General features: G+C 74.3%; 44 protein-coding genes, 1 tRNA gene and 1 pseudogene (1 of these 46 running past the window's edge). 26 read left to right on the top strand and 20 right to left on the bottom strand.

Features of this window, described 5'->3' with window-relative positions:
- Positions 1-881, bottom strand: partial view of an NsdA family TPR-like regulatory protein gene (locus tag C1A33_RS01065; RefSeq protein WP_133150532.1) — the 5' end (the start) only. It extends 1,174 nt beyond the left edge of the window; 881 of the gene's 2,055 nt are visible here — the first part of the coding sequence; its start codon is at positions 879-881; its stop codon lies beyond the left edge, outside the window.
- A gap of 1,503 nt (positions 882-2,384) precedes the next feature.
- Between C1A33_RS01065 and C1A33_RS01055 the strand changes: the two genes are divergently transcribed.
- Positions 2,385-4,799, top strand: a complete 2,415-nt coding sequence (locus C1A33_RS01055; protein ID WP_243407050.1) for a putative bifunctional diguanylate cyclase/phosphodiesterase — start codon at positions 2,385-2,387, stop codon at positions 4,797-4,799.
- Between the two features lie 43 nt (positions 4,800-4,842).
- Positions 4,843-5,715, top strand: coding sequence for a leucyl/phenylalanyl-tRNA--protein transferase (aat, locus tag C1A33_RS01050; protein ID WP_101829663.1), 873 nt, complete (start codon positions 4,843-4,845; stop codon positions 5,713-5,715).
- A 151-nt stretch (positions 5,716-5,866) separates the two neighbouring features.
- Here aat and C1A33_RS01045 read toward each other — a convergent pair whose 3' ends face one another.
- Positions 5,867-7,177, bottom strand: a complete 1,311-nt coding sequence (locus tag C1A33_RS01045) for an aminotransferase class I/II-fold pyridoxal phosphate-dependent enzyme (RefSeq protein WP_101829640.1) — start codon at positions 7,175-7,177, stop codon at positions 5,867-5,869.
- Positions 7,178-7,773: 596 nt separating this feature from the next.
- Between C1A33_RS01045 and C1A33_RS01040 the strand changes: the two genes are divergently transcribed.
- A complete protein-coding gene (locus C1A33_RS01040) occupies positions 7,774-8,514 on the top strand; it encodes a class I SAM-dependent methyltransferase (RefSeq protein ID WP_101829662.1) in 741 nt (246 codons plus the stop codon).
- Positions 8,515-8,558: 44 nt separating this feature from the next.
- Here C1A33_RS01040 and C1A33_RS01035 read toward each other — a convergent pair whose 3' ends face one another.
- Positions 8,559-12,125, bottom strand: a complete 3,567-nt coding sequence (locus tag C1A33_RS01035) for a UvrD-helicase domain-containing protein (RefSeq protein WP_101829639.1) — start codon at positions 12,123-12,125, stop codon at positions 8,559-8,561.
- 545 nt (positions 12,126-12,670) lie between these two features.
- Here C1A33_RS01035 and C1A33_RS01030 point away from each other — a divergent pair.
- Positions 12,671-17,716: an AAA domain-containing protein gene (locus C1A33_RS01030; RefSeq protein ID WP_243407049.1), complete on the top strand. Its 5,046-nt coding sequence runs from the start codon at positions 12,671-12,673 to the stop codon at positions 17,714-17,716.
- 140 nt (positions 17,717-17,856) lie between these two features.
- Here the strand turns inward: C1A33_RS01030 and C1A33_RS01025 are convergent, their stop codons facing one another.
- Positions 17,857-19,206 (bottom strand): acetamidase/formamidase family protein, encoded by a 1,350-nt coding sequence (locus C1A33_RS01025; protein WP_101829638.1) that lies wholly within the window; start codon positions 19,204-19,206, stop codon positions 17,857-17,859.
- Between the two features lie 293 nt (positions 19,207-19,499).
- Here C1A33_RS01025 and C1A33_RS01020 point away from each other — a divergent pair, with 293 nt between their 5' ends.
- From C1A33_RS01020 to C1A33_RS01010, 3 genes are all read left to right on the top strand, one after another.
- Positions 19,500-20,459 carry a thiamine-monophosphate kinase gene (locus tag C1A33_RS01020; RefSeq protein ID WP_480014301.1) on the top strand — a complete coding sequence of 320 codons (960 nt, stop codon included), beginning with the start codon at positions 19,500-19,502 and terminating at the stop codon, positions 20,457-20,459.
- A gap of 433 nt (positions 20,460-20,892) precedes the next feature.
- Positions 20,893-24,711, top strand: coding sequence for a multifunctional oxoglutarate decarboxylase/oxoglutarate dehydrogenase thiamine pyrophosphate-binding subunit/dihydrolipoyllysine-residue succinyltransferase subunit (locus C1A33_RS01015; protein WP_101829637.1), 3,819 nt, complete (start codon positions 20,893-20,895; stop codon positions 24,709-24,711).
- A gap of 165 nt (positions 24,712-24,876) precedes the next feature.
- The gene (locus tag C1A33_RS01010; protein WP_101829636.1) at positions 24,877-25,056 is read left to right on the top strand and encodes a DUF6104 family protein; all 180 of its coding nucleotides are present in this window, start codon (positions 24,877-24,879) and stop codon (positions 25,054-25,056) included.
- A gap of 25 nt (positions 25,057-25,081) precedes the next feature.
- Here the strand turns inward: C1A33_RS01010 and C1A33_RS01005 are convergent, their stop codons facing one another.
- Entirely contained in the window at positions 25,082-26,059 is a 978-nt protein-coding gene (locus C1A33_RS01005) for a zinc-binding dehydrogenase (RefSeq protein WP_101829635.1), read from the bottom strand.
- A 146-nt stretch (positions 26,060-26,205) separates the two neighbouring features.
- Here C1A33_RS01005 and C1A33_RS34495 point away from each other — a divergent pair, with 146 nt between their 5' ends.
- Positions 26,206-26,475, top strand: a complete 270-nt coding sequence (locus C1A33_RS34495; RefSeq protein ID WP_243407048.1) for a hypothetical protein — start codon at positions 26,206-26,208, stop codon at positions 26,473-26,475.
- A 254-nt stretch (positions 26,476-26,729) separates the two neighbouring features.
- Here C1A33_RS34495 and C1A33_RS00995 read toward each other — a convergent pair whose 3' ends face one another.
- Positions 26,730-27,959 carry an NAD(P)-dependent malic enzyme gene (locus tag C1A33_RS00995; RefSeq protein ID WP_101829633.1) on the bottom strand — a complete coding sequence of 410 codons (1,230 nt, stop codon included), beginning with the start codon at positions 27,957-27,959 and terminating at the stop codon, positions 26,730-26,732.
- A gap of 992 nt (positions 27,960-28,951) precedes the next feature.
- On the opposite strand from C1A33_RS00995, the gene rfbC reads away from it, so the two are divergent.
- From rfbC to C1A33_RS00975, 4 genes are all read left to right on the top strand, one after another.
- Positions 28,952-29,590 (top strand): dTDP-4-dehydrorhamnose 3,5-epimerase, encoded by a 639-nt coding sequence (gene rfbC / locus C1A33_RS00990; RefSeq protein ID WP_101829632.1) that lies wholly within the window; start codon positions 28,952-28,954, stop codon positions 29,588-29,590.
- The gene (locus tag C1A33_RS00985; protein ID WP_101829631.1) at positions 29,587-30,189 is read left to right on the top strand and encodes a GNAT family N-acetyltransferase; all 603 of its coding nucleotides are present in this window, start codon (positions 29,587-29,589) and stop codon (positions 30,187-30,189) included. The genes rfbC and C1A33_RS00985 overlap by 4 nt, the downstream gene beginning before the upstream one ends.
- Before the next feature lie 416 nt (positions 30,190-30,605).
- Positions 30,606-31,142, top strand: coding sequence for an anti-sigma factor (locus C1A33_RS00980; protein WP_101829630.1), 537 nt, complete (start codon positions 30,606-30,608; stop codon positions 31,140-31,142).
- The gene (locus tag C1A33_RS00975; protein WP_101829629.1) at positions 31,139-32,185 is read left to right on the top strand and encodes an RNA polymerase sigma factor SigF; all 1,047 of its coding nucleotides are present in this window, start codon (positions 31,139-31,141) and stop codon (positions 32,183-32,185) included. The genes C1A33_RS00980 and C1A33_RS00975 overlap by 4 nt, the downstream gene beginning before the upstream one ends.
- A 4-nt stretch (positions 32,186-32,189) precedes the next feature.
- Here C1A33_RS00975 and C1A33_RS36095 read toward each other — a convergent pair whose 3' ends face one another.
- Positions 32,190-32,792 (bottom strand): hypothetical protein, encoded by a 603-nt coding sequence (locus C1A33_RS36095; protein ID WP_243407047.1) that lies wholly within the window; start codon positions 32,790-32,792, stop codon positions 32,190-32,192.
- Positions 32,793-32,954: 162 nt separating this feature from the next.
- On the opposite strand from C1A33_RS36095, the gene C1A33_RS00960 reads away from it, so the two are divergent.
- Positions 32,955-34,004: a diacylglycerol/lipid kinase family protein gene (locus C1A33_RS00960; RefSeq protein WP_101829628.1), complete on the top strand. Its 1,050-nt coding sequence runs from the start codon at positions 32,955-32,957 to the stop codon at positions 34,002-34,004.
- 54 nt (positions 34,005-34,058) lie between these two features.
- Here C1A33_RS00960 and C1A33_RS00955 read toward each other — a convergent pair whose 3' ends face one another.
- The gene (locus tag C1A33_RS00955) at positions 34,059-34,835 is read right to left on the bottom strand and encodes a glycerophosphodiester phosphodiesterase (protein WP_101829627.1); all 777 of its coding nucleotides are present in this window, start codon (positions 34,833-34,835) and stop codon (positions 34,059-34,061) included.
- A 537-nt stretch (positions 34,836-35,372) separates the two neighbouring features.
- Between C1A33_RS00955 and C1A33_RS00950 the strand changes: the two genes are divergently transcribed.
- A complete protein-coding gene (locus C1A33_RS00950) occupies positions 35,373-35,621 on the top strand; it encodes a WhiB family transcriptional regulator (RefSeq protein WP_011438134.1) in 249 nt (82 codons plus the stop codon).
- A gap of 501 nt (positions 35,622-36,122) precedes the next feature.
- Here the strand turns inward: C1A33_RS00950 and C1A33_RS00945 are convergent.
- A complete protein-coding gene (locus tag C1A33_RS00945) occupies positions 36,123-37,586 on the bottom strand; it encodes a histidine kinase N-terminal domain-containing protein (protein ID WP_207770097.1) in 1,464 nt (487 codons plus the stop codon).
- Positions 37,587-37,687: 101 nt separating this feature from the next.
- Between C1A33_RS00945 and C1A33_RS00940 the strand changes: the two genes are divergently transcribed.
- The 3 genes from C1A33_RS00940 (at position 37,688) to bioB (ending at position 40,983) form a co-directional block, all read left to right on the top strand.
- Positions 37,688-38,938, top strand: a complete 1,251-nt coding sequence (locus C1A33_RS00940) for an 8-amino-7-oxononanoate synthase (RefSeq protein WP_101829660.1) — start codon at positions 37,688-37,690, stop codon at positions 38,936-38,938.
- Positions 38,935-39,651, top strand: a complete 717-nt coding sequence (bioD, locus tag C1A33_RS00935) for a dethiobiotin synthase (RefSeq protein WP_101829625.1) — start codon at positions 38,935-38,937, stop codon at positions 39,649-39,651. Before C1A33_RS00940 ends, bioD begins: the two co-directional genes overlap by 4 nt.
- A 264-nt stretch (positions 39,652-39,915) precedes the next feature.
- The gene (bioB, locus tag C1A33_RS00930; RefSeq protein WP_423748015.1) at positions 39,916-40,983 is read left to right on the top strand and encodes a biotin synthase BioB; all 1,068 of its coding nucleotides are present in this window, start codon (positions 39,916-39,918) and stop codon (positions 40,981-40,983) included.
- Positions 40,984-41,054: 71 nt separating this feature from the next.
- On the opposite strand, the gene bsaP is transcribed toward bioB, so the two are convergent.
- Both bsaP and C1A33_RS00920 read right to left on the bottom strand, forming a co-directional pair.
- Positions 41,055-41,249: a biotin synthase auxiliary protein BsaP gene (gene bsaP, locus C1A33_RS00925; RefSeq protein ID WP_101829658.1), complete on the bottom strand. Its 195-nt coding sequence runs from the start codon at positions 41,247-41,249 to the stop codon at positions 41,055-41,057.
- A gap of 81 nt (positions 41,250-41,330) precedes the next feature.
- Positions 41,331-41,561, bottom strand: a complete 231-nt coding sequence (locus tag C1A33_RS00920) for a biotin/lipoyl-binding carrier protein (RefSeq protein ID WP_101829657.1) — start codon at positions 41,559-41,561, stop codon at positions 41,331-41,333.
- 161 nt (positions 41,562-41,722) lie between these two features.
- Here C1A33_RS00920 and C1A33_RS36090 point away from each other — a divergent pair, with 161 nt between their 5' ends.
- Both C1A33_RS36090 and C1A33_RS37795 read left to right on the top strand, forming a co-directional pair.
- The gene (locus tag C1A33_RS36090) at positions 41,723-42,685 is read left to right on the top strand and encodes a DUF5317 domain-containing protein (protein ID WP_243407046.1); all 963 of its coding nucleotides are present in this window, start codon (positions 41,723-41,725) and stop codon (positions 42,683-42,685) included.
- Between the two features lie 13 nt (positions 42,686-42,698).
- Complete coding sequence (locus C1A33_RS37795) at positions 42,699-42,773, top strand: 50S ribosomal protein bL37 (RefSeq protein ID WP_369299096.1); 75 nt, start codon at positions 42,699-42,701, stop codon at positions 42,771-42,773.
- Positions 42,774-42,824: 51 nt separating this feature from the next.
- Here C1A33_RS37795 and rsrA read toward each other — a convergent pair whose 3' ends face one another.
- From rsrA to C1A33_RS00900, 3 genes are all read right to left on the bottom strand, one after another.
- Entirely contained in the window at positions 42,825-43,109 is a 285-nt protein-coding gene (gene rsrA / locus C1A33_RS00910) for a mycothiol system anti-sigma-R factor (protein WP_101829624.1), read from the bottom strand.
- Entirely contained in the window at positions 43,106-43,717 is a 612-nt protein-coding gene (locus tag C1A33_RS00905) for a sigma-70 family RNA polymerase sigma factor (protein ID WP_101829656.1), read from the bottom strand. Before C1A33_RS00905 ends, rsrA begins: the two co-directional genes overlap by 4 nt.
- Before the next feature lie 254 nt (positions 43,718-43,971).
- A complete protein-coding gene (locus tag C1A33_RS00900; protein ID WP_243407045.1) occupies positions 43,972-44,697 on the bottom strand; it encodes an alpha/beta hydrolase family protein in 726 nt (241 codons plus the stop codon).
- A gap of 164 nt (positions 44,698-44,861) precedes the next feature.
- Between C1A33_RS00900 and C1A33_RS00895 the strand changes: the two genes are divergently transcribed.
- On the top strand, positions 44,862-45,653 hold the full coding sequence (locus tag C1A33_RS00895) for a methyltransferase domain-containing protein (protein WP_101829622.1): 792 nt from the start codon (positions 44,862-44,864) through the stop codon (positions 45,651-45,653).
- Between the two features lie 128 nt (positions 45,654-45,781).
- Here C1A33_RS00895 and C1A33_RS00890 read toward each other — a convergent pair whose 3' ends face one another.
- On the bottom strand, positions 45,782-47,158 hold the full coding sequence (locus tag C1A33_RS00890; protein ID WP_279354578.1) for an amidase: 1,377 nt from the start codon (positions 47,156-47,158) through the stop codon (positions 45,782-45,784).
- On the opposite strand from C1A33_RS00890, the gene aroA reads away from it, so the two are divergent.
- The 4 genes from aroA to C1A33_RS00870 all read left to right on the top strand — a co-directional run bounded on the left by aroA (position 47,157) and on the right by C1A33_RS00870 (position 51,285).
- The gene (gene aroA, locus C1A33_RS00885) at positions 47,157-48,491 is read left to right on the top strand and encodes a 3-phosphoshikimate 1-carboxyvinyltransferase (protein WP_101829620.1); all 1,335 of its coding nucleotides are present in this window, start codon (positions 47,157-47,159) and stop codon (positions 48,489-48,491) included. The two genes, C1A33_RS00890 and aroA, sit on opposite strands and share 2 nt — an antisense overlap.
- Positions 48,492-48,516: 25 nt before the next feature.
- A complete protein-coding gene (gene rsgA / locus C1A33_RS00880; RefSeq protein WP_101829619.1) occupies positions 48,517-49,503 on the top strand; it encodes a ribosome small subunit-dependent GTPase A in 987 nt (328 codons plus the stop codon).
- A 140-nt stretch (positions 49,504-49,643) separates the two neighbouring features.
- Positions 49,644-50,483, top strand: coding sequence for a histidinol-phosphatase (hisN, locus tag C1A33_RS00875; protein WP_101829618.1), 840 nt, complete (start codon positions 49,644-49,646; stop codon positions 50,481-50,483).
- Between the two features lie 61 nt (positions 50,484-50,544).
- Positions 50,545-51,285, top strand: coding sequence for a glycerophosphodiester phosphodiesterase (locus C1A33_RS00870; RefSeq protein ID WP_101829617.1), 741 nt, complete (start codon positions 50,545-50,547; stop codon positions 51,283-51,285).
- Between the two features lie 750 nt (positions 51,286-52,035).
- Here C1A33_RS00870 and C1A33_RS00860 read toward each other — a convergent pair.
- Genes C1A33_RS00860 through C1A33_RS00850 form a run of 3 tightly spaced genes read right to left on the bottom strand, consistent with a single transcriptional unit; the run spans position 52,036 to position 55,900 of the window.
- Positions 52,036-53,043, bottom strand: a complete 1,008-nt coding sequence (locus C1A33_RS00860; protein WP_101829616.1) for an alpha/beta fold hydrolase — start codon at positions 53,041-53,043, stop codon at positions 52,036-52,038.
- A 12-nt stretch (positions 53,044-53,055) separates the two neighbouring features.
- The gene (locus C1A33_RS00855) at positions 53,056-54,486 is read right to left on the bottom strand and encodes a gamma-aminobutyraldehyde dehydrogenase (protein WP_101829615.1); all 1,431 of its coding nucleotides are present in this window, start codon (positions 54,484-54,486) and stop codon (positions 53,056-53,058) included.
- 13 nt (positions 54,487-54,499) lie between these two features.
- Positions 54,500-55,900, bottom strand: coding sequence for an aspartate aminotransferase family protein (locus tag C1A33_RS00850; RefSeq protein WP_207770096.1), 1,401 nt, complete (start codon positions 55,898-55,900; stop codon positions 54,500-54,502).
- 234 nt (positions 55,901-56,134) lie between these two features.
- On the opposite strand from C1A33_RS00850, the gene C1A33_RS00845 reads away from it, so the two are divergent.
- Positions 56,135-56,623: an Lrp/AsnC family transcriptional regulator gene (locus tag C1A33_RS00845; RefSeq protein WP_101829613.1), complete on the top strand. Its 489-nt coding sequence runs from the start codon at positions 56,135-56,137 to the stop codon at positions 56,621-56,623.
- Positions 56,624-56,807: 184 nt separating this feature from the next.
- A complete protein-coding gene (locus C1A33_RS00840) occupies positions 56,808-57,074 on the top strand; it encodes a DUF6907 domain-containing protein (RefSeq protein WP_101829655.1) in 267 nt (88 codons plus the stop codon).
- Positions 57,075-57,223: 149 nt separating this feature from the next.
- On the opposite strand, the gene C1A33_RS00835 is transcribed toward C1A33_RS00840, so the two are convergent.
- Together C1A33_RS00835 and C1A33_RS35510 are read right to left on the bottom strand one after the other, a co-directional pair.
- Positions 57,224-57,297, bottom strand: a tRNA-Met gene (locus C1A33_RS00835).
- A gap of 133 nt (positions 57,298-57,430) precedes the next feature.
- Positions 57,431-57,671 (bottom strand): annotated as a pseudogene (locus tag C1A33_RS35510) (hypothetical protein); the annotation flags it as partial.

Raw genomic sequence — 57,671 nt, 5'->3', positions numbered from 1 at the left:
ACCCGCGGGCGCGTGGTCGCCACCGCCCCGGCCGACGGCGCCGCGGGGAGCGAGCCGCGGGCGTGCGCCGCCGCGGCCGGGGAGGCGCCGACGCGCGCCGGCGCGGAGTTCAGGGCGATCCCGGCGGCCGCGGCGGAGCTCGGGGAGGCGGCGGCGCCGGCGGACCCGCGGGCGCCCGCGGACACGGCGGGTGACGGGCCGGCGGGTGACGGGCCGGCGGGCGACGGCCTGACGCCGGTGACCGTGGCCGACAGGTAGGCCGCGAGCAGATCGTTGCTGTGCCGCGTCCACGCCGGCGCGCCCGGGCTGATCCCCGCCGCGCCGCCGGCCACCAGCTCACCCGCACCCCCTGGCGCTCCCTCCAGCCGGACCGCCGGACCATCCAGCAGCGCCGGGCGCCGGCTCCCGGGGGCCGGCACACCCGCGGGCAGCCCTGCCGTCTCCGTCGCCGGGCGGGCCAGGCCCGCCGGTGGACGGCTCACCTCCGGCGGCCCGTCGGCCCGCCCCGGCGGGGTCGCCGGCCAGCCGGGGTCGGGCCGCGTGCCCGCCGTCCCGCCTGGTGGCGGCTGTGGGCCAGGCCAGGTCGGCGTCCCCGCCGGCTGCCCGCCGACGGCCTCGCCGGGCAGCGGAGGCCGGAAGCCCAGCTCCGGCTCGGTCACGCCGAACAGCCGACAGTACGAACGGCGGTAGGCAACGCCCGGAAAGACCTTTCCGAGCTCATGGCGGCGGACCATTTCGGCGGTGGCGGCCGGCGGGGCAAAACCGTCCTTCGCGGGCAGTCCGCGCAGTCGTTCGGCGAGTCCGTCCTGAGTCAGGCCATGCGCCTCGCGAAAACGCCGAAGTATGTTCGGCGTCCATCCCGGATGCTTATCGACAGACACGTCGACCCCGTTCCCTCGACACCGTCCGTGCGGCCTAGATCAGGATAGTCAGCGGGGTCAGGTGAACGGGCCGAACCAGCGGAACAGGGACCTCCGCCACCTCCGTGTCCGTTTCCTGTCCGGTGCACCGCCGGCCCGGAGAATCACCTGTCGGCTGCCCTGGTCCGTTTGCGGTGGATGCGGTCGACTGGGACTCCAACGCGGTTTCCGACCGGGTCGACGGGAGGTCCCCGGACGCGGGACCGCGCCCCGGGCGCCGGTCGGCAACGAGTTGCCCCCTCGATGGCCGACGCCCAAGCCGGTCCCGGGCGGGACCCGTGGGCCACACCTGCCCGCCCGGGACCGGCGCCCCCCTGCTCCGCCGCAACGCGCAGCGCGAGGGGCGGCCGGCGGGAGCCACGCCGCGAACCAGGCCGAGCGTGGGCCGAGCAAGCGTGGGCCGAGCAAGCGTGGGCCGAGCAAGCGTGGGCCGAGCGCCGGCGGACGCTGACGCCGGCCGAACCGGCCGCCTCGGTGCGGGCGGTATCAACCGGGGCAGCCGGCCGGCCGGGCGAAGGGGCCGGTGCGGCCGTCGCCCACAGTCACCTCAGCATGCGGCACGCCCGGCCGGGCGTCTACCTCCAGGAATTCGGCCAATTCCACACCAGCGGGAATCCGGGACGCGGCGGAACTCCACTCCGGGAACATTCTTTCGGAACGCCTGACAAAGACTCGGCCGGTCCGGAACAACTCTCGGCAGCCCGGCGACGGCAATATATTCTCAATGCCCGACGTCCGCCACGGAAGACACGGGAGCCGCCCGTCGCGTCGTTCGACGAACTCGATTCGACAATGCCCGTCGGCGTGTTCGCCGGATTCGATTCCCGGGACCGCGCCGGCCGCGGACGCCCGGTCTCACCGACGCCGGCCACCTGGCGCCGACGCCGGGTGCGGCTCTGGCGCGACGCCGGTGCTGGACGCGGAGCCGCGCAGGCCGGGCCGCCGGGTCCGCCGGGCGGCACCCGGTCCAGGGTGGACGCGCATGCCTGTCGATCGTCCGAGCGGGCCGCCGGAGGCGCGTGGGCGGATCGGTCGCCCCGCCCGCCGCGGGACGCAGGCACACCTCGATCGCGACGGAGGCTCACCCACCCGGGCGACCACCTGACGCCGCCAAGCCAGTCCGCACACAGAGAGTCGCACTCGGCCTGGTCACGGGGCCGAGCACGCGCGGCAGACCCAACGTCGTAACAGACAACCAGCGACGGACTTCCACCCGTTATCCCGGGAAACCTGCATGTACGAGAATCTCGGCATGGTCCGTCCAGTAGTCAGGGCCGGGGCCGCGCGGGACGACTGGCGGACCGATGGCACTGCGGGGGGGATGACCGATTGACCACGTCGCCACCTCCCCCACGGCGATTCCGCCTGGTTCGGATCACCCAGCTACTACTCATCGTCACTGCACTTTTTCTTTCCGTCGCATCGTTCGTGGACATGCCGCGATTCGGCGCGGAGGCACGGTCGATGAGCTACGGCGTGGCGATCGGCTCGGGGCTGCTCTGCCTGAGCCGGGCCGTGCTCGTGCGCGGGGAACGCACGCCCTGGGCGCTGCTCGGCGCCGGCCTGGTCAGCTACGGCTGCGGGACGGTCTACCACAACGTGGCGGTCCACGACAGCGGCACGGCCATTCGGCCGTCGCTGGCGGATCTGGGCTGGCTGCTGTTCTACCCGGCCTGCTATCTCGCGGTGATCCTGCTGCTGCGCCGCCGTCTGGTGCGCCTGCACCGCAGCGTCTGGCTGGACGCGTTCGTCGGACTGCTCGGTGTGGCCGCGCTGACCAGCGGCATCGGCGTCGCGATGGCGCGGGCGAACCCGGAGTACAGCGCCTGGACGATGACGGTCAACGTCATCTACCCGCTCGCCGACCTGCTGCTGATCCTGCTCGTGGCGACCGTGTTCGGGGTGCTCGGCAGGCGGTCGGGGCGGGTGTGGTGGCTGCTCGGCGCCGGGCTCGCGGGTTTCGCGGCCGCCGACTCGCTGCTCCTCGTGATCGTCACGATCGGCGGGGAGCCATCGGGCGGCGTCCTGCCCAGTCTGTGGATGTTCTCGGTGCTCATGCCGGCGCTGGCCGCGTGGCTGCGTCCCCGCTGGCGGCCGCCGGCGAGCATGTCCGGCTGGGGCGTGATCGCGGTTCCCCTGGTCCTCGCCACCGTCGCGCTCGGCCTGCTGGTGCTCGGCGCCACGATCGCCCTGCCGCCGCTGACCGTGGGCCTCGCGGCCGCCACGGTGCTCGCCGCCCTCACCCGGGCCGCGTTCACCTTCATCGAGGTCCAGCAGCTGGCGGAGAGCCGGGTGCTGGCCCGCACCGACGACCTGACGGGCCTGGCGAACCGCCGTGGCTTCATCGAGCGGCTCGCCCGGGTCGAGCAGAACCTGGGCAGTCCGGGCACCTTCGCGCTGCTGCTGCTCGACCTCGACCGTTTCAAGGTCATCAACGACTCGCTCGGCCACCAGGCGGGCGACGCCCTGCTCACCCAGGTCGGTTCGCGCATCTCCGACGCCCTGCGCCCCGGCGACCTGCATGCCAGGCTCGGCGGCGACGAGTTCGCGGTGCTGCTCGAGGACGCCGACTGCGACGCGGCCCGCAGCGTCGCCGACCGGGTGCTGGCCGTGCTTGCCGACCCCTTCGACGTCGGCGGGGTGACCCTGCACGTGGGCGCGAGCATCGGCGCCGCCGTCTATCCGGAGCACGCCCAGGACGCCCAGACGCTGCTGCGCCGCGCGGACGTCGCGATGTACTCGGCGAAGACGAACCGCAGCGGCGTCGAGGCCTACCATCCGGGGGCCGACACGAACAGCCTCGCCCGCCTGGACCTGATCGAGGCGCTGCGCGCGGCCCTCGGCACCGGTCAGCTCGAGGTCCACTACCAGGTCAAGGTCGCGTTGGACTCCGGCCGGGCGGACGCCGTCGAGGCGCTCGTGCGCTGGCGGCATCCCACCCGCGGGCTGCTCGCGCCGTGCGACTTCGTCCCGTTGGCCGAGCAGGCCGGCTTCATGCGGATGCTCACCATCGAGGTGCTGCAGAGCGCGCTCGACCAGTGCCGGCGCTGGCACGCCGCCGGCCTGGACGTCGCCGTCGCGGTGAACCTCTCCGCGTCCGACCTGCTCGACCGGGGCTTCCCGGAGGAGGTCAGCCGCATGCTCACCGGCTTCGGGCTGAGCCCCGCCGCACTGGAGCTGGAGGTCACCGAGACGACGCTGATGCTGGACCGGGCCCGCTCGGCGAACGTGCTCGGGCAGTTGCGGGAACTCGGCGTCGGCATCGCCGTGGACGACTACGGGACCGGGTACTCCTCGCTCGCCCGGCTGCTCGAGCTGCCGGTGACGGTGCTGAAGCTCGACAAGTCGTTCATCCAGCGGCTGGAGCACGACAAGCGGGCGGAGGCGATCGTGCGCTCCACCGTGCAGCTCGCCCACTCGCTGGACCTGCGCATCGTCGTCGAGGGCGTGGAGACGCCGGCCGCGCTGCGGATGCTCACCGACGTCGGCTGCGACCTGGCCCAGGGCTACCTGCTCGGCGAACCCGGACCACCCGAGCAGATCACCGAACAGCTGCGGCGGCGCGCGTCACCGGATGGGACGATCGATGTCGGGTCCGTGCCCGGCTCCGGCGGCCGGACCACGATCGCCGGGCCGGCGTACCCGCCGTCCGGGGAAGGCGCCATCGGCCGCGATGCCACCGCCCGCGACGGCGGAGCGCGCGACGGGGGCACGCGGGAGAGCAGTTCTCGCGACGGCGATGCCCGCGACGGCGGCGCCCGCGACGGCGGCGCGCGGGAGGGTGGTACGAGGGAGGCCGCCGCGCTGGCGGCGCGTGCCGCGGCCCGCGGCGGCCGGCGGGCGGGCGGGCACGCCACGACGAGGGAGGTACCGTGCTGATCACATCAGTCGCGGCGCCCGCGCGCGGTCCCGCGCGGGGCTCGTGGCGCTGACCGCCCCGCCCCGCCCCCTGGGGCCCACCGTGTGGGATGGCGTCTCGCTGTGGCGCAGTCCGGGCCGGGCGCCCGTCGCGGTCGGCGGCACGCTGGACCCGCCGACTCTCATCGGCGCCTACCGCGCGGGTGCCTTCCCCTGGCCCAGCGACGACGACCAGGACGCCGACGGCAAGGACGCCGACGGCAAGAACGGGGAGGTCACGAACGGGGAGGGGTCCGGGACGGGTGTGGCGGTACGGCTGCGGGACCTGCTACGGGCGGCCGTCGCCGCGCGGCGGGTCCTGCACCTGTCGCCGGAGCGCCCCGGTGGCTACGACCTGCCCTGGTGGAGCCCGGACCCGCGGGCGGTGATCCCGGCCGGCGGGGTGCGGGTGAACCGCTCGCTGCGCAAGCGGCTGCGCAACTGCGGCTGGACCACGACCGTCGACGAGGCGTTCGTCGACGTGGTCCGCGGCTGCCAGCGCGGCGGCACGTCCGGCTGGATCACCGACGAGCTGATCGACGGCTACGCCGAGCTGCACGCGCTGGGCTGGGCGCACAGCGTGGAGGTCTGGGACGGCGACGACCTCGTCGGCGGCGTCTACGGGGTGGGGGTCGGCGGGGTGTTCGCCGGCGAGTCGATGTTCCACACCCGCACCGACGGGTCCAAGGTGGCGCTCGCCGACTTCGACGCCCGGTTCGCCGCCGCGGGCGGCGTCCTGCTCGACGTGCAGATGACCACCGACCATCTGCTGAGCCTCGGTGCCCGGGAGGTGCCCCGCCGCGACTACCTCGAGGTGCTCGAACGGGTCCGCGACGTCGACGTCCGGCTAGAGCGGGACCGTCACCCCGTCAGCCGCCTCGCCCCGCCGGACGCCTGACCCACCGGGCGCCCCGCCGCACCGGACGCCTGGCCGTCACCGGGTGCCGCAGCCGCGCCCGACGCCCTTCAGGCAGGAGGCCGCACCCGGCGGCGACCCCCGGACGGGCCCACGGCGGCGGTGGCGCCGTCCGCCGGCGTGAGGCAGACCGTCAGCCGGCCGGCGGGGCGCCCACCGGCAGCAGGGGGTAGCGTGCGGCCGCGTCACCGAGGACGGTGAGCAGGTCGTCGATCTCGGCGTCGGTGTTCGCCGCCGTGATCTGGATGCGCACGCCGACCTGGTCGCGCGGGACCACCGGGAAGGGCACCACGGAGGCGAAGACACCCCGGTCGTACAGGTAGCGGCCCAGCTCGTCGGCCCGATCCGGGTCCGTGAGCGGGATCTCGACGATCGGGAAACCGCTCGTGTTCAGGGTGCCGAGCCCGAGCCGGCGCAGCCCGTCGAGAAGGCGGGACGTCAGCCGGTGCAGCCGGGCCCGCAGCTCGTCGCCGCGCCGCTCGTTGACCTGAAGCCCCACCAGACCAGTGGCCAGGGAGGCCACCGGCGAGGGTCCGGAGAAGATGTACGGCCCGGCCGCGGACTTCAGGTACTCCTTGACCTCCGTCGGGCAGGCGACGAAGGCGAGCAGCGACGAGTACGCCTTGGAGAACCCGCCGACCAGGATCAGATGGTCGTAGGACTCGCCGAGATGGCGCACGATGCCGTTGCCCCGATCGCCGTAGGGGCTCGACTCGGCCGGGCCGCGCTCCCCGACGACGCCGAAACCGTGCGCGTCGTCGACGTAGAGCAGCGCGTCGTGCTCCCGGGCGAGCGCGAGCAGCTCGGCCAGCGGCGGCCCGTTGCCGGTCATGCTGTGCACGCCGTCGACACAGATCAGCCGGGGGAACGGTGCGGTGCGCAGCCGGCGCTCCAGCCGGTCGAGCCGGTCCTCGCGGAAGCGGCCGACGGTGCCGCCGCGGGCGGCGGTCATCGCGGCACCCTCGTGGGCGGTCTGGTGAGCGTGGACCTCGACGAACAACGAGCCGGTACCGACCAGCGCCGGCAGCACCGACAGCTGGATGTGGGTGATGGTGGGCAGCAGCAGCGCGTCCTCGGCGCCGAGCAGGCTGGCCAGGGAGCGCTCGATCTCGTCATAGGGCACCGGACTGGCGATGAGTCTGGACCAGCTCGGATGAGTGCCCCACCGGTCAAGATAGGACGGGACCGTCTCGATGATCTCGCGATCCAGATCGAGGCCGAGATAGTTGCAGGATGCGAAATCTGTGAGCCAATGGTCACCGATCCGTATCCGGCGACCGTCGATCTCGTCGACGATGGCATCGTAAAAGGGTGCGTGCCGGCGCATCCGATCAAGTTCCGACCGCAGGCCCATTGAGTGGTCGAGCACATAGCGCCAGGCAGGCGAGAATGTGTCGCGGGCCCGTGGTAGAGATCGGGCTGGCGCCTCGAAGGTGTCGGTCATCCCGGCGCCTAGCTGGCCAGTTGGCACGAGTCGAAGATCATCCGACCGGGTGGGGCGATCTCGCCTACCACAGGAGGTCGAAGAAGTCCGGCCCTTGGCAGCACTGCCGGAATGAGCCGGGCGGTCGGGCACGCCACAACCATCACCAATCCTTGGGATCGTCGAGAACATACGTCGCCGGGACAGGGAACGAGGAAGCACCAAACGGACCAAGGTAAATCTTTCGCAATGAGACGATAAGCCTTGCGTCCAGGTAATTCCAGAAATTGCCGGCGACCAGGCCGAACGACCCGAACTGGATGATCAGTACGGCCCACGGTTCGACGGGTCCGACGACTCGGCCGGCGGTTCCGACGGCGCGGCCGATCCCCGGGCCGGGTGCCCGGCCGCACGCCCGGCCCGGGGTCGGGGCGGGGCCGGGGGGTGCCCACCGTGCGGGTGTTATCGTCCCCGCCATGTCTGACACGGCGGCATCCACGGCGAAATCCGCCGAGCCCACGGGAGAAACCGAGCCCACGGGAACCGCGGCGTCCTCCGCCGTCCCGGCCTCGGCGGCCCCGGTGGCCTCGGCGGCGGCCCCGGACCAGGCGTCGCCGTTGCGCACCCTGCCCTACTCCGGCTGGGGCCTGAACCGGTCGAAGACGCTGTTCCTCGCGCACCGCAAGGAGCCTGTCGACCCGGCCGGCTTCTACTCGCTGATCGCCGCGGACTCCGTCCGCCAGCTGCTGCGCTACACCTCCCTGACCGACCAGCTGGTCCTCGACGTCGGCGGCGGCCCGGGCTATTTCCGCTCCGCGTTCCTCGACGCCGGCGCCCGCTACGTGTGGGTCGAGCCGGACGTGTCGGAGATGGAGGCGGGCGGCATCGACGACGTGCCGGGACGGGTCCGCGGCAGCGCGCTGGACCTGCCGTTCCTGTCCGGCAGCATCGACCTGTGCTACACGTCCAACGTGCTGGAGCACGTGCCGGACCCGTGGCGGATGTGCTCCGAGCTGGTCCGGGTGACCCGCCCCGGCGGGCTGATCTTCCTGAGCTACACGAACTGGCTCTCGCCCTGGGGCGGCCACGAGACGGCGCCGTGGCACTACCTCGGCGGCGACCGCGCCGCGGCCCGCTTCGAGCGGCGCCGGGGCCACGCGCCGAAGAACATCTACGGCCGGACCCTGTTCCCGGTGTCCGTCGCCGACACCCTGTCCTGGGCCCGCCGCCGCGCCGACGTCGAGATCCTCGACGCGATGCCCCGCTACCTGCCCGACTGGGCGAAGGTGATCCTCCGGGTGCCCGGCGCCCGGGAGATCGTCACCTGGAACCTCGCCATGGTGCTGCGCAAGCTCTGACGCCGATTCACCGGCCCGGACCGTGGCGCCCGGGCCGACGCGGGTCAGACGAGGCGCAGCTGCTGGCCGGCGACCGGCCGGCGGGCCGCTCGCCGGGACGAGGCGGCGGTGGCGCCGCCGGTCGTCACCAGCGACGCCCCGATGTCGGCGAGGAACGGCGACGGCCGGGTCTCCCCGTCGCCGCGCACGCCCGGCCGGCGGGCCGCCGACGACAGGATCAGCCGGTCACGGGCCCTGGTGACGCCGACGAAGAACAACCTGCGCTCCTCGGCCTCCGCCGCCGCCTCGGCCGCCGCCGCCTCGGCCGACGACCCCTGCCGACCGGCCGGTCCGAACCGCATCGGCAGCAGTCCGTCCTCACAGCCGACGAGGAACACCAGCCCGAACTCCAGGCCCTTGCTCGCGTGCAGGGTGAGCAGACTGACCCGGTCAGCCCGCGGGTCGTACCCGTCGACCTCGCTGGCCATCGTCACCGCCGTGAGGAACCCGTCCAGGTCGGTCCCGGCCGCCGCGGCCGACGGGGCGAGCAGTTCCATCGCGAGCCGCAGCTCGGCCTCGGTCGGTACCCGCCCGCCGGGGAAGCCCTCGGCGCCCGCGGGAGTCGTGGCCGCGCCGAGTTCGGTGCGCAGGGCATCCGCCAGGTCCAAGGCCCGGCTGACCGCGTCCCGCAGCAGCACGGCCACCGGCCGCCCGCCGCCGTTGCCCGGGCCCCCGGCGGTGACGGAACCGTTCATCGCGCCGGATCCGCCACCCGCGCCGTGGCCCGTGGCCGCCTGCGGTCCGGCGCTCGCGCGCAGCATGGCCAGCAGGCCGGCGACGGCGGGGGCGTCGGCCAGCGGCAGGTGCGAGCGCCGCTGGAAGGGGAAGCCGCGCTTCGCCAGCGCCTCCATGATCGGCTCGCCCTGGCGGGTCGTCCGGTACAGCACGGCGATGTCGGCGAACGACAGACCGGCGTCCACCGAGCCGTCGACGCCGGAGTCCAGGGCGTGGAACGAGGTCCCGCCGAGCGCGACGTCGATGCTGTCGACGACGGCGATCGCCTCCTCGGCCTCGCTGGTGTACCGGCGCAGCAGCACCGGGCCGTCGCCGGCGGCACCGCGCACGGCGGTCAGCGTGCGGCCGGGCACGAGGCTCGCCGGCGCGATCACGTCGAGGGCGGCCCGCACGATCGTCGGCGTCGACCGGTAGCCGCGGGTGAGCGCTACCGTGCGCGCGCCCGGATAGTCCCGCTCGAAGCGCAGGAAGAAGCCCACGTCGGCGCCGCGGAAGCTGTAGATGGCCTGGTCCGGGTCGCCGATGACGCTCAGGTTCGCCGCCGGCGGGCACAGCAGCCCCAGCAGCCGGTACTGCAGCTCGTCGGTGTCCTGGTACTCGTCGACCCAGACGTGGCGGAACCGGGCGCGGTAGTGCTCGACCAGCTCCGGGGAGTCCCGCAGCAGGGTCAGCGGCAGCGTGACCAGGTCGTCGAGGTCGACCATGTCTCGTTCACGCAGCTCCGCGTCGTAGCGGGCGAGGACGCCGACCAGGTCGTGGTCGCGGCGGGCCTCGCCGAGGGCTCGCAGCCGCTTGAGCTCGGAGATCCCCGCCGTCACCCGGCGGCGCGCCCGGGCGTCGCCCTCGCCGTGCAGCGCCGCGTCGAGCAGCTGCGCCCGCACCGCGTCGTCGGCGACCCGCACGTGCGCGCCGCGGGCGAGCCGCTCGTGCTGCTCCCGGACGATCGCCAGGCCCAGGCCGTGGAACGTCGTCGCGAGCACGCGCCGTGCCCGCTCCCCCAGCATCGCGTCGAGCCGCTCGGTCAGCTCCCCCGCGGCCCGGCGGGTGAAGGTGACGGCCAGGCACTGCTCGGCCGGCACACCGAGCTCGGCGACGCGGTGGGCGATCGCGTGCACGAGGGTGCGCGTCTTGCCGGTGCCGGGCCCGGCGAGCACGAGCAGCGGTCCGCCCGGATGCGCCGCCGCCCGCCGCTGATCCGGATCCAGCCCGTCGAGGACGGACGGCTCCCCTGACCGCAGCGGAGCGCCGTCCGGCTCCCGCGCCGGACCGTCGGCCTGGTCCGCCCCGCCGTCGGTGCGGTCCGCTCCGCCGCCGGCGCCGATCACGGCGACAGGCGCCATGGCGGGCGCGGCGGCGAGGGCCTCGTCGAGGGATGGGCCGAGCTCGGCGCCCTGTCCGCCGTCAGCCGCCGCGTCGGGCGCAAGCGCGCTGTGCCGGGACCGGCGCCCGCGCCCGGTGGTCTGGCGCGGCACCGGGCGCGCCGGCGCCGCCTCGCCCTGGCGGGGCACCGCCGCGCCGGGCGCGGCCGGGTCGTCGGCCAGGTCGTCGTCGGCCAGGTCGAACAGCGTCCCCCCGCCGCCGCCCAGCTCGTCCGGCTCGAACAGGCGAATGACGCCGTACTCGCCGTCGAAGCCGGCCTGGCGGATCACCTCGCCGCGCCGCAGTCGGGTGATCGCCTCGACCAGCTCGGCGGACCCGACGTCGGCGATGGCCGAGGTCGGGACGTCGCCGAGGATCCGGAGCTCCGGGCCGAGCCGCGACACCAGCGAACTCACCTGCGCGGCGACCGCCTTGCTCTTCGGCCCCACGCCGAGGATCTCGCCGACGACCTCCGGCAGCGGCACCAGTGAGCTGACGTCGCCGGCCGTCGCCGGCCGGGTCCCGGCGGGCCGGTCGGACAGCGCCTCGACCCGGTTGAGCACCCCGACGGTCAGCGGGCCGCCGCAGGTGGGGCAGCGTCCGCCGACCTCCCGGGTCTGCTCCGGGGTCAGCACCACGCCGCACTTGCGGTGACCGTCGAGGTGGTACTTGCCCTCCTCCGGGAAGAACTCGACGGTCCCGGCGAAGCCGTTCCCGCCGCGCAGTGCGGCCTCGATGGCGAAGTAGTCCAGCTCGCAGCCGAAGGCCGTCGCCTCCCTCCCGAGCATCGGCGGGGAGTGCGCGTCGGAGTTGCTGACCAGGCGGTACCGGTCGAGCCCGGAGATCCGCCAGAACATCTCCGGGTCCGCGGACAGGCCCGTCTCCAGGGCGAAGATCTCGTCGGCGAGGTCGGCGTAGCAGTCCTCGACCGCGTCGAAGCCGGACTTCGAGCCCAGCACGGCGAACCACGGCGTCCACACGTGCGCCGGCACCAGGTAGCAGCCGGGACCGCCGGCGAGGGTGATCTCCAGCAGGTCACGGGAGTCGAGGCCGAGGATGGGGCGCCCGTCGGCGGCGAGGTTGCCGATGCGTGCGAGCGCGGCGGTGATGCCGGCGGCGGCCTCGCGGGTCGGCGCGTAAAGCAGGTGGTGCACCTTGCGGGTGCGCTCGCCCCGCTTGTAGATGGTGGAGATCTCGCTGGAGATCATGAATCTGGTGGCCGTGCGGCACGACGCCGGCAGCGTGCGCAGCACCTCGCGCTCGAGGTCGGGCCGCAGCCGGAACAGGCCGGGCTCGGCCGGCACGAGCTTGTCCGCCAGTTCCTGCGACCACGCGGGGTGGGTGAAGTCACCGGTGCCGACGACGGCGATGCCCTTGCGCGCCGCCCACCAGGCCAGGTGCTCAAGGTCGCAGTCGCGGCTGCAGGCCCGTGAGTACCGGGAGTGGATGTGCAAATCAGCATAGAACCGTGACATCACAGATGCGTATGTTGTCGCATCCACCGCCGGCCGTTCGCGGCGGCACGCCGGGCCGGCGGCACCCCGCACCCCAGGCCAACAGCGGGCACACACGTGTCCACCGCTCGCTCATCCCACGGCGACGACGAGGCGACGAAGAACGACGAGACGACGACCCGGCGGCAGCGCGACGACGACCCGGCACCGCGGCCGTCCGGTGGTGTCCCCTGGTGTCCCCGCACGGGGGTGCGGCCCGCGGCCACCTCCGCGACAGGTGGCGCCCGGCGGCGCACCTGCATCGGCACCCCCGGGCGGCGGGGCGGGGCCCACAGCCGGCATTATGCGTAGGAGTAGGGACATCGCCGTGGTCGCGGGCATCCCACCCCCTGGGTCGCGATGCTGGCGGTCCGTGTCGGGACACCACGCGTGGTGTCCCGGCGACAGGCAGGCGCGCGGGGCGCGCCCACGTCGGACTTCCGAGGAGGGCATCGGTTGGCAGTCCACGGACCGCGGGCCCTGCCCCCGGACGGCCCCGGTCGGCGCCAGGCCGCCGGCGCGGCGTCGCGGTGAGCGGCCCCGGCGAGGCGCACGCCCCGACCGCCGACGAGCGCGCCGCCCTGGCGGACCGCTGCCACCGGCTGGTGCGCTTCCTGCACGAACTCGCCGTCGCCCGCGGCACCCGGGTCCGCCGCGTCGAGGAGCATCCGCTCGTCGTCTGGCTGGCCGACCTGCCCACCGGCATCGACCCCGTCGAGCACGCCGGGCCCGGCGAGGTCCTGCTGACGGCGCCGGCAGCCGCCGCGCTGCCCCCGCCACCACCGCCACCACCGATCCTCGCCGACCGGCTCCGGCTGCCCGACGCGGCGCACGCCGACCCCGGCGATCCACCCACCTGGCAGGGTGGCACCGGTCCCGACGACGAGCGGGCCGAGGCCGCCTATCGGGACTGGCTGCCGGGCTGGCGGATCTGGGCTGGGCGGGCCCGCGCCGACGCCGAGCGACGGGCGCTGCACAACACGCTGCACGCCCTCGCCGCCCGGGTCGCCCAGGAGGGTGACGCGCTGGAGCTGGTGCTGGCCACGGGCCTGCTCACCTGGCGGCCGCCCGGCGGCCCGCTCATCCGCGAGCACCTGCTGACCACCCGGGTCGGCTGCGAGATCGACCCGGTCAGCTCCGACATCCGGGTGCGGATCCCAGCGGGCGCGTCGACCCGGCTCGGCGACGGGCCGCTGCTCGACGCCGTCCCGGGCTTCCGCCCCGAGCGGACGAACACCCTGCACGAACGCCTGCACAACCGCCCCGCCGCCCCGCTCGGACCGCTCGACGCACGCCTGCTACGCGACTGGCTCACCCTTGCCCTGGACATTCCCAGCGACGGCTTCACGCCGCAGGCCGCGCCGCCACCGCCACCGGACGGCGACATGCCCGCCCAGGTGAGCCTCGCGCCGGCGCTCGTGCTGCGGGTCCGCGGCCAGGCGGCGCTGCTCGGGTACTACGAGCGGATGCTCGAGGCACTGCGCGGCGACGGCCCGCCACCCCTCGGCCTCGCCCAGCTGGTGGCCACCCTGGACACCCCGCGGCGGCTCGCGTGGCTCGCGGCGGAGGGCGCGACGAGCGGCGACGTGCTCGGCGCGGACCCGCTGCTGCCGCTGCCGACCAGCCCCGAGCAGTCCCGGGTGCTGGAACGGCTCGGCGCCGACAACGGCGTCGTCGTCGAGGGCCCGCCCGGCACGGGGAAGACGCACACGATCGCCAACCTGATCTGCGCGCTGCTCGCCGAGGGCCAGCGCGTCCTCGTCACCAGCCAGAAGGCGCAGGCCCTGCGGGTGCTGCGGGCGAAGCTGCCCCCGGACCTGCAACGCCTGTGCGTCTCGCTGACCGACACGGCGGACCCGACCGAACCCGCCGCCGAGACGGCCGCCGGGACGGCGTCGGGTTCGGCGGGACCGGCCGGGGCGCCGGGCGCGGAGGTCGGGTCGCCGGAGCTCGCGGCGAGCGTGAACGCGCTGGCCGCTGAGCGGGCCACCTACCAGCCCGAGGCCCTCGAACGCCGCGTCGAGCGGGCGCTGCGGCGGCGCGAGGCCGCGCTAGCCGCCCGGGAGGCGCTCGCCGACCAGGCCCGGACGCTGCGCGCCGCCGAGCTCGCGGTCCATCCGGACGCCGAGGTGGGCCCGGGCTGGGGTGGCACCCGCGCCGCGGTCGCCGCCCGGGTGCGGGCCGGCCGTCCCCGCCACGGCTGGCTGCCGCTGCCCGTCCCCGCGACACCCGCCGCGGCGAGCCCCGCCGGACCCGCCGGACCCGCCGGATCCGCCGTCGGGGCGGCGCCGCTCACCGACGAGCAGGCGTCGGAGCTGCTCGTGCTGCTCCGGCGGGTCCCCGTCGGTGCGGACGGGGACGCGGGCGTTTCCCTGCCGGACGACGGGCGGCCGGGCGCCGCCGGGCAGTGGCCCGTCCTGGCGGCGACGCGCTTCGCGGCGCTGCTGGACATCGACGCGGCCGCCCGCGCCGCGGCGGACATCGCCCGCGCCGCGCTCGACCCGCCCGCCCGCGGGCTGCTCGACGCGCTCGCCACCGCTCCCGCCGCGTCGGTCGAACCGCTGCGGGTCGCGGTGACCGCTCTCGCCCGCGCCCTCGACGGCCTGGACGCGCACGCCGAACGGCTCAGTGAACGGGACTGGATCCCCGCGGCCCTCGACGACGCCCTGGCCGGGCGCGACCGTCTCCCCTGGGCGAAGGTGAGCGCCGCCGCCCCGCTCGTCGCCGAGGCCATCCGGCACGTCACCGACCTCGGCCTGCACGCCGTCGAACTCCCGGCGGCCGCCCTCGCGCCCGGCATCACCGGCCCGGCCTCGGCCGTGGGTGCCGACGCGGGCGCTGTCGGCGGCGCGGCCGCCGACAGCGCCCTCCTCGGTGCCGTCGCCGCGATCGACCCCGACGCCGACACGGCCCCGCATGGCTACTCCGCACCCGACATCGCGAACGCCGTCGCCGCGGGCACCGGCTGGGACACCACGGCACGGCAGGGCACGGCGCCGGACCCGACCGGCGACGGCGACGCGCAGGATCCCGCCGCGGGCGCCGGCCTCGATCCCGCCACGCTGCTCGCGCGCGGTGAGGCCCTGGCGGCTCACCTCGACGAGGGCGGGGAGGTGCGCCGCCGCTGGCGGTCCCGGGTGCAGCGGGAGGCCGACGCGCTGCTGCGCCACGTCACCGTCGACGGCCTGGCTCCGACCACGCCCGACCTGCTCGCGCTCGCGTTGACCCGGCTGCGCGCCCAACTCGCCGTCGACGCCGCCGAACGGGCCTGGACGCTGATCGGCCGCCCGCCCCGCCCCGCCGACCCGATCGAGTTCCGCCTGTCCCGCCTGGTCGAGGGCCAGCAGGTGATCGAGGCGATCGACGCGGTCGTGGCGGCGCGCGACCAGGTCACAGCGCTCGCCGGCCAGCTCGCGCCCGGCCACCCGCCCGCCGTCGCCTCCGCGCGGCAGATCCGCGGCCTGGCCGCGACGATCGCCGCGCTCGCGCCGGTGACGGCCGCCGCCGCCGCGGACCAGGCACTGACCGACGTCGCGGCCGAGCACGACCGCCTGGCCGCCGCGTCGCACGCGCCCTCCCGCCTCGCCGACGTCGCCGCGGCCACCACCGCCCGCGACCGCGACGCCTACGCCGAGGCCGAGGCCGCCCTGTCCGCGCAGCTGACCCGCCAACGGGACGCCGCCCGGCGCGACGCACTGCTTGCCCAGGTCCGCGCCGCCCATCCGGCCCTCGCCGACCTGCTCACCACCGCGACGACCGCCACCGCGATGACCGCCACCGAGCCGCGCACCGGCGGCGACACGCCGCCAGGTGCCGAGGCCGACGAGGATCCCTGGCCGGGACGGCTGGGCGCGTTCACGGCCGCCTGGTCCTGGGCGCGCGCCGCGAGCTGGCTCGCCCGGGTCGCCGACGCGGACCAGCCGTCCCCCACCGACCTGGACGCGGAGCTGGACGCGGCCGAGGACGTCGTCGCCGCCACCACCGCCGAACTCGCCGGCGCCCGGGCCTGGCGACACTGCCTGGCCCGGATGGGCGCGGAGCAGTCGGCGGCACTGCGGGCCTACGCGGACGCCGTCGCCGCGGGCGGCACCCTGGGCGGACGGCACACCGAGCGCTACCGGCAGGCCGCCCGGGAGGCGATGGAGGTGGCCCAGTCGGCCGTCCCGGCCTGGGTGATGCCGATCGGCGAGGTGCTCTCGACGATCCCGCCGGTGCGGGACAGCTTCGACGTCGTCATCGTCGACGAGGGCAGCCAGGCCGGGCTCGACAGCCTGTTCCTGCTCTGGCTCGCACCCCGGGTGATCGTCGTCGGCGACGACCGGCAGTGCACCCCGCCGGACGATCCCGCCCAGGACTCCGGCGCCGTCCTCGACCGGCTCGACGCCCTGCTGCCCGACGTGCCCTCCTGGCTGCGGGTCGGGTTCACCCCGCGGTCGAGCCTGTTCGGCCTGCTGCGCACCCGCTTCGGCGAGGTGGTCCGGCTGCGCGAGCACTTCCGCTGCATGCCGGAGATCATCGAGTGGTCGTCGGCGATGTTCTACCGGGACGCGCCGCTGGTGCCGCTGCGCCAGTTCGGCGCGGACCGGCTCCCACCGCTGGCCGCCCGGTTCGTGCCGCACGGCGCCACCGTGGCCACCCCCGCCGGCCCGCGCAACCCGGCCGAGGCCGACGCGCTGGTCGCGCAGGTGCTGGCCTGCGCGGAGGACGCCCGCTACGGCGGTCTCACCTTCGGCGTGGTGGTCGCCCAGGGCACCGCGCAGGCCACGCTGATCCGCGACCTGCTCACCGAGCGGATGTCCGCCGCCGAGCATCTGCGCCGCCGGCTGCGGGTCGGCACCCCGGCCGACTTCCAGGGCGACGAACGCGACGTCGTGTTCGTCTCCCTGGTCGTGGCGCCAGCCGACCGACCGGTCCCGCTCACCCGGCTGGAGTACCAGCGGCGGTTCAACGTCGCCGCGTCCCGCGCCCGCGACCAGGTGTGGCTGTTCCACTCGGTGGGCCTCACCGACCTCGACCACCAGGACCTGCGGCACAGCTATCTGGGGTACGTGCTGTCCTCGGCGCGCTCGGCGGTCCCGCCGGCCGGAGCGCGGGCGCCGTCGCCCGCCGAGGTCCCGCTCGACCGTCCGCATCCCGCGTTCGGCTCGCTGTTCGAGCAGCGGGTGTTCCGTCGCATCGCCGAGCGTGGCTACCTCGTCGCTCCGCGACTGGAGGTCAACGGTCAGGAGATCGACCTGGTCGTCTACGGCGGGCGGGCCCGGTTCGCGGTCGGCTGCGACGGCGACGCCGGCACCGGGCCCGAGCGGATCGCCCGTGACTTCGACCGGGAGCGGGAACTGCGCCGCGCTGGCTGGCGGTTCTGGCGGGTCCGCCAGTCCGACTTCGAGCGCGACCCCGACGCGGCGCTCGCCACGCTGTGGCCGCGCCTCGCCGCCGTCGGGATCGCCCCGCTGGCCCCCGCCGTGACGCCCGGCGCGGCCGGGGTGCCCCTGGTGGGGGCGGGTGCGTGCCGGCGTCGACGAGGCGCTCGCCCGCTGGCGGCCGATCGCCCTGTCCGAACTGGAGGGCCTCGATGACGCCCCCGCGCCTGGATGGACGTTGGGGTCCGGCACCGAGCGCGGCTGATCGATGGCGGCGGGATGCCGCGGTCCCGCGGGACCGTCGGACCCGCCCGCGGCCGAGCGCCGGGCCGTCACGTCCTGATCAGTGCGGTAGCTCAGCCGGGCTGGGCACCGCCGGCGACCTCGTCCGGTTCGGGCCGCGCACGGGTGGCCTCGCCCAGCGGCTGGCGCGGGCTCGGCCAGCCGGACTCGTCGGCGCCGCCGGCCGCGGGCTCGCCGAGTTCCGGGTCCCCGCCGTGGGTGGGATCGGCGTCAGGGCCGGGATCACCGGCGTCGCCGCCGCCGCCGATGCGGGCGAACGCGGGGCGGGCCAGCCGGGTCTTCGTCGCCAGCGGGTCGGGGAAGTCGGCCCGGCGGATCAGGCAGAACGCGGTCTGCGGCCCCGGGCCGAGGTGGCCGACGCGCAGATGGGCCGCGGCCGCGAGGTAGGCCACCGCGTCCGCGCGGTCCAGGCCGAGCCTGCTGTGCAGGAACAGCACGGCCGAGCGGGTGGCGCGGCGGATCGCCTCGGCGAGCTCCATGTCGACGCCCACCGTCACCCAGCTCGCGTCGGTCTCGATGAACGGCTCGCGCAGCGCGCCCAGCACGGCCGTCGCGCCCGCGTCGCGCAGGGCGCTCAGCCGCAGGGTCGCCCGCAGCGGGCCCTCCAGCGCCGTGGCGCCGATCTTTCCCTCGCCGAGGGCGTAGTGCGGGTCGCCGACGGCGAACAGCGCGCCCGCGACCTGGACCGGCAGGTACAGGCGGGCGCCGGTGCCAAGCTCCCCGCAGTCCAGGGCACCACCGTGCGGTCCGACCGAGGTCGACGCGATCACCTCGGTGGTACTGTCCACCGCGACCGCCATGACGCCCAGGAACGGGGCCAGCGGAAAGCGGGTGCGGGTGCCGCCGACTCCGGCCAGCGCCCCGAACAGGCGGCCGCGTCGGCGCTCGACGGCACAGAAGGTGGTGAGGGTGCCGAAGCGCTGCCAGTGCCGCTCACCAGCGCCCGGCTCCGGCGGGCCGCCCTCGGGGACCTCGCCGGCGAGCAGGCCCGCGCCGTGCCGGGTCGACACGATGCCGTACCGGGCCCGCGGATGCAGCGAGACGACGTCGACCCGCAGCACGTCGCCCGGCTGGGCGCCGCGCACGAGCACCGGGCCGGTCACGATGTGCGGAGCGTCCACCCCGAACCGGTGGGGCAGGCTGGACGACGCGATCGCCCGCGCGTCCGCCAGCACCTCCGGGGCAGCCACGCCGAGGTCCGCGAAGAAGGCGTCCGGGTCGCGTCCCTGGTCGCCGAGAACGCCCTCCTGGCTCACGGTGTCGAACGTCACCGTGGCACCCGAGTCGACACTGAGAACCGGTCTGGTCAGCGCGTTCGGTAGTTCACCCCAGGTGACGGTCTCCGGGGTGGAGGGCAGGTAGTGCCTACCCTCGATCTTGCCGCGGCCAGGTTGCAGCGCCACCGGCGGCCCTACAGGGCCCGGGGCCGGCCGGGCGGCCCGCCGGCGTGCCGAGCCGCCGCGGCGGGCACTCGAGCGACCCGCTGGGGCCAGGTGGACGACGCGGGTCGCGCGAAGTGACAGGGCAGGTTGCGCACCCGCGACAGATTTTCAGTGGAATATGACAGAAAGGTCACGTAATTGTTGCGATCACCGTCATTCCGCGCCGACCTGCGGTTCGGGTGGGTGAGCACGGCGTCCGCGCCCGTGGCGAACGGTCGGATCCCGACGGTGGGGGGGCGCCTCGGTGCCATCGCGTGGGCCCCGGCGCGGTGAGCCCGACACTGCGCGACCTCGGCGAGTTCGAGCTGATCAGGCAGCTCACCGCCCGGTTCGCGAGAACCTCGGACGTGCTGGTCGGGCCCGGCGACGACGCGGCCGTCCTCGCCGCCGCGGACGGCCGGGTGGTCGTCACGACCGATCTGCTGCTACAGGGCCGCCATTTCCGCCTGGACTGGTCGTCCGGGACGGACGTCGGGCACAAGGCAGCGGCCCAGAACCTCGCCGACGTGGCGGCGATGGGGGCCCGCCCGACCGGGTTGTTCGTCGGCTTCGCGGGGCCCGGGCAGCTCGACGCCGCGTGGGCGCTGGCCCTCGCCGACGGGCTGGCCGCCGAGTGCGCGCGGGCCGGCGCGAGCGTCGCGGGCGGCGACGTCAGCTCGGCCGACTCGATCATGCTGGGCGTGACCGCTCTCGGTGATCTCGCCGGACGGCCGCCGGTGCTGCGCTCCGGCGCCCGCCCGGGTGACGTGGTGGTACTTGCGGGGCCCGTCGGCCACGCCGAGGCCGGGCTCGCGCTGCTGACCGCCGGGCGCGACGGCTGGGAGGATCTCGTCGCGGCGCACCGCCGGCCGCGCCCGCCCTACCGGCTCGGGCCCGTGCTGGCGGCGGCGGGCGCGACGGCCATGTGCGACGTGTCGGACGGGCTGGCCCAGGATCTCGGCCACATCGCGGCCGCCTCCGGGGTGCGCGTCGAGATCCGCTCGGCCGCGCTGGAGATCGGCCCGCGGATGCGCTCGGCGGCGGCGGCACTCGGCGTGGATCCGCTCGGCTGGGCGCTGGCCGGCGGGGAGGACCATTCCCTCGTCGCCTGCCTGCCACCGACGGTGCCGCCGCCCGCCGGGTGCGTTCCGATCGGAACGGTCCTGCTCGGTGACGGCGTGACGGTGGACGGCCAGCCGCCCGCCGGCCCGGGCGGCTGGAACCACTTCGACTGATACCGCCGAGACGCCAGCCGCCCCGTGCCTCGGGCGTGCTGGAAGGTTGGGCGCCGGCCCGCCAGGTCGCCTCACGGGCGTAGGTCGCTCGAAGCGACTTTTATTGGGTCCGGGGGCCATGATGCGGACCGGCGCTACCCACTCTAACGGATGTCACCCGCGCCGCGTTCCCGAGACGAAAAACCTCGACGAAAGGCCCGGATCGGACACACGTCGCCCACCCTGGCGACCACGGACGGTATCGCCCTCTCGGCCCGCCGCTGGCCGCGCGTGCCGCCGGGCGGACACCGGCCGGGCACGCAGCGCCCGTGTGACCCGACAGGGCGGGACCAGTGCGGCTGCCGCCGCAGGGAGCGGGTAGCCTGAGCAGACGGTGGCAGAAGGGCCTTTCGGAGGCCGTGAAGTGAGACCGTGGATAGAGGCGAATGGCCCCGTGACAGCACCGACGGTTCCTGCGTCCGGACCTGACTTCGGACCCAACGAATGGCTGGTCTTCGAGATCTACCAGCAGTTTCTCGAAGATCCGCAGAGCGTGTCGCCGGAGTGGCGGGAGTTTCTCTCCGACTACGAGCCGACCGCGCCGCCGACCGGCCCAGGCACCGCCGGGACGGCCGCCGCCGCGGCGCCGAACGGATCGTCCCCCGCCGCGGCCGGCGAGCCGGCGCCCAGCACCGTGGCCGCCCCGGTGCCCGCCGCCGCGGCCAGCGCGACCTCTCCCGCCCCGGTCGCGCCGGCCGCCCGCGCCAAGCCCGCCACCGGGGCCCCCGCGGCGTCGCCGGCCGCCGCCACCTCGGCGGCCCCGGCAGCGAAGGCAGCCCCAGCCGCGAAGGCAGCCCCAGCCGCGAAGGCAGCCCCGGCCGCGCCCGCCGGTGCCGTGGCCACACCGCTGCGCGGTGCCGCCGCGCGCGTGGTCACCAACATGGAGACCTCGCTGCACGTCCCGACCGCCACGTCGGTGCGGGCGTTCCCGGCGAAGCTCCTCGCGGACAACCGCATCGTGATCAACCGCCACCTGGCCCGCTCCAGCGGCGGCAAGGTGTCGTTCACGCACGTCATCGGCTACGCGATGGTCAAGGCGCTCGCCGCCCACCCGGCGATGAACGCCTCCTACACCGAGGTGAACGGCAAGCCGGCGGTCGTCCAGCCGGAGCACATCAACCTCGGCCTCGCGATCGACCTGGTCACGCCGAAGGGCCGCCAGCTCGTCGTCGCCGCGGTGAAGAAGGCCGAGGCGCTGGACTTCCGCGAGTTCTGGATCGCCTACGAGGACCTCGTCCGCCGGGCCCGCACGAACAAGCTGACCACGGAGGACTTCTCCGAGGTCACCATCAGCCTCACCAACCCGGGCGGCATCGGCACGGTGCACTCGGTGCCCCGGCTGATGCAGGGCCAGGGCACGATCATCGGCGTCGGCGCGATGGAGTACCCGGCCGAGTTCTCCGGCGCATCCGCGAACACGCTGGCCAGGCTCGCGATCTCGAAGACGATCACGCTGACCAGCACGTACGACCACCGGATCATCCAGGGCGCCCAGTCGGGCGAGTACCTGCGCCGGATGCACCAGCTGCTGCTGGGCGAGGACGGCTTCTACGACGAGATCTTCCGGTCGCTGCGGGTGCCCTACGAGCCCATCCGCTGGGTGGCCGACATCCCCGTGGTGCACGAGGGCGACCTCGACCACGGCGCCCGGGTGCAGGAGCTGATCCACGCCTTCCGGGTGCGCGGGCACCTGATGGCCGACACGAACCCGCTCGAGTTCGCCATCCGCAGCCACCCCGACCTGGACATCATCAGCCACGGGCTGACGCTGTGGGACCTCGACCGCGAGTTCGCCGTCGGCGGGTTCGCCGGGCAGCGCACGATGTCGCTGCGCGACGTCCTCGGCGTGCTGCGCGACTCCTACTGCCGCCGGGTCGGCATCGAGTACATGCACATCCAGGAGCCCGACGAGCGGGCCTGGATCCAGGCCCGGGTCGAGCGCTCCGCCGAGCGCCCCGACCCGGCCGAGCAGCTGCACGTGCTGGAGCGCCTCGGCGCCGCGGAGGCGTTCGAGTCCTTCCTGCAGACCAAGTACGTCGGCCAGCGCCGGTTCTCCCTCGAGGGTGCCGAGTCGACCATCCCGACGCTCGACGAGGTGCTCGACCGGGCGGCCGACGCCGGCCTGGACGAGGTCGTCATCGGCATGGCGCACCGCGGCCGGCTCAACGTGCTCGCGAACATCGTCGGCAAGTCGTACCGGCAGATCTTCGACGAGTTCGAGGGCCACCTCGACCCGCAGACCGCGCACGGCTCCGGCGACGTCAAGTACCACCTGGGTGCCGACGGCGTGTACAGCGGTCGGTCGGGGCGCGAGGTGCCGGTGTCGGTCGTCGCGAACCCGTCGCACCTGGAGGCCGTCGACCCGGTCACCGAGGGTGTCGTCCGCGCCAAGCAGGACATCCTGGACAAGGGCTACTCGGGCTTCACCATCCTGCCCGTGCTGGTGCACGGTGACGCCGCGTTCGCCGGGCAGGGGGTCGTCGCCGAGACGCTGAACCTCTCCCAGCTGCGTGGCTACCGCACCGGCGGCACCATCCACCTGGTCATCAACAACCAGGTCGGCTTCACCACCTCGCCGGACTCGAGCCGCTCGTCGGTCTACGCCACCGACGTCGCCCGGATGGTGCAGGCGCCGATCTTCCACGTCAACGGGGACGACCCGGAGGCGTGCGTGCGGGTCGCTGCGCTGGCCTTCGAGTACCGCCAGGCGTTCCACAAGGACGTCGTGATCGACCTGCTCTGCTACCGGCGTCGCGGCCACAACGAGATGGACGAGCCGTCGTTCACCCAGCCGCTGATGTACGACACGATCGCCAGCAAGCGCTCGGTGCGCAAGCTCTACACGGAGGCGCTGATCGGCCGCGGGGACATCACCCGCGAGGAGGCCGAGGAGGCGATGAAGTCCTACCGGGCGGAGCTGGAGAAGGCGTTCGCGCAGACGCGGGACACCACACCGTCCGGCGCGGCCCCACAGCCGCGGATCGTCACCACGCCGGAGGAAGCCGCCGCGGCCGCCGCGGTGAGCACCGCCGTGCCGCTGGAGGCCGTCAAGCGGGTCATCCAGACGCAGGTCACCCTGCCCGAGGGCTTCACCGTGCACCCGCGGCTGCGGCCACAGGTCGAGCGGCGCGCGCAGATGGTCGAGTCCGCCGGGATCGACTGGGCCCTCGCCGAGACGCTCGCGTTCGGCACCCTGCTGCTCGACGGCCGCTCGGTCCGCCTGACCGGGCAGGACAGCCGCCGCGGCACCTTCGGCCAGCGCCACGCCGTGCTCGTCGACCGCCACACCGCCGAGGACCACACCCCGCTGCGCACGCTGCGCCACGGCCTCGACGGCACGGAGAACAACACCGCCGTCGGCACCTTCTACGTCTACGACTCGCTGCTCAGCGAGTTCGCGGCGATGGGCTTCGAGTACGGCTACGCGGTGGCCCGCTCGGACATGCTGGTGCTGTGGGAGGCGCAGTTCGGCGACTTCGCCAACGGCGCCCAGTCGATCATCGACGAGTTCATCACCGCCGGCGAGGCGAAGTGGGGGCAGCGCTCCTCGCTGGTCCTGCTGCTCCCGCACGGCTACGAGGGGCAGGGGCCGGACCACTCCTCGGCCCGCATCGAGCGGTACCTGTCGCTGTGCGCGGACAACAACATGACGGTGTCCGCGCCGTCGTCCCCGGCCAGCTACTTCCACCTGCTGCGCCGCCAGGCACTCTCGCCGGTACGCCGCCCGCTCGTCGTCTTCACACCGAAGTCGATGCTGCGGCTCAAGGCGGCCACCTCGGCGGTGGAGGAGCTCACCGGCGGCGCCTGGCAGCCGGTGATCGACGACGCGGCCGTCGCTGACCCGTCGGCCGTGCGCCGGGTGCTGCTGTCCTCCGGCAAGGTGTACTACGACCTGGCCGCCGCGCGGGACAAGCACGACGACGCCGGCCGGTTCGCGCTGCTGCGCGTCGAGCAGCTCTACCCGACCCCCGGGCCGGAGCTCGCCGCGGTGCTGGAGCGCTACCCGAACGTCGACGACGTCGTCTGGGTGCAGGAGGAGCCGGCGAACCAGGGCGCCTACCCGCACATGGCGCTCAACATCGCCGAGTACCTGCCCCGCGGGATCCGGCTGCGCCGCATCTCCCGGCGGGCCGCCGCCGCGCCGGCATCTGGTTCGTCGCGAGTGCACGAGCGCGAGCAGCGGGCGCTCGTCGAGGCGGCCTACGAGATCTGAGCCGTACCCGGCCGGTGGCTGCCTCCCGTGGGCGGTGGCCACCCGCCGGTGGGCTAGCCTGATCCTCGCGGACGGCATCGTCAGCGGGCACCATCCGCGACGGCGCCCGGAGCAGGCACCGGGGCGTCACGGGGGCGGGGGATCGGCCGGGCAACAGGAGCGCGGATGTACTTCACCGATCGCGGTATCGAGGAACTCGTCGACCGTCGCGGCGAGGAGACGGTCACCTTTGAGGGCCTCGCCGACTCGCTGCGCGCGTTCGTCGATGTGCACCCGCAGTTCGAGGAGGCGGTGGAACGCCTCGCCACCTGGCTCGCCCGCCCCGACGACGACCCGGACCTCTGAGCTCCCCGGCCGGGGGGCGAGATGATCAGCCGGGAACCAGGACGAGCTTGCCGAAGACGTCCCCGGCCGCGAGCCGCTCGAACGCGCCACGCGCCTGCGCCAGCGGCCGAACCTCCTGCACGGGCGGGCGGATGCCGGTACGCGCGAGGAAGCCGACCAGATCCGCGAGTTCGCCGCGGCTGCCCATCGTCGAGCCGATCACCGACAGCTGCAGGAAGAAGATCCGGGTGAGCTCGGCCGGTGGATTCGGCCCGCTGGTCGCGCCGGACACGACGATCCGGCCGCCCGGGCGCAGCGAGCGCACCGAATGCCCCCAGGTCGCGGCACCCACCGTCTCGATGACCGCGTCGACCCGAGCGGGCAGGCGCGCACCGGGCTCGAACACCGCGTCCGCGCCGAGCGCCGCGGCGCGACGCCGCTTGTCCTCGTCGCGCGACGTCACGAACACGGTGTGCCCGGCGGCCTTGGCGATCAGCAGCGCGGCGGTGGCGACCCCGCCGCCCGCGCCCTGCACGAGCACGCTGCCGCCACCGGCGGCCGGCAGCCCGGACCGGGAGACGACCATCCGGTACGCGGTGAGCCAGGCCGTCGGCAGGCAGGCCGCCTCCTCCCAGGAGAGCTCCGCGGGCTTGGGTACGAGGTTGCGCCGCGGCACCGCGACCCGCTGCGCGAGCGTGCCCGGATGCAGTTCGGAGAGCAGGGTCCGGCGCGGGTCCAGCGTCTCGTCGCCGCCGCCCGCCGCCGGATCCCCGATCACCGCGTGCACGACGACCTCCTCCCCCTCGGCGGTGACGCCCGCGGCGTCGCAGCCGAGGATCATCGGGAGACGGTCCGCCGGCAGGCCCACCCCACGGAGGCTGAAGAGATCGTGATGGTTCAGCGAGGCGGCCCGAACCTCGACGGTGGTCCATCCGTCCGGCGGCGTGGGCTCGGGCCGATCCCCGATGTCCAGTCCGTCGAGTGGGCTGTCGGGGTGCAGGGCGACGGCGGCGACGGCAAGCACACGTCGAACCTACGGCCGACCGCGCCGCGGGGCGAGTATCCGCCGGCGGCCGCGGCGCCGATCCCGACGAACACGGATCCTCCGCCCCGACCCGCGCACGCGCCCCGCCGGTGTGCTGAACTCATCGCCGTGGGCAGAACGAGCGCGTGCGAGGCGGTGGGCAGGCCGTGGTGACCCACCAGGACGGCCCGGGCACGCCCGAACGGCATGGCTCCCACCGCCGGCTGGGCTGGCGCCGCCGGCGGCGGCCGGCGCCAGCGCCGGAGGCCCCCGCCACGGTCATCATCGACGGCACGCCGGTCATCACCGTGCTCCCCGCGGACTTCGTCTGCTGCTCCTACAAGGGCTGCGGGACGCTGCGCCCCCTCGCCGAGGCGGCCGAGAACCGCCCCTGCCCGGGCTGCAACCGCGTCTGACGGCTCGTCCCGGCCGGCGGGAGGCACGGACCACACCCCGCCCCAGCACTCCTGACGAACCAGCCCCGGAAACGGCACAGGGCCCCGCGGAGAAGCTCCGCGGGGCCCCGAGAACCCGATCGCCGGTGCTGGCGGCGCGATGGCCGCCCCGGCCATGCCCGCGGCCCACGCTCCGGCCGCCCACCCCGCACCGGTGCCCCACCCGCACCGGTCACGCTCCCGCCACACGGGCGCGTGATCCTCCACTGCTCGGCTCAGCGCCGGGCGACCCCGTCCGCCCGGGCGGCCGCGGCGACCGCGGCGGCGACGGCGGGAGCGACCCGCTCGTCGAACACACTCGGGATGATGTGGTCCTCGGTGAGCTCGTCGGCGATGACGGCGGCGAGCGCGTCGGCGGCGGCGAGCTTCATGCCCTCCGTCACCCGGCTGGCCCGCACGTCGAGGGCACCGCGGAACAAGCCCGGGAAGGCCAGCACGTTGTTGATCTGGTTGGGGTAGTCGCTGCGCCCGGTCGCCACGATGCGGGCGTACTTGTGCGCGACCTCCGGGTCCACCTCCGGGTCCGGGTTCGCCATCGCGAAGATGATGGCTTCCGGCGCCATGGTGGCGACCGCCTCCTCCGGCACCTTGCCGGAGGACAGACCGAGGAACACGTCGGCGCCGTTGAGCGCGTCCGTGATCGAACCGGTCAGGTGCGCCTTGTTGGTCTCCGCGGCGAGCGCCGCCTTGACCGAGGTGAGGTTGTCGCGGCCGGGGTAGATGATGCCGCGGCTGTCGCCGACGGCGATGTCGCCGATGCCGGCGGCGAGCAGGATCCGGGTCACCGCGACGCCGGCCGCACCCGCTCCGGACACCACCGCGCGCAGGTCGCCGAGGGTCCGCCCGGTCAGCTTCGCGGCGTTCTCCAGGGCCGCCAGCGCCACGATCGCCGTGCCGTGCTGGTCGTCGTGGAAGACCGGAATGTCGACCCGCTCCTGCAGCAGCCGCTCGATCGCGAAGCAGCGCGGCGCCGAGATGTCCTCCAGGTTGATCCCGCCGAAGCTCGGGGCGAGCCGCACGACGGTCTCGACGACCTGCTCGACGTCCGTGCAGTCCAGCGCGAGCGGCACCGCGTCGACGCCGCCGAAGTGCTTGAACAGCGCGGCCTTGCCCTCCATGACCGGCAGGGAGGCCGCGGGGCCGATGTCACCCAGGCCGAGCACGGCGGTGCCGTCGGTGATGACGGCGACGACGTTGGAGCGCCAGGTGTAGTCGTCGGCGAGGGCCGGCGTCTCGGCGATCGCCGTGCACACCCGGGCGACGCCGGGGGTGTAGGCGAGCGAGAGGTCCTCGCGGTTCTCCAGCGGGACGGTGAGCGCAACGCCGATCTTCCCGCCGCGGTGCAGGGCGAAGGCGGGGTCGTCGTCGGACGGCCGGGGGCTGACCGCGGCCAGCTCCGACGCGGCGGTGGAGTCGAGGGTCGAATGGTCAGTGGTTGCGGTCACGGAGGTTGCTCCTCGGACAAGCCGCCGGTGGACCCGCTGGGGCGGTCGTGGTCCCACCAGGACGGCGGCTACAAGGTTGCCCGCCCCCCGAGCGTGGCGTGGTCCGCGGGAGGGCGAGCCTGAGCGGTCCCACCACATCGTGTGGGGCGGGACAAGAACCCGGGGGGTGCCCGGGGCACATCCAATATGGCACGCGGGCCCGGCGCCGTTCACCGTAAGGTTTCGCTCACGGCGAACAGGTCGAGCAGGGTTGCCGCGGGATCGAAACGGACCGACACGAACCGGGTGCGGATGCGTGGCCGAAGTATCACATGATCAGGGGTGGGTGCGGTTCGAACCCGCTCATGTCACACGTCGCGCCGCGCGGAGCCTAGTGGTCGTCAGTGCACATCGATGCCTTTCGTCATGGGGCCAGGATATCCGGCCTCGCCGCGACAATCGCCTTTTCGAGGACTGCCTCCGGCAGCGGGATCAGCGGCTCCACACCGGCGCCGAGACCCTCCCCAACCTGCAGCGTGGACGAAGTTCTCGCAGGTCAGGTACCCAAAGGGCGATGCGGCCGGGCCGCCGTGAAGGTCGTTGCCGAGTGGCCCCGCGCACCCGACGAGTTCTTCGACACGAACACAAAAACTATCGCCGGAATGGATATCGACCTCGCCCGCCCGCCGGACCGTGGGCGTGGTCTCAGTGGCCAGCCCACGCGGGCCGTCCCCGACGCGAACCCGCCGGCCCGACCGCCGGCCGCCACGATCCCCACATGGCCTCGTTCACAGGCACCAAGGAGCGGGATCGACATGCGGGACGGGCGACCCCGGCCGCGACCCGAGAACATGACTCCAGGCGGCACTGGCATAACCCCCGGTAACGGACGGGCCCGCCCACCCACCAGCGGAGCCAGTCCTCCGCAAGAGCCACACCTGTGCACCAACGCGTCCCGACAGGGCCGCGCGGCCTGCTGTGGGCCGTCGCGGGTAACCGGTACCGTCACAGTCGTGGAGATCAGCGAACTATCGGTTCCGGACGCCTGGGTGTTCACCCCGCGTCAGCACTCCGACAGCCGCGGGACCTTCCTGGAGTGGTTCCGCTCCGACGCCCTGGCCGAGGTCGTCGGCCACCCCCTCGCCCTGTCACAGGCGAACCACAGCGTCAGCCGCAGCGGGACGCTGCGCGGCGTGCACTACGCGCAGGTTCCACCGAGCCAGGCGAAGTACGTGACCTGCGTGCGCGGGCGCGTCCTGGACTGCGTCGTCGACATCCGCACCGGCTCGCCGACCTTCGGCGCCTTCGCCTCCGTCGTCCTCGACGACGTCGACCGGTGCGGGCTGTACGTCTCGGAGGGCCTGGGGCACGCGTTCATGGCGCTGACCGACGACGCGGCGATCTCCTACCTGTGCTCGACGCCGTACACGCCGGACCGGGAGTTCGGCATCCATCCACTCGATCCGGACCTGGCGCTGCCCTGGCCACCGGAGCTCGTGCCGCTGCTGTCCGCGAAGGACTCCGCGGCGCCGACGCTGAAGGAGGCGGAGTCCGCCGGCCTGCTGCCCACCTACCGCGAGTGCCAGGCGCTCTACCGGGAGCTGCGCGCCGCCGGCGCGGCCGCGAGCGTCGGCGCGGGTGGCGGGCGGTGATCCGGGTCGCCGGACCGGGGGACGTCGAGGACGTCCTGGCGCTGGTCCGGCAGCTCGCCGCCTATGAGAGCGAGCCCGGCGCGGTCGCGATGACCGCCGCCGACCTGCAGGCCGCCCTCTTCGCCCCGATGCCCAGCGCCCACTGCCTGGTCGCGACCCCGGACCCGCTGTCCGCCCCCGACCAGGCTACCGCGCAGGGGGTGGTCCCGCCCCCGGTCGTGGGCTTCGCGATCTGGCATCCGACCTTCTCGACCTGGACCGGCCAGACCGGGATGCACCTGATCGACCTGTTCGTCCGCGCCGAGCACCGCCGGGCCGGGCACGGCCGGGGCCTGCTCGCCGCGCTGGCGGCGATCGCCGTCGAGCACGGGCACCGCCGGCTGGAGTGGGCGGTCCTCGACTGGAACACCCCCGCCCACGGCTTCTACCGCTCGCTCGCGGCCCACCCGCTCGACGGCTGGACGACCTGGCGCCTCGACGGCGATGCCCTGACCGCCCTCGCCGCCCAGGCCAGCCCGTGCCCCGGCATCTCACTGTTCCCCCACACCCAGCACACCGAAGACCCACCCACCGCCGGCCCGCCGGCCGCGCCGGCCTGACCGTCGCGCCACCCTCACCCTCACCCCGCACCCGCTAAAAGCGGCATAAATCGGTCATTTTACCCAGCAGACGGACACCGCACCGGGGGCACGGAAGCCGCGACCGTACCCTTCGCGACGACTTTCGATCACCCGACCTGCGGCACCCGCGGACGGCTGGGTACGGTGGAGGCGGTGGCCGTCACCGGACGCCGACAAGCGCCTATCCCAACCGGGCATGACCGCTCCGCCGGGGGCACGACCGTCCCGCAGGGACGTGGTTGCGCTGGCATGAGGGACGTCACGGCCGGGCGGAGGAGGCTTGACGGGGTCGGCGATCGGGAAGGCAGTCACCTACAACATCATCGTTAGTCCGGCTACGGCCACCCGCGAGGGACCCACCCCTCGCACGACGCAGGCTCTTTGGGGGTAGGAACGTGGATCCGACGCCTTCGACCGGCGGCGCGGAGAACTCCGACACCATCGACAGCCACACCGCCCATTCCGGCGGACTGCGCGACGTCGTCGCTCTCACGCTGCCCGCGGCAAGCGCGTACCTGACCGTGCTGCGCACCGCGACGGCGTCGCTGGCCGCCCGGCTCGACTTCACCCTCGACGACATCGAGGACCTGCGGATCGCCGTGGACGAGGCGTGCGCGCTCCTGCTCGTCTCCGCGGTACCCGGTTCGTCGCTGGACTGCACCTTCACGCTGTCGCCCGGGGTGATGCACGTGCTGGTGACGGTCGAGAGCCTCGACGGCGAGCCGCCGTCGGAGGACACCTTCGCCTGGACGGTGCTCAAGGCGCTGGCCGGGGACGTCGAGGCCTACACCGGTCCCGGCTCCAAGGTGAGCATCACGCTGCAGAAGCGGCGCGGAGTGCGGGCGGACCTGGGTGAGCCGCCCGCCGGCCACGTGCGGGGCTCGGGCGCCGCCGACGCGGCCCCGTCAGTGGACGCGGTAGGTACATCGTGACGTCCACCGGCAGAACCCCGACCCCGCCGCGCACCGCGCCCGACGAGGACCCGCGTGCGCCGGACCCCGTGGCCGCGCTCAGCCAGCGCGCCGCGGCGGTGGACGACCAGCCGACCGACGGCGGACCCGCGGCCGGCAACGGGCAGGCCACCCAGGACGAGCGGGGCGCGCCGTCCCGCACCGGCTCCGACCCGGCCGCCCACTCCGCCGCGACCGGCGGTTCCGCGCCGGCGGCCGAGGCGGGCGACCAGCCGACGGGCGAGGCCACCACCGAGCGGTCCCACTCCCCGGACCGGGCGATGGCCCGCGCGCTGTTCGTGCGCCTCGCCGAGCTGCCCGAAGGCGACGCGGAGCGCGCCGCCATGCGCGACCAGCTCGTCCGCATGCACCTCCCGCTGGTCGAGTACCTCGCCCGCCGCTTCCGCAACCGCGGCGAGCCGCTCGACGACCTCGTCCAGGTCGCCACCATCGGCCTGATCAAGTCGGTGGACCGGTTCGACCCCGAGCGCGGCGTCGAGTTCTCCACCTACGCCACCCCGACGATCGTCGGCGAGATCAAGCGGCACTTCCGGGACAAGGGCTGGGCGATCCGCGTCCCCCGCCGCCTGCAGGAGCTCAAGCTCTCGCTGACCAAGGCGACCTCCGAGCTCTCGCAGACCCTCGGCCGCTCACCGACAGTCAGCGAGATCGCCCGGCACCTGCAGATGAGCGAGGAGGACGTCCTCGAGGGCCTGGAGTCGGCGAACGCCTACTCCGCGGTCTCGCTCGACGCGCCCGACTCGGGCGACGACGAGGCACCCGCCGTCGCGGACACCCTCGGCGTCCAGGACGAGTCGCTGGAGGGCGTCGAGTACCGGGAGTCCCTCAAGCCGCTGTTGGAGAAGCTGCCGCCGCGAGAGAAGCGGATCCTGCTGCTGCGCTTCTTCGGGAACATGACCCAGTCCCAGATCGCCACCGAGCTCGGCATCTCCCAGATGCACGTCTCCCGGCTGCTCGCGCGCACCCTGGCCCAGCTGCGCCGCGGCCTGCTCGAGGACGGCTGAGCGCTCACGGGCGACGCGGACGGCGGGCGGTGGGCGGGACGCCTGCCTCGGCGTCGTCCCCGCGCGTACCGCGCCCGCCGGAAGCTCGCTCACCCGGGCCGCGGGCGTCCGGCGCCGACGGGCCGAACCCGCCCGCGACCAGCAGCGAGCCGACGATGAGCAGCGGCACGACGAGCAGCGGCACGCCGTAGCCGTAGTCCCCCGCCTGCAGCAGGCCCCAGGCCACCGGCAGGCACAGCACCTGCACGACCAGGGTTGGCGACCTGAACGCCGCCCCCCGTCGCAACACGCCCCCTGCCAGCACCGCGATCCCCGCGGCTCCGATCAGCGCGAGCACGCCGCCGGTCTCCGCGCGGCCCACGTCGTCGATGTCGGAACCGAACCCGCGCAGCACCTGCAGGACGCCGAGCGCCAGCAGCACGAGTGCCTCGGCCGTGAGCAGCACACTGGCCAGCCGGGCCGGTACGGACGCGCCGGCCACGGCCGCGCGCACCGCGCCGAGCCGCCCGGTGCCAGGCCGGTCCGTGCCAGGCCGCCCGGTGCCGAGCCGCCCGGTGCCAGGCCGGTCGTCGCCGGGCCGACCGGCGGAGCGACGGGTGGATCCCATATGCCCGACACTACGTCCACTCCCGACGCGCCGTCGCGAGCCGATCCCCGGCCGTCGCCGTCCGACGAGGTCACCCACCGCCCGCGCGGTCTGTCATGTTTCCCCGATGTGAGAGTTTTCCCAGGCGCCGCCCGACCTGTGCGGGCGGACTACGGTAGAGACATGCGAGGGCTGCTGGTCGTCAACCCCGTCGCGACCACCACAACCGAGCGCGTCCGTGACGTCCTCGCCAGCGCGCTCGCGGCGGACCTCGCGCTGGAGACGGTGGTCACCAAGGGCCGTGGGCACGGGATGGAGCTCGGCGCGCGCGCCGTGGAACTCGGTGTCGACGTGGTGATCGCCCTCGGTGGCGACGGCACGGTCAACGAGATCGTCAACGGTCTGCTCCAGAACGGTCCGATCCCGGACGGTCCCGCGTTCGCGGTCGTGCCCGGCGGCAGCACCAACGTGTTCGTCCGTGCCCTGGGCTACTCCGCCTCGCCCGTCGAGGCGACCGGGGAGCTGCTGGACGCGCTGCGCGCGGGGCGCAGCCGGCGGATCAGCCTCGGCCAGGCCGCCTGGGGTGAGGAGCGCCGCTGGTTCAGCTTCTGCTTCGGCGTCGGGCTGGACGCGCGGGTGGTGGACCGGGTGGAGCGCAAGCGCAGCCGGGGCCGGCGCAACACCCCCGGGCTGTTCCTGCGGGCCGCGGCCGCCCAGCTGTCCGGCCGGGCCGACCGCGGTGCCCCCACCATCGAGCTGGAGACGACCGACGCCCACACCCCCGGTGATCCCGCGGCGATCGGCGTCACGCCAGGGCCCGAGTCCGACCCCGCCGGCGTCCGCGCGCAGACCGAGGCGCCCGGCGGTGCCGCGGGCGAGGGAGCGGGGGACGACGAACGGCGGATCGCGCTCGGCATCGTGTGCAACACCCGGCCGTGGACGTACCTGGACTCCCGCCCGGTGCTCGCCTGCCCGGACGCGTCGTTCGACACCGGCCTGGACCTGGTCGCGCTGCGCCGGGTCCGGCTGTCCTCCGTGCTGCGCGCGGGGTCGCAGATGCTCGGCGACGGCGAGGGCCCCCGCGGGGGCAACGTCGTGCGCCACCACGACGCGGCGACGATCCGCTTCCGCTGTGCCGACCCGCTGCCCATCCAGATGGACGGCGAGTACCTCGGCGAGAGCCCCGAGATCCTGCTCTCCCACCACCCGCACGCCCTGCGCGTCATCGCCTGACCGCCCGGCGGGCGCCGGGCCCGCGACGAGCGGCGGTCCCAGCGCCCGCTCGGCTCAGGTCGCCGGGTGGCCCCCGGGTGGGTTCGGGTCCTCGGCCGCGAGGGCCCGGCGGACCTCGACCGGGTCGTCGCAGATGATCCCGGCCACCCCGGCGTCGTGCAGGGCACGGGCCGCGTCGGTGGTGGTGACCGTCCAGGTGACCAGGCGGACCCCGGCCTGCCGGGCGCGGATGGCCGCGTCCGCCGAGCCCAGCACGGCGCTGGTGTGCGCGTGCAGCTCGGCGTGGCGGGCCGCGCGGACGTAGCCGAGACCGCCGCCGACGGACATCCGCGGCATCGTCAGGAACGCCGTCGCCACGGCGAGCTCCGCGTCCCGCACGGCCTCGATGGCGAACCAGTCGAACGAGGAGACGGTGACACCGGGGGCGCCGGCGTCGAGCTCGGCCACGGCGGGCCTGGGGCCGGTGTACCCGCGGGCGCGCAGCGCTTCCACGAGGGCCCTGGCGGTGCGTTCCCGCGGGGCGTCGAAGTCGGGCTGGCCCGGCTGGTTCTTGATCTCGCAGACGAGCCGGCCGCGACCGGCCCAGACATCGATGATCTCGTCGAGCAGGGGGATTCCGCGGGCCCGCAGCGCGGCGGTGGACTGGCGGATCACCGCGCGACCGGCGGGACGGGACAGCCGCGCGTCGTGCACGCAGACCAGATCCCCGTCGGCGCTGCGTCGCACATCGATCTCGACACCGTCGGCGCCGGCGCCGAGCGCCGCGTCGACCGCCTCGACCGTGTTCTCCGGGCCGGGGACCCTGCTACCTCGATGACCGAGAACCTGCATGGCCCCAACCCTGCCATCTCCGACCCGGCGCGCGTGTCACGGCAGGGGGAGCAGGGCGCCACAGCGGGGTCGCAGTCGCGCACACACCCCCGAAGGGGCATCGATGCCCAGATGGCATGACCCGACACTCTTGATCAGTAAGGATCCTACCGGGTGGACGGGGGCCGCCGCGAGGGGTACCTGTCGGGAGGGTGACATCCCCTGCCAACCAGGACTTCCTATGCCCCACACCACCTCGAAGGAACGGTCGCACCGCGTGGCCCATCTGTGTCCCTGCCGGACAAGTGCAGGCCAGAGAGGGTGTGAAGACGCTTGCAGGTTCTTGCGCCCCTGCCGGTTCCGGTGGGAGGGTGGCGAATGTCCGAGGTGGATGCACGTGCACCTGGGCTCACCGACCGCCAGAAACCCGCTCCACGGGCCGCCGCCGGGGCCGAGCAGACATCCTGCTCATTCAATTTTCATCCGCGGCACAACCGTAGCGGCTCGCAAAGCGTCTCATGTGCAGTGTGGCCCGAGACGAGAGAGGGAGTTGTACGCATGGACTGGCGCCACAGAGCGCTCTGCCGTGACGAGGATCCCGAGCTCTTCTTCCCGATCGGTACTACCGGTCCGGCAGAACGCCAGGTCGAAGAGGCAAAGGCCGTTTGCGCGCGGTGCGCAGTCACGAGTGACTGCCTGAACTGGGCTCTGGACACCGGGCAGGACTCCGGGGTCTGGGGCGGGATGAGCGAGGACGAACGCCGGGCGCTCAAGCGCCAGGTGCGGCTGCGGGTCCGAACCGCCTGACGGCACCACCCCCGGAGCCTCGGCACCACCATCCGGGGTCCACGATCCGGCCGCGACATCACCGTCGATCCGGACAGCACCACCGCGCTCCGCGTCGGATCCACCATCTCCGCGCGCGGCACGCCCTGAACGCCGGAGCACGTACCGCCGGCGCGATACCGGGGAACTCGCACGCCCCTGGGGTACCCGCACGACGCCACGCCCCGCTCCGCGCCCCGGCGCGGAGGCGGCTGGCGGCAACATCGGCCGTTCTGTCCGCGCGCCCGCCGCAGTGATGCGGCGGGCGCGGACGGAGCGGCCGTCACGTTTGTGTGCCCCCGTCGACCTGGGCCGAGTCCGCGCGGAACGCGTCCGCGGGAGCCTCGCCCGCCTCGCCCGCCTCGCCCGGCGACCCGACGCGACGGCGGCCGCGACCCCCGAGCGCGGACGCGGCGCATCGCCACACCGACCGCGGACGAGGGACACATCCGTGGGATACCCACCTCCCCCCGCCCTAAACACTCAACTTTCAGAAAGCGGGATCGACAGGAGCGCCTCGGTGCCACGCTCCGGACCGGCCTGCAGCCGGATCGTCCCGTGCATCTCCCCCAGCACCAGCTGCCGCACGATCTGCAGCCCCAACCGGGGGGAGTGCTCGAGCTGGAAGTCCTCCGGCAGCCCGGCCCCGTCGTCGGCGACCACGACGTCGAGCCGGTCCACCGAGCGGTGGACCCGCACCTCGATCGAACCCGCCGAACCGTCGAACGCATGTTCTACAGCATTCTGCAGAAGCTCCGAAAGCACAAGGGCCAGCGGGGTGGCGAGTTCACCGGGCAGCCGGCCGAAGGAGCCCGAGCGCCGGGTGTTCGCCCGCGCTCCGGTGGACGCCAGGTCCACCGTCACCGAGGTGATCTGGTCGGCGATCTCGTCGAACGGGACGCTCTCTCCCAGGCTCTGCGACAACGTCTCGTGCACGACCGCGATCGAGGTCACCCGGCGCACCGACTCCCGCAGCGCCGCCCGGGCCTCGTCAACCTTGGTCCGGCGCATCTGCAGGCGCAGCAGCGCGGCCACGGTCTGAAGATTGTTCTTGACCCTGTGATGGATCTCACGGATGGTCGCGTCCTTGCTGAGCAGCAGTGCCTCCCGGCGGCGCAGGTCGGAGACGTCACGCACCAGCACGAGCACCTCGCGGGTCGCCCCGGGGAACAGCGGGATCGCCCGCAGCAGCACCACCGTGCTGCCGACGCCCGCCTCGACCTCCACCGGCCGGCGCCGCCCGATCGCGTGCCAGACGGCGGGCGTCGTCGCCGGCAGGTTCAGCGCCCGGTGCACCGTGCGCAGGTCCTCACCCGTCACGTTGCCGGTGTAACCGAGGCGGCGGTAGGCGGACAGCGCGTTCGGGCTCGCGAAGACGACCTTGCCCGCGCCGTCCAGGCGCATCATCCCGTCCCCCACCCGGGGTGACTCGGGCAGCTCCGCCGAGCTGCCGCGGAACGGGAACGCCCCCTCCGCGATCATCAGCGCCAGGTTGTTCGCGCCCTGCAGGTAGGACGACTCCAGATCGCTGGGCGTGCGCGGGTTGACCAGGTTGGTGTCGCGGGCGAGCACGGCGATCACCTCGTCGCCGCGGCGGACCGGGATCGCCTCGGTGCGCACCGGGACGCCGCCGTCCCACTCGGGCTCGCCCTCCCGGGCGATCCGGTGCTCCCGCCAGGCGTTCTGGACCACCCAGCGGTTGATGACGACGCTGCCGACCTCGTCGTTGTGGTACGCCGTCGGCCCCGTGGTGGGCCGCACCTGGGCCACCACGAGGAACTCGGTCCCGCTGGTCTGGCCTCCGCGCCCCGAGGCCGAACCGGAGCGGACGGGCACGAGCAGCAGCAGATCAGCGAAGGACAGGTCGGCGAGCAGGGCCCAGTCCGCGACGAGCGCGTGCAGGTGGTCGATGTCGTCGTCGCTGAGGTCCGTGCTCGCGCGCAGCATGTCGGCGAGGGTTCCCACGGGTCTGGAGACTGCCAGACCGGCGCCGGCCGCGAGCTGCCGGGCACCCGCATTCGCCCCTGGTGAGCCGTACGCTCGCCGTCGTGACCGTCGACAGCGCCACCGCGAACGCCCGTTCCGCCACACCCGCGGGCCGGGAGACCGATGTGAGCGTAGCGAAGACCACATCGCCGCCCGGCGGCGGGCGTCCCGCCCCGGCGGCCGACCCGCTGGCCTGGCTCGCCGACAACGAGCGCGACCGGCGCGCCGCCGGCCTGCGCCGCGCCCTGCGCCCTCGCGCCGCGCACCCCACCCCCGCGCTCATCGACCTCGCCGGCAACGACTACCTGGGCCTCGGCCGGCATCCCGCGGTCGTCGAGGGCGCGGCGCGCGCGGCGCGGACCTGGGGGGCCGGCTCCACGGGCAGCCGGCTCGTCACCGGCTCCACCACGCTGCACGAGGAGCTGGAGCAGGCCCTCGCCGGGCATGTCGGCTTCCCGGCCGCGCTGGTGTTCTCCTCCGGGTACACGGCGAACCTCGGCTGTCTGACGGCGCTTGCCGGGCCCGGCGACCTGATCGTGTCGGACGCGCTCAACCACGCCTCGATCGTCGACGCCTGCCGGCTCTCGCGGGCCACCGTCGCGATCACCCCGCACGGTGACGTCGACGCCGTCCACGCGGCGCTGGCCGCCGGCGGCTGGCGGCGCGCGCTCGTCGTCACCGAGTCCGTGTTCTCCGCGGACGGCGACGCTGCGCCGCTGGCGCGGCTGCACGCCACCGCCCGGGCGCACGGGGCGCTGCTGGTCGTCGACGAGGCGCACGGGCTCGGCGTCGTCGGTCCGGGCGGGCGGGGCGCGCTGTGGGCGGCGGGGCTCGCGAGCGAACCGGACGTCGTGGCGACCGTCACCCTGTCCAAGGCGCTCGGCGGTCTCGGCGGGGCGGTGCTCGGCCCGGTCGCGCTGCGCGACCACCTTGTCGACACGGCTCGCACGTTCATCTTCGACACCGGCCTCGCCCCGGCGAACGTGGGCGCCGCGCTGGGGGCGCTCACCGTCCTGCGGGAGCAGCCGGAGCTGGCGGCGGCGGTGCGCGCGCGGGCGGCGCAGCTCGCCGCGCTGACCGGGGCGCCGGCGCCGGCCGCGGCGGTCGTGTCGGTCGTCATCGGCGATCCGGAGCCCGCGGTGGCCGCGGCGGCGGCGTGCCTCGCCCGCGGCGTCGCCGTCGGCTGCTTCCGGCCGCCGACGGTGCCCGCCGGCACCAGCCGGCTGCGGCTGACCGCCCGCGCCGATCTCACCGATGCCGACCTGCGCGTGGTCACCGAGGTGTTCGCCGCGGCGCAGGTGCGCGCCCGATGACGGTGCTGGTGGTCACCGGGACGGGCACCGAGGTCGGCAAGACGGTGGTCACCGCCGCGCTCGCCGCGCTCGCCCGGCACCGCCACCACGCCGTCGCCGCCGTCAAACCCGCGCAGACCGGCGTCGGTCCCGGCGAGCTCGGGGACGTCGACCTCGTCGCCAGCCTCGCCGGCATCGACGACGTCCACGAACTGGCCCGCTATCCCGACCCGCTCGCGCCCGCGGCCGCCGCGCGGCGCTCGGGGCTGGCCCCCGTCGACCTGGCCGGACTCGCGACCCGCATCGCCACGCTGGCGGCCGACCGCGACCTGGTGCTCGTCGAGGGCGCCGGCGGGCTGCTCGTGCGCTACGACGCGAACGGCGCGACGCTGGCCGACCTGGCCCGGACGCTGGCCGCGCCGGTGCTGGTCGTGACGAGCGCCGGGCTCGGCGCGCTGAACACCGTCGCGCTGACCCTGGAGGCGATGGCGCAGCGCGGGCTGGACCTCGCCGGAGTGGTGATCGGCTCATGGCCGGCCGAACCCGACCTGGCCTGCCGCAGCAATCTGGCCGACCTGGAGACCCTCGCCGGGCGGCCACTGTCCGGCGCGCTGCCGGCCGGCGCCGGGCTGCTGGACCGCGCCACGTTCCTCGCGACCGCCCGCCACTCGCTCGAACCCGCCCTCGGCGGCACCTTCCACGCCCGTGAGTTCGTCGACTGCCAAGGGCGCTGACCATCCACCATCGATGTCATCAACATCACAAGGAGTGACAATCGAGTACCGTCAGGCGCGAACGTGCCCCACGTCGCGCCCGAAAAGGGCGCGGCCGGACGGTCCGGGCCGGACAATAGGTGCTCCCCCACGCCGGCCGACGCCCTGACCCGGCGAGGCCCGGACCCACCGGGACCGACCCGGACCGTCACCGGGCGGACCGACCGACAACCCGACGACCGCGACCGAACTCGCCCTGTCCGACGCCCTCGCCTGGAGGCCACCGTGACCGCACCCGTGACCACGCACCCCACCGCCGCGGCGGCGGTGTCCCCCCAGGAGTCCGCCGACGCCGCGGATCCGGCGGAGATCCTCGCGCACGCGCGGCGGGAGGTCCTCGAGGGCGGCCGGGGGCTCGACGAGGCCGGCGTGCTCGCCGTGCTGCGGCTGCCGGACGAGGCGCTGAGCGAGCTGCTCGCGCTCGCCCACGAGGTGCGGATGCGCTGGTGCGGGCCGGAGGTCGAGGTCGAGGGCATCGTCAGCCTGAAGACCGGCGGCTGCCCGGAGGACTGTCATTTCTGCTCGCAGTCCGGCAAGTTCGACTCGCCGGTCCGCTCGGCCTGGCTGGACGTGCCGTCGCTGGTGGACGCCGCCCGGCAGACCGCCGCGACCGGGGCGACCGAGTTCTGCATCGTCGCCGCCGTGCGCGGCCCGGACGCACGACTGATGTCCCAGGTCCGCGAGGGTGTCGCCGCCATCCAGGCGGCGGTGGAGATCAACGTCGCCTGCTCGCTGGGCATGCTGACCCAGGCCCAGGTCGACGAGCTGACCGAGATCGGAGTGCACCGCTACAACCACAACCTCGAGACGGCCCGCTCGCACTTCACCAAGGTCGTCACCACCCACTCCTGGGAGGAGCGGTGGGAGACGTGCGAGATGGTGCGTGCCGCCGGGATGGAGCTGTGCTGCGGTGCGATCCTCGGCGTCGGTGAGTCGCTGGAGCAGCGCGCGGAGCTCGCCGCACAGCTCTCCGCGCTCGATCCGGACGAGGTGCCGCTGAACTTCCTCAACCCGCGGCCCGGCACGCCGTTCGGCGACTACCCGCCGGTCGAGCCCCGGGACGCCCTGCGGGCGATCGCCGCGTTCCGGCTCGCGATGCCCCGCACGATCCTGCGCTACTCTGGCGGCCGCGAGATCACCCTCGGCGACCTGGAGACGCAGGGCATGCTCGGCGGCATCAACGCGGTGATCGTCGGCAACTATCTGACGACGCTCGGCCGCCCCGCCGAGGCCGACCTGAAGATGCTCGCCGACCTGAGCATGCCGATCAAGTCCCTGCAGGCCACCCTGTAGCACCGGAGCGGCCGCGCCCCGCCGCCCGCTCCGGGCGACATGCGACGCACCGGAGCCGGCGGGGGCGGGGGTCAGGCGTTCGTGGCCGTCATCAGGCCGTGCTCGGCGCAGCGTGCCGACCAGCCGACAGGCGTCACCTGCACCACCATCCGCCGCCGGCAGATCCGGCAGTACCGCGGCGGCTCCAGCTCCCGTGCCCGCGCGCACGCCTCATGGTTACCCACGCTGGCCAGCTGGCCACAACGGTCACAGAACGAGGCGTCCATGAACATCAGCTTAAGGCATGGCACGACAGTGTGACCCCGACCAACAACCGGGGTGCCTGGCGGGGCGGCGCCAGGCGAGGATCAGCCGGCCGCGGCCGGCTCGACCACGGCGATGAGGTCGCCGTCCTGCACGACGTCACCCTCCTGCACCGCGATCCGGGCGACCGTGCCGCCGTCCTCGCTGATCACCGGGATCTCCATCTTCATGGAGTCGAGGATGACGAGCGCGTCACCAGCGGCCACCGGGTCCCCCACACCGACGACGACCTTCCACACGTTGGCCACCATCTCGGCGCGGACCTCTTCCGGCATGGACGCTCCCTTCAGCGTGCGGTGCGAACCTGCCATGAGCCTAGTGCCCAGCGTCATGCCGACCAATGCCCCACGCGCATGAGGGCCCAGGGACCACGACGCGAGGACGACTCGACCGCCCGGTGTTGGGCATCGCCGAGGTAAGCCCGCAGACTACGCATGTGCTCGTACTTGTCGTGCTGACCCTGGTATGTGGCCTGGTCGTCGGCCTCGCCCGCGGCGGAACCCTCGGCGCGTTCGCCCGCGTCCACGTCTACCGGCCCTGGCTGTTCGCCGTGCTGGTGCTCGTACTCGCGGTGGGTGGGCTCGTTCCGGCGCTGCACAGCCCGGCCTGGATCGCGGCCGCCGTGCTCGCCGCCCTGTTCGCCGGGATGAACAACCGGCTGCCGGGGCTCGGGCTCCTGGTCACCGGCATCATCGCCAACGCCGCCGTCATCACGGCCAACGGCGGCGAGATGCCGGTGTCGCTGTGGGGCGCGCACCGCGCCCGCGTCCCCGTCGACGACATCCTCGCCTCGGCCTTCCACACGCCGGCCGGGGGCGGCACGAGCCTGCGGCTGCTCAGCGACCTCATCCCGTTTCCGTTCCCCGGAGTGCCCGCGGTGCTGAGCGTCGGCGACGTGGCGATCGCGGCGGCGCTCGGCGTGTTCGGCGCGGTCACGCCGGTGCGGGCGTTCCGCACGCTGCAGGCCCGCCGCAACGCCGCGCTGGCCGGCGCCCTGCCGCCGATGTACGGCGGCACCGGCCGGACCCGCCCCGAGCCGACACCCGCCGGCCGCGACGAGCCGGCCCACCACGACGAGACCGCCGCGTACAGCGGGACCACCGAGCACGACGAGACCGCCGCGTACGAACGTCCGGCGGCCCGCCAGGCGGCCCATGACGATTCCGACGAGCCAGACGACTGGGACGAGCCCGACCAGACCGGCGGCTGGGACGAGCCCGACGCCTGGCCCGATGAGCCCGAGCAGGACGCCCCCCGGGCCGGGGACCACGACAGCCGCAACGGAACCGACGCGGCGGGCGGGTCCCGGATCTCCGAGCGTGGGCGGGTCGTGAGCGCATGGGACGACGATCCGGTCGAGGACGACTCTGGCACGATGACGGGACGTCCACAACGCTAGAAGGGAGGACGTCATGGCGAAGAAGAAGCGCAAGCGCCGCGCTCGAGCGAAGAGCAAGGCCAACCACGGCAAGCGCCCGAACACCTGAGCCGCCCGGCGGGCCGTGACCCACGGCCCGCCGCCAGGCCCCCCCGGAGGGCTACTCGGCGCGGAACTCCCCGGCGTCGGCCTCAACCCGGGCGGAGCGCAGCCGGGCGAGCACGCTGCTGCGCAGCGAGTCCGGCGCCCGCTCACCGCCGCACTTGCGGGCGACGAGCATCTTCACCTCGCGCTCGACGCCGAACTCGCGCAGGCACGGGGAGCACTCGTCGAGATGCGACCGGATCAGGTTGTGCTGCCCGCCGTCGCACTCGCCGTCGAGGTACAGGAACACGGCGTCGAGCACCTTCCGGCAGTCGATCTCGTGCTCACCACCGCAGCTCACGACGCACCGCCCTCGGCGTCGGCGGATCCGGCCGGCACGAGGCCGCGGTCCGTCGCGTACTTCTCCAGGGACTTGCGCAGCCCTCGGCGACCGCGGTGCAGCCGGGACATGACGGTCCCGATCGGCGTGCCCATGATCTCGGCGATCTCCTTGTAGGAGAAGCCCTCGACGTCGGCGAGATACACCGCCATCCGGAAGTCCTCCGGCAGCGCCTGCAGGGCGTCCTTGATGTCGCTGTCGGGCAGGTGCTCCAGCGCCTCGGTCTCGGCGCTCTTGAGGCCACTCGAGGTGTGCGACTCCGCCTCGGCGAGCTGCCAGTCCTCGACCTGCTCGGTCGGGCTCTGCAACGGCTGGCGCTGCCGGCGGCGGTAGTTGTTGATGAACGTGTTCGTCAGGATCCGGTACAGCCACGCCTTGAGGTTCGTGCCCTCCTGGAACTGGTGGAAGGCCGCGAACGCCTTGACGAAGGTCTCCTGCACGAGATCCTCCGCGTCGGCCGGATTGCGGGTCATCCGCAGGGCTGCCGCGTACAGCTGGTCGAGGAACGGGAGGGCGTCGCGCTCGAACCGCGCGCCCCGCTCCTCGGTGGTCTCGTCGACCAGGATCATCCCCTCACCGTCGTGCGCCGTGGCGCCCAGCCCGGCGCGCGGTCCGGCGGACCGTGCGGAACCAGGCCGTCTCGCAGCGGACGATACCTCGACCGCCGTGTGATCGCGCACTGACGCGACAGCCTCCCCCGGCCGCCGCGGGATCGCCGGCCGGGCATCGATCGGTCGCGCCGCGGCCGCGGGGAGCGGTGGCCATCGGCGCATGGCGCTCGCTGGAGTCATGGGACCTCCGTGACATCGTCTGGCCTTCGTCATCAACTGGTTTCGGCGGCCGCGGATTCCCGGCCGCCCGCGCCGGCGCCCGGGCTGGCGAGCACGCCGAGCAGGAAGGCGGCGCCGACGCGGGCCGCCTCGGCGACCGCGTCACCGGCCGGCCGACCGTCGCGCACCCTGGTACGGAACGAGTGGTCGCCGCCAGCGACCAGATGCACCCGCCGGTCGCGGGCCGGATCGGGTCGCGGGCACCCGAACGGGTCCCGATCGCCCTGGACGACGAGGACGGGCACCGCCGCACCGTCGAGCTCGCCCTGCCGCGACGGGCGGGGCTGCCCCGCCGCGGTGGTGCCGGGCGGCCGCAGCGGGAAGCCCAGGGCGAGCACCCCGCGGGCACCGACCGTCGTGGCGACCCGCATCGCCACCCGGGAGCCCATCGAGACACCCGCCAGGGCCAGCGGGCCGGCCACCGCGAGCGCCTCGGCGGCGGCGACGGCGACGGCGTCGAGCCGGGCCGGGCGGTCCGGCGCGCGCCGGCCGGCGACCCGGTACGGCATCTCCAGCCGGCCCACCCGCACACCGGCCGCGGCCAGGCCGGCCGCCAGCGCCTCGAACAGCGGCGTGTCGACCCCGCTGCCCGCGCCGTGCAGGAAAAGAACGGTTGATGTGCCGATCCGGGGAACCAGCCGCAGCCGTCCGCCGTCCACAGCAGTGAGGACGTCATCCTCGAGGGGTGGGACGGCCGTGGCGGGTGCCGTCGCCGTCATGGCCCCTTCGGGCCGGAACGGACGCGAAGGGATGGGCTCCGACGTGCATTGCTCCGACACTGCGGGGAAGGACTCGGCGTGGTCCAGCGTGGAATCTGTCAGACTTCCACCGCGAGTTTGTGACTTGCCTCTCATTATCGCCCCCTGAAGGGTAGGAAAGATCCATGCTGCCTGGCCCCGACGCCGACTCGGGAACGCGTCGTGGACGAGTGAACTCCCTCGTCTGCGAGGCACCGGCCAACAGCGACGATCCGTACTGGGCCTTCTACGAGGAGGTCGCGGCCGTCCAGTTGCGGCAGTGGCTGCCCGTCGCGCCGTCGCGGGTGCTCGACGTCTCCGGCCAGCGGGCCCGCTTCGCCCGCCAGATGGTGGGGGCCGGCCACCAGGTCGTGCGCGTGGTGACCGAGCCCGCCCGCGGCGATTCGCCGCCCAGCGGTCCCGGCGCCCTGCTGCCCGTCGTCGGCGACGCGCGCTCGCTGGACTGGTTCTCTCCCGGCTCGTTCGACGCCGTGCTCGCCGAGGCCCGCGCGCTGTCGTTCTGCCTGGCCACCGAGACGACCCTCGACGAGATCCACACCATGCTGCGCCCCGGCGGCCAGCTGCTGCTCTGCGTCGACTCGCTGCTGCTGGGCCTGGCCCGCCTCGCCGAGCAGCACCGCTGGGCGGAGCTGTCCGACGTCCCGCGCGCCGACGTCGTCCTCGTACCGGCCGAGGACGGCACGATCACCCGCTGTTTCTGGCCGGAGGAGCTGCGCGCGCTGCTGACCAGCGCCGGTTTCGAGGTCGACTGGATCCGGCCGCGCACCGTGCTGTCCGCGGAGGCGGTCAAGCGCGCCGTCGCCGAGGACGTCTCCTGCTTCCCGACGCTCGTGCGTACCGAGGTGGAGCTGGCCGCCGAGCGCGAGGGCGAGTCCATCGGCATCCACCTGATCGCCTCCGCCCGCCGCCCCGCCTGACCAGGCACCCTGGACCGCCTCCGCCCGTCGGGCGCTCGACGGCGGCCTTGTCGTTGGACACCGCGTCTTCGATGGCTGTCTTCCCGTAGACGGGAAGGGCCTGCGGGGGACTGGTCGGAGCGAGACGCTCAGCGCGTGAGGTGTTCGAGGGCGGTGACCACGCGCAGCAGGCGCTCCTCCTCGCCGGGCCGGGCGATGACCTGGAGTCCGACCGGGCAGCCGTCGCCGGTGCGGCCGGCCGGCACGCTCACCGCCGGATGGCCGCTGAGGTTGACCGCCCAGGTCAGGCTCACGCTGCGAACCTCGCCCGGGCCGGCGTGCGGGTGCGGCCGGTTGGGTGTGGTCGGCGTGAGCAGCAGATCCGCCTGGCTGAGCACCCACGCGAGCGCCCGCTCGTTGTGGGCACGCACAGCCGCGACGGCCTCCCCGCGCTCCCTCCCCGTACCACCGGGACCCGCAGGACCACCCAGGCCCGCCGAGCCGCCGGGAGCCGCGGGCGCTCGGGCGGCGAGCCAGGCGGGTTCCGGGTCCCGCAGCCGCACCGGGACGCCGAGCCAGTGCAGCACGCCGGCGGCGGCGAGGCGTTCGGCGGCGGCGCGGCTCACCGCGAGCACCTCCGGCTCCGGCTCGGCGAAACCGAGGGTGGATGACCAGACCGCCCGCTCGCCACATCCAGGCGCGCAGTCCCCTCCCGTCAGCCGAGTAGTGCCGGACGTGAGGCCGAGCGGGGGATAGAGGCCGGGGACGGGGACGGGTCGGGTCGCACGGGCGGTGCGGCGGGCTGGCAGCGCGGGCGGCAGTGGGTCGGGGGGCGCGGTGACGACCTCCCACCACAGCCGGGCGTCGGCGGCGTGGCGCACGATCGGGCCGGGGACGGTCAGCCCCGCCCGGTCGGGGCCGGGCAGCCGTCCGGTGGTCGGCTTGAACCCGATCACGCCGCACCAGGCCGCCGGGACGCGGGTGGAGCCGGCGCCGTCCGAGGCGGTCGCCAGCGGGACCACCCCGCGGGCCACGGCGACCGCCGAGCCCGCGGACGAACCGCCGGGGACCAGGTCGGGGCGCCACGGGTTCACCGTCGGGCCGCGGCCGGTATGCCCCCAGGTCTGCCACGGGTGCGCGGCCCGCACCGGCGCCGACGTCACGCCGATGGCGACCGCGCCGGCCGCGAGCAGCCGGCGGGTGACGGGACCGGTGGCCGCGCTGCCCGGCTTCACCGCGATCGGCACGCCGGCCAGCGGCAGCACGGCGCCGCGCTCGAGTGCGACCTCGACGAGCAGGGCCCGCCGCAGCGCCCACCGCGGCCAGGCGGCGGTGAAGGCGCGCAGGGCGCCGTCGGTCTCGCGCAGGCGGGCGAACGCGGCCCGCACGGCGTCGGCCGGCGCGACCCGGCCGGCGCGCACCAGGGCCGCGACCTCGGTCGCCGACAGGTCCGGGTAGTCGCGGCGCCACGGCTGACCGGCAGTACGCGGACGCCGGCTCCACGCGTCCATCCGGCATGCTGTCATGGTGAGCATCCTGACCGGCACCGAGGCCACCGGGACACAGTCCGGTCCGTGGCCGGCCCCCACCGCCGAACGGCCCGTGACGGCCGTCGTCCCGGTCCCCGGCGCGAAGTCCGGCACGAACCGGGCCCTCGTCCTCGCCGCACTGGCCGACGGGCCGTCCCGGCTGCGCGGCGCGCTGCGCTCGCGGGACACCCTGCTCATGGCCGGCGTGCTGCGCGCGCTGGGCGGCGAGATCGACACGGACGGCCCGGACTGGCTGGTGAACCCGCCCGCACCGGGTGGACGGCTCGCCCCGGGCGCGGTGGCCGACTGCGGCAACGCGGGCACGGTGGCGCGTTTCACTCCGGCCGTCGCGACGCTGCGCGCGGGCGACGTGACGTTCGACGGGGACGCCCGCATGCGCGACCGGCCGCTGACCCCGCTGCTCGGCGCGCTGCGTGAGCTGGGGGCCGACATCGACGGCGACCGGATGCCCTTCACGGTGCACGGGCGCGGCGCGCTGCCCGGCGGTGAGGTGACGGTCGACGCGTCCGATTCCAGCCAGCTCGTCTCCGGCCTGCTGCTCGCCGCCCCCCGCTACGACGCCGGGGTGACGGTGGTGCACCGCGGCGCCCGGCTGCCGTCCGGGCCGTATCTGGACATGACGGTCGCGGACCTGCGGGCGGCCGGCGCGGTCGTCGAGGCCGCGCCGCCGGAGCGGGACGGCAGCCGCCGCTGGCGGGTCGAGCCGGGCACGCTCGCCGGCGGGGACCGGGCGATCGAGCCGGACCTGAACAGCGCGACGGCGTTCCTCGCCGCGGCGCTCGCCACCGGCGGACGGGTGGTCGTCCCGGACTGGCCGGAGGTGACCGAGCAGCCCGGCCGGATGCTGCCGACGCTGCTCGCGGCGATGGGGGCGTCGACCGAGCGCACCGAGGACGGGCTGGCGGTGAGCGGCGGCGGGACGATCCACGGGCTCGACGTCGACCTCAGCGACTTCGGTGAGGCCGCGCCGGTACTCACCGCGCTCGCGGTGCTCGCCGACTCGCCCTCCCGGCTGCGCGGCATCGCCCATCTGCGGCTGCAGGAGACCGACCGGCTGCTGGCGCTCGCCCAGGAGCTCGGCAGCCTCGGCGCGCGGATCACGGTGACCGACGACGGGCTGGCCATCGAGCCGGCCCGGCTGCACGGCGGGCGGCTCGACCCGCGCGCGGACCACCGCCTCGCCATGGCCTACGCGGTGGTCGGGCTGGTGGTGCCCGGGATCACCATCGACGACATCGCGACGACCGGCAAGACCGTGCCCGACTTCCCCCGCATGTGGGCGGCGATGCTGTCCGGGCGGGCGGGCTGAGCCGGCGGCGCGCGGGTTGACGGCGATGGCCCGCGAACTGGACGAGGACGACATCCGGATCCGTCCGGGGCGTGGTTCGCGCCCGCGCACCCGGGAGCGGCCCGAGCACTCGGAGGCGGTGCCGGCGGTGGTCGTCGGGGTCGACCGCGGGCGTTACACCTGCCGGCCGGACCCGTGGCCCGAGCGGCTGGTCGCCGCGGTGCGGGGCGGGTCGATGCGCCGCACGTCGGTGGTCGTCGGCGACCGGGTGGCGCTGGTCGGTGACACGTCGGGGCACCAGGGGGCGCTGGCGCGGCTGGTGCGCCGGGAGGAGCGCACGAGCGTCCTGCGGCGCACCCCGGACGACGCCGATCCGGCCGAGCGGCCGATCGTCGCGAACGCGGACATCCTGGTCATCGTGTGCGCGGTCACCGACCCGGAGCCGCGGCCGGGCCTGATCGACCGCTGCCTGGTCGCCGCGTACGACGGCGGGCTGGCCCCGGTGCTGTGCCTGACCAAGACCGACCTGGCCGCCCCGGACGCGATCATCGAGCTGTACCGGCCGCTGGGGTTCCCGGTGGTGACCACCCGCCCGGACACCGACCTGACGCCGCTGCTGGCGTTGCTGGCCGGCCGGCTGAGCGTGCTGTTCGGGCACAGCGGCGTCGGCAAGTCCAGCCTGGTCAATCGGCTGGTGCCGGCCGCGGACCGGGCGATCGGCGAGGTGAACGCGGTGACCGGCCGCGGGCGGCACACGTCGTCGGCGGCGGTGGCGCTGCGGCTGCCGGGCGGCGGGACGGTCATCGACACGCCGGGGGTGCGCTCGTTCGGCCTCGGCGCGGTGGCGCCGTCGCGGGTGCTGCGGGCGTTCTCGGACCTCGCGGCCGCCGCCGAGATGTGCGAGCCGGGCTGCGAGCACCTGGCGCCGTCCCCGGACTGCGCGCTGGACTCCGCGGTGCGCGACGGGGACGCCGACGCGGCCCGCCTGGCGAGCCTGCGCCGTCTGCTGGCCGCCCGCGGCAGCGCGCCGTGAATGCCTTCGATGGCCGTCGCCGGTGCACGCGCCGGTGAAGGCGCCGGTGAACGGGAGATTGGTCACACTCATCCCGCCACGCGGGGTGGAGCGTCCGCGGGGCGTACGCGCCGTGGGGCTCGCCTCGTAGTCTCGCAGGCGTGACCCCGCCTAACCCCACCTCCGTGGGCACCGAATCGACCGACGCCCTCGGCGCCGTCACCGTTGCCGACGACCTCGCGCTCGCGCTGAGCCTCGCCGACGCCGCCGATCGGATCACTCTCTCCCGGTTCCAGGCCGTTGATCTGCACGTCGAGTCCAAGCCCGACAACACGCCGGTCTCCGACGCCGACACCGCCGTCGAGTCCATGATCCGCGAACGGCTCGCCGTGGCCAGGCCGGATGACGCCGTCCTCGGCGAGGAGGAGGGGCTCGTCGGCGGCGGTGCCCGCCGGCGCTGGATCCTCGACCCGGTCGACGGCACCAAGAACTTCGTGCGCGGTGTCCCCGTCTGGGGAACGCTGCTCGGTCTGGAGATCGACGGCGAGATGGTGGTCGGGGTGGCGAGCGCCCCGGCGATGAGCCGGCGCTGGTGGGGGGCCCGGGGCACCGGGGCGTTCACCCGCGACGCGACCGGCGACACCCGGGCGCTGCGCGTGTCGTCGGTCACCCGGCTGGACGACGCGTTCATGTCCTTCGCCTCGATCGAGGGCTGGCGGACCGCCGGCCGGCTCGACGAGTTCCTGCACCTGGCCGACCAGGTCTGGCGCACCCGGGCGTACGGCGACTTCTGGTCGCACATGATGGTCGCCGAGGGTGCGGTCGACCTCGCCTGCGAGCCGGTGGTGTCGCTGTGGGACCTGGCGGCGCTGCAGGTCATCGTCGAGGAGGCCGGTGGGCGGTTCACCGACCTGTCCGGCCAGCGCGGCCCGGGGCACGGCACGATCCTCACCACCAACGGCGCGCTGCACGACGTGGCGCTGCGGTCGTTCACCCGCTGACGCGGGCGGCCGGCGTCGCGCGTGTCTCGCGCCCCGGCGAGGACGGAAGGGGTGACGGTCGGTGATCGGCTTCGCGCATCGCGGGGCGCCGGCCCCGCACCAGCGCGAGAACACCCTGCCCGCGTTCCGCCGGGCGCTGGCCGGCGGGGCGAGCGGGCTGGAGTCCGACGCCTGGCTGACCGCCGACGGCGTGCCGGTGCTGCACCACGACGGCGTCCTCGGCCCGCCCGGGCGGCAGCGGCGGATCACCGAGCTGACCGTCGACCGGCTGCCGGGCTGGCTGCCGACGCTGGCCTCGTTCTACGCCGAGCTCGGCACGTCGTTCGAGTTCAGTCTTGACCTCAAGGGGCCGGCGGGCGGCTGGGCGGACGCCGCCGATGCCGTCCTCGCCGTCACCCGCGCCGCCGGCGGGAGCGCGGCGGCCGCCCGGCTGTGGCTGTGCGGGAACCTGCCGGAGCTTGCCGCCTACCGGTCCCGGGATCCGGACGTGCGACTGGTGAACTCGACGGCGATGGCGAACGTGGAATCAGGCGGTGGCATCGACGCCTACGGCGCGCGGCTGCGGGCGGCGGGCGTCGCTGCCCTGAACCTGCGCACCCGGGAATGGACGCCGAGCCGGGCCGGGATCGCCGCGGCGCTGCACGAGCTCGGCCTGGCCGCGTTCGGCTGGGACGCGCAGCGCACGGCGACGCTGGCCCGCCTGGCCGGCTACGGCCTTGACGCGGTCTACAGCGACCACTTGCGACGCCTCGTCCGCGTCACCGGCTCCGTTATCGACGCCCGAACGGGCCACAACCCTTAGAGCCGGCCAGCTCCGGCAAATTTCCTCATGAAGCTGACGAACTTACCCAATGCACGGTGCGCAGCGTGACCGTCGCCGGGCTGCCGCATAACCTCGCCGGTAAGGTCGCTTCCAGCAGGTATAGCGGACACGGCCGGCAGGTGGCCACGATAGGTCCACGGGACGAACCGACAGATTGGCGACCCGGCCGGATTACCGGCATCCCCCCGCACGGGCGCCCGCCATGGCTCACCGTGGCACTTTCCTGACACGGTGATGACCCGCGACTGCGCTCAGTCCTCCTCCGCCACTTTCAGCATCTGCTCCGGAAAGCCGGTCCGTTCCGCCACGTGCTCGACGGAGTATCCCTGTCGCACCAGGTCACGAGCCTGCTCCAAGGTCCAGCCCCGCCCGGGATCGACCCGGCTAACAACCACTTCACTCGCCTGGCGCCGTTCCTGCGGCCAGCTGAGTCGTGCACGGCGTGCCAAGGGTCGACCTCCGCGTATTGACGACTTTGGTGTTACGCCACCAAGGATAGGCCATATTGACGTCGGCCTGCCCGTTGAACTCCACGATAGCGGGTGCCGACCCGTTAATGCAGACCCGCACCGGAAGACCACACAACACGCGAACGGCGGCTGGCCCCAACAGGCACCGTGCACAAGGTACGACTCCGGCGGCAGCGGGACGCGCGGCGAACCTTCCCAGGTGACGAACAGCACCGTGACACGCGGTCCAGCCGAGAACCGCGCAACCCGCCATCCACGCCTACGTCGCCGTCCCATCCGCCGCCGACCGTGACGGCCCAGGGCGGCGCGGCGAGTGCGCGCCGCCAGCCGCCGCCGATCCCGATGCCGACGCGTTGTCCCGTAGGATCGTGCGCCACCGCCCGGCCGAGTGGACCGCCGGAGCGGTACCGGCCAGGAAATCCTCGAGGACGCGGCGGAATCGGGCCGGATCACTGTGATGCGGAAAATGGCCGGCGTCCGGAAAGATCTCGAGCCGGCTGCCGGGCATCGCCGCGTGCGCCGTCCAGGCGTGCTCGACCGGAATGACCGCGTCACGTCCGCCCCAGACGATCAGGGATGGCATCCCTTCCGCGAGGTAGCACCGGTCGAGCATCGTGATCGACTGCCCGTGGGCGTCGATGACGGAGCGCAGTGTGCGCAGGAACGCCGCCCGCGCGGTCGGCGCCCCCAGTGAGCCGCAGACGCCGAGGATGTCCGCGCCGTCGCGGGCCAGGTCCGCCTGCGCGAGCCGCAGCGCCCGCATCCCCGCCCGTCCGGCGATCCGCACCGCCGGCACACGGACCAGCGACAGCACCATCCCGGCGCCCGGCAGGGCGGCCGCCCGCAGCGCGGGATGGACGTCGGGGCCCACCCCGCCGGTGGAGACGAGCACGAGGCGTTCGCAGCGTTCCGGGAACTGGTAGGCGAACTGCATCGCGACACCGCCGCCCAGGGAGTGCCCGACGACCGTGACCCGGTCGATGCCGAGGACGGTGAGCAGGTCGCGCATCCCGCAGGCGTAGCCGCCGATCGAGTAGTCGCCGCGCGGCTTGTCCGACTCGCCGTGCCCCAGCAGGTCCGGGGCGATCACCGTGTGGTGACGGGCCAGCTGGGACAGCACCGGCGCCCAGGTGCGGGCGTTGTCGCCGATGCCGTGGATGAGCAGCAGCGCCGGTCCGCGCCCGGCCCGCAGGTAGCAGCGCCGGTATCCGTGCACGACCACGGACCGGGCCGTCGGGGCGGGGGTGGCCCCGCCGTGCGCCGCCATCACCCGGTCCCGTCAGAACTCGATGTTGCTCATCACGTGCTTGATCCTGGTGTAGTCCTCCAGCCCGTACACCGAGAGATCCTTGCCGTAGCCACTGCTCTTGAACCCGCCGTGCGGCATCTCCGCGACGATCGACAGGTGGGTGTTGATCCACACGCAGCCGAAGTCCAGCCGCCGGGCCACCCGCATCGCCCGCCCGTGGTCGCGCGTCCAGACGCTCGAGGCCAGGCCGTACTCGACGCCGTTCGCCCAGTCGACGGCGGTGTCCTCGGAGTCGAACCGCTGCATCGTGATCACCGGGCCGAACACCTCCCGCTGGATGAGCTCGTCGGACTGGCGCAGGCCGGCGACGACGGTGGCCGGATAGAAGTAGCCCGGCCGGTCCAGCGGCGCCCCGCCGGTGAGCAGCTCGGCGTGCGCCGGCGCCCGGTCGACGAGCCCGCCGACGCGGGCAAGCTGGTCGGCGTTGTTCAGCGGCCCGTAGTCGACGTCGAGCTGGTCCGGCGCGCCGGTGGCCGTGGCCCGGGCCGCCTCGGCGAGCGCCGCGGCGAGCTCGTCGTGGATGCCGGCGGCGGCGAGCACCCGTGTCGCCGCCGTGCAGTCCTGCCCGGCGTTGAAGTAGGCGGCGCCGGCGATCTCGGCGGCCACCTCGGCCGGGTCGACGTCGTCGAAGACGATGACGGGCGCCTTGCCGCCGAGCTCCAGGTGTACCCGCTTGAGGGTGTCCGCCGCCGCGCTGGCGACCTCCCGGCCGGCCCGCACGCTGCCGGTCACCGACACCATCGCCGGCCCCGGATGGGCGACCAGCGCCCGGCCGGTGTCCCGGTCTCCGCAGACGACGTTGAGCACACCCGGTGGCAGGAACTCGGCCGCGATTCCGGCCAGCAGCAGGCTCGATGCCGGGGTGGTGTCGGACGGCTTGAGCACGACCGTGTTGCCCGCGGCGATGGCCGGGGCGACCTTCCACACCGCCATCATCAACGGGTAGTTCCACGGCGTCACCTGGGCGCACACGCCGATCGGCTCGCGGCGCACGAAGCTGGTGTGCCCGGCCAGGTACTCCCCGCCGGCGCGGCCCTCGAGCGTGCGCGCCGCCCCGGCGAAGAAGCGGATCTGGTCCGCGCTGGGCCCGATCTCCTCGTCGATGGTGAGCTGGCGCGGCTTGCCGGTGTTGGCGCACTCCACCGCGGCGATCCCCGCCGCCCGTTCCTCGACCGCGTCGGCGAGGCGCAGCAGCGCCCGGGATCGCTCAGCCGGCGTGGTGTCGCGCCAGATCTCGAACGCGGCCGCGGCGGCGCGCACCGCGGCGTCGACGTCCGCCGGGCCCGAGCGGGGCGCCTGGGCGAGCAGCTCGCCGGTGGACGGGTCGAGGATCGACATTGTCCCGCCGTCGGCCGCCTGGCCGGCGACGCCGCCGATGAGGTTGGCGAGGATCGCGTCCATGGTCCCTCCCGGATCACGCGGCAGCGCGGACGAGGTCGTGGGCGAGCTGGTCGAGGCTGTCCAGATAGCGGTCGACGTCGGCGTCGGTGTGCTGGACCGACAGCGTCCATTCCTCCTCGCGACCCGGCGCCATCAGGACGCCCCGGTTGGCGTTGTAGAGCCAGGCGAGCGCCGGTAGCTCGGCGAGCTGGTGTTCCATGAACGACGTGTAGTCGCGGATCAGGGCGTCGGTGAAGTTCACGCAGCCCTTGGAGCCGACGCTGACCGTGTAGCCGGGCAGGCCGTGGCGGGCGAGGATCTCGTCGCAGCCCGCGGTCAGGCGGTCACCGAGGCGCTCGAGGTGCGCGTAGGCGTCGCCGGTGAGCACCTCGAGCAGGCTGGCCCGAGCCGCGGCCATCGTCAGCGGGTTGCCGTTGTAGGTGCCGACCTGCTTCACCCGGTCGGTGGCGACGATCTCCATGATCTCCGCGGTGGCGCCGATCGCGCCCGACGGCAGCCCGCCGCCGAGCGCCTTGGCGAGGGTGACCATGTCCGGGCGGACGCCGAAGCGCTCGGTGGCGCCGCCCGCCGCCACGCACAGCCCGGTCTTGACCTCGTCGAAGATCAGGATGATGCCGTGCCGGGCGGTGATCTCCCGCACGGCGGCCAGGTAGCCGGGCTCGGGCAGGACGACGCCGAGGTTCATCATCGCCGCCTCCATGATCACGCAGGCGGGCGCGCGATCCTCCGCCACCAACGCCTCGACGCGGCGCAGCATGGCCGGGGCGTCGTTGAACGGGACCGGCACGGTCAGGTCGACGACGGCCTGCGGGATGCCCGCGCCGTAGCCGAGGGAGTTCATGTGGTCGGCCGGGCCGATGTCGGCGTACGGCGTGCCGATCGAGACCATCACGTAGTCGTGGTGACCGTGATACGAGCCGAAGATCTTGATGATGGTGTCGCGGCCGGTGATGCCGCGGGCGATCCGGATCGCGTCCATCGTCGCCTCCGAGCCGGAGTTGACGTAGCGCCACCGTGGCAGGCCGAAGCGGCGGGCGAGCTCCTCGCTGACGACGATCGAGTCCTCGGTGGGCATGGCGAAGTGGCTGCCGAGGGCGATCCGTTCGCCGACCGCCCGCACGATCGCGGGATGGGCGTGGCCCTGCACCATCGAGCCGTAGCCGTTGTGGAAGTCGGAGTACTCGGTGCCGTCCACGTCCCAGACTCGCGCGCCGCGGCCGTGGGTGAGGTAGATCGGCCATGGGTCGCGCACCTGGTAGGACGACGGCACGCCGGACGTCATCGACCGCACGGCCCGCGCGTGCATCCGTTTCGAGGCGGGCGTGCGGGCCTGCAGGCGAGCCTCCTCCCTCTCGGTGAGCGTGGCCGCCGCGGCACGCAGCGCGGCCCGGCTCACCCCCGTCCGGGTCGTCATCAGGTCCGACACCGAGACACCTCCTCCGGCAGGCAACTACTGAAAGCGTAGACCCGAAGGGGGAAGAGCGACGGAATCCATCGAGAAGAGCCGTTTTTGGGATGCCTTCCCAGTTCGCTCCGCGGTAGCCATACGATGACAGCGCACGCCCGCGGGCGATCCGGGCCAATCTGGCCTTTTCTACTGGTTGCCTGACAAACCGGTGGTGTCGCCGGGCGAGAGGAGGGATCCCGGGTGCAGTCCCGACGCACACTCGGCCAGCGATCCGCCCCCGACGCCCTGCTCGACGACGTCAACAAGGCCATCATCGAACAGCTCCAGCAGGACGGCCGGCGCTCCTACGCGGCGATGGCGGCCGCCGTCGGCCTGTCCGAGGCCGCCGTGCGCCAGCGGGTCCAGCGCCTGCTAGACGCCGGCGTCATGCAGATCGTCGCGGTCACCGATCCGCTGCGGGTCGGCTTCCACCGGCAGGCCATGATCGGCGTCCGGGTCACCGGCGACACCCGCGACGTCGCCGACACGATCTCCGCGCTGCCCGAGGTCGACTACGTCGTCCTCACCGCCGGTTCGTTCGACCTCATCGTGGAGATCGTCGCCGAGGACGACGAGCATCTGCTGGAGCTCATCAACACGCAGATCCGGGCCATACCCCAGGTCCTCGCGACGGAGACCTTCGTCTACCTGCGCCTGGTCAAGCAGACGTACACGTGGGGAGTCCGCTGACGGTGCGGGGCGCCACCCTCCAGGGCACTGTTCGGCCGGCACCACGGGTGAGACGCCGCCCGGCGGGAACGGTCGGCAGAGTCACCCCGAAGACACCGTCCACGAACAACCCCAAAGCACCAACAAGAGTCCAACTGATGCAACGACAGTCAAACAAACTCGGCCCAGACATGATGGGGTGAGCATGGCGCTGGTCCACCATGACCCGCAGGACGGCATTTTGATTACGCGCATCGGCCAAGCCGAGATCACCGTGCGCCCCGAGCCGCCGGCGAGCGCCAGCGGCGCGCCGGTGATTCTTCTCCGGGTGGACGCCCCGATGCTGGACACCCTCGCGGCGGCCTATCTGGATCCCGACGAGGCCCGCCGCCTCGCCCAGGCGCTCGTCCACGCCGCTGAGGCCGTCCGCCCCGCGACGCCCTGGCGGTCCCCCCGCCCGAACACCCGCTAGGCAGACCGCCCAGGACACGGCCCGCGCCTCCGCACGGAGCGCGGGCCAGCGCCCACGCCCGGCATCGAAACCGGCCGCCTCCTGTAACCACCTGCCACAGCAATGAAAGAGGCTCTCGGAGGAATTCCTCCGAGAGCCTCTTTCCTTTGTAGCGGGGGCAGGATTTGAACCTGCGACCTCTGGGTTATGAGCCCAGCGAGCTACCGAGCTGCTCCACCCCGCGTCGGTGTGTGTCATCACCATACAGGGCGGGAACCAGGAGGTGTCAAATCGAGGGCGGACCTTTTTTGGATTTTTCTGGCGGCCGCGCCGCGGTGGTGCCGGCCGGCGTGCGCCGCACCCGCCAGGCCGTCCGGTCAGTCGGGCGATGGCGGCGCCTGACGCGTGGGAGATGGCGGCGGCGATGGTGTGCCGGACACCGGCGCGTCAACGCCCGTCCGGCCGGACGAGGACGCGGCGCCGGGCGAGACCGAGGCGCCCGTGGTCGGCCGGGCCGGCCGGGCCGGCGGGGTCGTCGGGGTCGTCGACGGGCTGGCGAGCGTGCGCAGGCGACCCAGGGCGTTCGCCAGGTCGGTCTGGGACTGGCCGTAGACGGCG

Source organism: Frankia canadensis, assembly GCF_900197875.1.
GTDB lineage: Bacteria > Actinomycetota > Actinomycetes > Frankiales > Frankiaceae > Frankia > Frankia canadensis.
Note: the sequence above shows the minus strand (reverse complement) of the source record. Positions and strands in the feature narration are given on the sequence as shown.

Excerpts from the sequence above, each read along its gene's own strand:
- C1A33_RS01055 (WP_243407050.1), top strand. The coding sequence starts at position 2,385 with ATGAGCTACGGCGTGGCGATCGGCTCGGGGCTGCTCTGCCTGAGCCGG.
- C1A33_RS01045 (WP_101829640.1), bottom strand. The coding sequence starts at position 7,177 with ATGACCGACACCTTCGAGGCGCCAGCCCGATCTCTACCACGGGCCCGC.
- C1A33_RS01010 (WP_101829636.1), top strand. The coding sequence starts at position 24,877 with ATGTACTTCACCGATCGCGGTATCGAGGAACTCGTCGACCGTCGCGGC.
- C1A33_RS36095 (WP_243407047.1), bottom strand. The coding sequence starts at position 32,792 with ATGGGATCCACCCGTCGCTCCGCCGGTCGGCCCGGCGACGACCGGCCT.
- C1A33_RS00960 (WP_101829628.1), top strand. The coding sequence starts at position 32,955 with ATGCGAGGGCTGCTGGTCGTCAACCCCGTCGCGACCACCACAACCGAG.
- C1A33_RS00955 (WP_101829627.1), bottom strand. The coding sequence starts at position 34,835 with ATGCAGGTTCTCGGTCATCGAGGTAGCAGGGTCCCCGGCCCGGAGAAC.
- C1A33_RS00950 (WP_011438134.1), top strand. The coding sequence starts at position 35,373 with ATGGACTGGCGCCACAGAGCGCTCTGCCGTGACGAGGATCCCGAGCTC.
- C1A33_RS00945 (WP_207770097.1), bottom strand. The coding sequence starts at position 37,586 with ATGCTGCGCGCGAGCACGGACCTCAGCGACGACGACATCGACCACCTG.
- bioD (WP_101829625.1), top strand. The coding sequence starts at position 38,935 with ATGACGGTGCTGGTGGTCACCGGGACGGGCACCGAGGTCGGCAAGACG.
- bsaP (WP_101829658.1), bottom strand. The coding sequence starts at position 41,249 with ATGGACGCCTCGTTCTGTGACCGTTGTGGCCAGCTGGCCAGCGTGGGT.
- C1A33_RS00920 (WP_101829657.1), bottom strand. The coding sequence starts at position 41,561 with ATGCCGGAAGAGGTCCGCGCCGAGATGGTGGCCAACGTGTGGAAGGTC.
- C1A33_RS00905 (WP_101829656.1), bottom strand. The coding sequence starts at position 43,717 with ATGATCCTGGTCGACGAGACCACCGAGGAGCGGGGCGCGCGGTTCGAG.
- C1A33_RS00900 (WP_243407045.1), bottom strand. The coding sequence starts at position 44,697 with ATGACGGCGACGGCACCCGCCACGGCCGTCCCACCCCTCGAGGATGAC.
- C1A33_RS00895 (WP_101829622.1), top strand. The coding sequence starts at position 44,862 with ATGCTGCCTGGCCCCGACGCCGACTCGGGAACGCGTCGTGGACGAGTG.
- aroA (WP_101829620.1), top strand. The coding sequence starts at position 47,157 with ATGGTGAGCATCCTGACCGGCACCGAGGCCACCGGGACACAGTCCGGT.
- C1A33_RS00890 (WP_279354578.1), bottom strand. The coding sequence starts at position 47,158 with ATGACAGCATGCCGGATGGACGCGTGGAGCCGGCGTCCGCGTACTGCC.
- rsgA (WP_101829619.1), top strand. The coding sequence starts at position 48,517 with ATGGCCCGCGAACTGGACGAGGACGACATCCGGATCCGTCCGGGGCGT.
- C1A33_RS00860 (WP_101829616.1), bottom strand. The coding sequence starts at position 53,043 with ATGGCGGCGCACGGCGGGGCCACCCCCGCCCCGACGGCCCGGTCCGTG.
- C1A33_RS00855 (WP_101829615.1), bottom strand. The coding sequence starts at position 54,486 with ATGGACGCGATCCTCGCCAACCTCATCGGCGGCGTCGCCGGCCAGGCG.
- C1A33_RS00850 (WP_207770096.1), bottom strand. The coding sequence starts at position 55,900 with ATGACGACCCGGACGGGGGTGAGCCGGGCCGCGCTGCGTGCCGCGGCG.
- C1A33_RS00840 (WP_101829655.1), top strand. The coding sequence starts at position 56,808 with ATGGCGCTGGTCCACCATGACCCGCAGGACGGCATTTTGATTACGCGC.